The organism is Parabacteroides sp. AF14-59 (assembly GCF_003479515.1).
Taxonomy (GTDB): domain Bacteria; phylum Bacteroidota; class Bacteroidia; order Bacteroidales; family Tannerellaceae; genus Parabacteroides; species Parabacteroides faecis.
The window spans coordinates 1-57671 of record NZ_QUHH01000007.1; the positions used below are offsets into that span (position 1 = coordinate 1).

Annotated in this window: 40 protein-coding genes (1 of these 40 running past the window's edge); 31 read left to right on the forward strand and 9 right to left on the reverse strand. The window is 44.4% G+C overall.

Going from position 1 to position 57671, the window contains the following annotated elements:
- The first annotated feature begins 34 nt into the window (after nucleotides 1-34).
- Together DWW23_RS09855 and DWW23_RS09860 are read left to right on the forward strand one after the other, a co-directional pair.
- Nucleotides 35-466 (forward strand): GNAT family N-acetyltransferase, encoded by a 432-nt coding sequence (locus DWW23_RS09855; protein WP_122353119.1) that lies wholly within the window; start codon nucleotides 35-37, stop codon nucleotides 464-466.
- An 849-nt stretch (nucleotides 467-1315) separates the two neighbouring features.
- Entirely contained in the window at nucleotides 1316-3286 is a 1971-nt protein-coding gene (locus DWW23_RS09860; RefSeq protein ID WP_122353120.1) for a TlpA disulfide reductase family protein, read from the forward strand.
- Between the two features lie 95 nt (nucleotides 3287-3381).
- On the opposite strand, the gene DWW23_RS09865 is transcribed toward DWW23_RS09860, so the two are convergent.
- Nucleotides 3382-6528: a hypothetical protein gene (locus tag DWW23_RS09865; protein WP_122353121.1), complete on the reverse strand. Its 3147-nt coding sequence runs from the start codon at nucleotides 6526-6528 to the stop codon at nucleotides 3382-3384.
- A gap of 135 nt (nucleotides 6529-6663) precedes the next feature.
- Here DWW23_RS09865 and ribF point away from each other — a divergent pair, with 135 nt between their 5' ends.
- The 4 genes from ribF (at nucleotide 6664) to DWW23_RS09885 (ending at nucleotide 11679) form a co-directional block, all read left to right on the forward strand.
- On the forward strand, nucleotides 6664-7590 hold the full coding sequence (ribF, locus tag DWW23_RS09870; RefSeq protein WP_122353122.1) for a riboflavin biosynthesis protein RibF: 927 nt from the start codon (nucleotides 6664-6666) through the stop codon (nucleotides 7588-7590).
- Nucleotides 7591-7687: 97 nt separating this feature from the next.
- Nucleotides 7688-8740, forward strand: coding sequence for a M20 family metallo-hydrolase (locus DWW23_RS09875; RefSeq protein WP_122353123.1), 1053 nt, complete (start codon nucleotides 7688-7690; stop codon nucleotides 8738-8740).
- A gap of 6 nt (nucleotides 8741-8746) precedes the next feature.
- Nucleotides 8747-10084, forward strand: coding sequence for a lipopolysaccharide biosynthesis protein (locus DWW23_RS09880; protein WP_122353124.1), 1338 nt, complete (start codon nucleotides 8747-8749; stop codon nucleotides 10082-10084).
- Nucleotides 10069-11679: an asparagine synthase C-terminal domain-containing protein gene (locus DWW23_RS09885; RefSeq protein WP_122353125.1), complete on the forward strand. Its 1611-nt coding sequence runs from the start codon at nucleotides 10069-10071 to the stop codon at nucleotides 11677-11679. The genes DWW23_RS09880 and DWW23_RS09885 overlap by 16 nt, the downstream gene beginning before the upstream one ends.
- Nucleotides 11680-11695: 16 nt before the next feature.
- Here DWW23_RS09885 and DWW23_RS09890 read toward each other — a convergent pair whose 3' ends face one another.
- Nucleotides 11696-13363 carry a nucleoside kinase gene (locus DWW23_RS09890; RefSeq protein WP_122353126.1) on the reverse strand — a complete coding sequence of 556 codons (1668 nt, stop codon included), beginning with the start codon at nucleotides 13361-13363 and terminating at the stop codon, nucleotides 11696-11698.
- Between the two features lie 83 nt (nucleotides 13364-13446).
- On the opposite strand from DWW23_RS09890, the gene DWW23_RS09895 reads away from it, so the two are divergent.
- The 3 genes from DWW23_RS09895 (at nucleotide 13447) to DWW23_RS09905 (ending at nucleotide 17577) form a co-directional block, all read left to right on the forward strand.
- Nucleotides 13447-15138: a Na/Pi cotransporter family protein gene (locus tag DWW23_RS09895; protein ID WP_122353127.1), complete on the forward strand. Its 1692-nt coding sequence runs from the start codon at nucleotides 13447-13449 to the stop codon at nucleotides 15136-15138.
- Nucleotides 15139-15189: 51 nt separating this feature from the next.
- The gene (locus DWW23_RS09900) at nucleotides 15190-16995 is read left to right on the forward strand and encodes a Na/Pi cotransporter family protein (protein WP_122353128.1); all 1806 of its coding nucleotides are present in this window, start codon (nucleotides 15190-15192) and stop codon (nucleotides 16993-16995) included.
- Nucleotides 16996-17322: 327 nt separating this feature from the next.
- A complete protein-coding gene (locus tag DWW23_RS09905) occupies nucleotides 17323-17577 on the forward strand; it encodes a hypothetical protein (RefSeq protein ID WP_122353129.1) in 255 nt (84 codons plus the stop codon).
- A 55-nt stretch (nucleotides 17578-17632) separates the two neighbouring features.
- On the opposite strand, the gene DWW23_RS09910 is transcribed toward DWW23_RS09905, so the two are convergent.
- Nucleotides 17633-18592, reverse strand: a complete 960-nt coding sequence (locus DWW23_RS09910) for a helix-turn-helix domain-containing protein (protein WP_122353130.1) — start codon at nucleotides 18590-18592, stop codon at nucleotides 17633-17635.
- 131 nt (nucleotides 18593-18723) lie between these two features.
- Nucleotides 18724-20901: an ATP-binding protein gene (locus DWW23_RS09915; RefSeq protein WP_122353131.1), complete on the reverse strand. Its 2178-nt coding sequence runs from the start codon at nucleotides 20899-20901 to the stop codon at nucleotides 18724-18726.
- Between the two features lie 202 nt (nucleotides 20902-21103).
- On the opposite strand from DWW23_RS09915, the gene rpoN reads away from it, so the two are divergent.
- The 11 genes from rpoN (at nucleotide 21104) to DWW23_RS09970 (ending at nucleotide 32035) form a co-directional block, all read left to right on the forward strand.
- Nucleotides 21104-22558: an RNA polymerase factor sigma-54 gene (rpoN, locus tag DWW23_RS09920; RefSeq protein WP_122353132.1), complete on the forward strand. Its 1455-nt coding sequence runs from the start codon at nucleotides 21104-21106 to the stop codon at nucleotides 22556-22558.
- A gap of 12 nt (nucleotides 22559-22570) precedes the next feature.
- A complete protein-coding gene (locus DWW23_RS09925; protein WP_122353133.1) occupies nucleotides 22571-23191 on the forward strand; it encodes a hypothetical protein in 621 nt (206 codons plus the stop codon).
- A 16-nt stretch (nucleotides 23192-23207) separates the two neighbouring features.
- Nucleotides 23208-23588: a glycine cleavage system protein GcvH gene (gene gcvH, locus DWW23_RS09930; protein WP_122353134.1), complete on the forward strand. Its 381-nt coding sequence runs from the start codon at nucleotides 23208-23210 to the stop codon at nucleotides 23586-23588.
- Nucleotides 23589-24095 (forward strand): 5-(carboxyamino)imidazole ribonucleotide mutase, encoded by a 507-nt coding sequence (gene purE / locus DWW23_RS09935; RefSeq protein ID WP_122353135.1) that lies wholly within the window; start codon nucleotides 23589-23591, stop codon nucleotides 24093-24095. It abuts the gene before it with no gap.
- 85 nt (nucleotides 24096-24180) lie between these two features.
- The gene (locus DWW23_RS09940) at nucleotides 24181-26019 is read left to right on the forward strand and encodes a 4-hydroxy-3-methylbut-2-en-1-yl diphosphate synthase (protein ID WP_122353136.1); all 1839 of its coding nucleotides are present in this window, start codon (nucleotides 24181-24183) and stop codon (nucleotides 26017-26019) included.
- Nucleotides 26020-26152: 133 nt separating this feature from the next.
- Nucleotides 26153-26587 carry a dUTP diphosphatase gene (gene dut, locus DWW23_RS09945; protein ID WP_122353137.1) on the forward strand — a complete coding sequence of 145 codons (435 nt, stop codon included), beginning with the start codon at nucleotides 26153-26155 and terminating at the stop codon, nucleotides 26585-26587.
- A gap of 109 nt (nucleotides 26588-26696) precedes the next feature.
- Complete coding sequence (locus DWW23_RS09950; protein ID WP_122353138.1) at nucleotides 26697-28457, forward strand: lipopolysaccharide assembly protein LapB; 1761 nt, start codon at nucleotides 26697-26699, stop codon at nucleotides 28455-28457.
- Nucleotides 28454-29308 (forward strand): DUF4292 domain-containing protein, encoded by an 855-nt coding sequence (locus DWW23_RS09955; RefSeq protein WP_183670468.1) that lies wholly within the window; start codon nucleotides 28454-28456, stop codon nucleotides 29306-29308. The genes DWW23_RS09950 and DWW23_RS09955 overlap by 4 nt, the downstream gene beginning before the upstream one ends.
- Nucleotides 29309-29310: 2 nt before the next feature.
- Nucleotides 29311-30609: a murein hydrolase activator EnvC gene (locus DWW23_RS09960; protein WP_122353139.1), complete on the forward strand. Its 1299-nt coding sequence runs from the start codon at nucleotides 29311-29313 to the stop codon at nucleotides 30607-30609.
- 342 nt (nucleotides 30610-30951) lie between these two features.
- Entirely contained in the window at nucleotides 30952-31482 is a 531-nt protein-coding gene (locus DWW23_RS09965) for a chromate transporter (protein WP_122353140.1), read from the forward strand.
- Between the two features lies 1 nt (nucleotide 31483).
- Nucleotides 31484-32035 carry a chromate transporter gene (locus DWW23_RS09970; protein ID WP_122353141.1) on the forward strand — a complete coding sequence of 184 codons (552 nt, stop codon included), beginning with the start codon at nucleotides 31484-31486 and terminating at the stop codon, nucleotides 32033-32035.
- Nucleotides 32036-32408: 373 nt separating this feature from the next.
- Here the strand turns inward: DWW23_RS09970 and DWW23_RS09975 are convergent, their stop codons facing one another.
- Nucleotides 32409-36503, reverse strand: coding sequence for a DUF6383 domain-containing protein (locus DWW23_RS09975; protein WP_122353142.1), 4095 nt, complete (start codon nucleotides 36501-36503; stop codon nucleotides 32409-32411).
- A 1130-nt stretch (nucleotides 36504-37633) separates the two neighbouring features.
- On the opposite strand from DWW23_RS09975, the gene DWW23_RS09980 reads away from it, so the two are divergent.
- From DWW23_RS09980 to DWW23_RS09990, 3 genes are read left to right on the forward strand one after another with little or no spacing between them, the layout of a single operon-like run.
- Complete coding sequence (locus tag DWW23_RS09980; protein ID WP_122353143.1) at nucleotides 37634-38731, forward strand: efflux RND transporter periplasmic adaptor subunit; 1098 nt, start codon at nucleotides 37634-37636, stop codon at nucleotides 38729-38731.
- A gap of 8 nt (nucleotides 38732-38739) precedes the next feature.
- The gene (locus DWW23_RS09985; protein WP_122353144.1) at nucleotides 38740-41769 is read left to right on the forward strand and encodes an efflux RND transporter permease subunit; all 3030 of its coding nucleotides are present in this window, start codon (nucleotides 38740-38742) and stop codon (nucleotides 41767-41769) included.
- The gene (locus DWW23_RS09990) at nucleotides 41766-43106 is read left to right on the forward strand and encodes a TolC family protein (protein WP_122353145.1); all 1341 of its coding nucleotides are present in this window, start codon (nucleotides 41766-41768) and stop codon (nucleotides 43104-43106) included. Before DWW23_RS09985 ends, DWW23_RS09990 begins: the two co-directional genes overlap by 4 nt.
- A 65-nt stretch (nucleotides 43107-43171) precedes the next feature.
- Here the strand turns inward: DWW23_RS09990 and DWW23_RS09995 are convergent, their stop codons facing one another.
- Genes DWW23_RS09995 through DWW23_RS26375 form a run of 3 tightly spaced genes read right to left on the reverse strand, consistent with a single transcriptional unit; the run spans nucleotide 43172 to nucleotide 46166 of the window.
- Nucleotides 43172-43639, reverse strand: a complete 468-nt coding sequence (locus tag DWW23_RS09995) for a DUF4625 domain-containing protein (protein ID WP_122353146.1) — start codon at nucleotides 43637-43639, stop codon at nucleotides 43172-43174.
- On the reverse strand, nucleotides 43639-45792 hold the full coding sequence (locus tag DWW23_RS10000) for a TonB-dependent receptor (RefSeq protein ID WP_122353147.1): 2154 nt from the start codon (nucleotides 45790-45792) through the stop codon (nucleotides 43639-43641). Before DWW23_RS10000 ends, DWW23_RS09995 begins: the two co-directional genes overlap by 1 nt.
- Nucleotides 45793-45839: 47 nt before the next feature.
- Nucleotides 45840-46166, reverse strand: coding sequence for a hypothetical protein (locus tag DWW23_RS26375; RefSeq protein ID WP_147382555.1), 327 nt, complete (start codon nucleotides 46164-46166; stop codon nucleotides 45840-45842).
- Nucleotides 46167-46307: 141 nt separating this feature from the next.
- Between DWW23_RS26375 and DWW23_RS10005 the strand changes: the two genes are divergently transcribed.
- The 8 genes from DWW23_RS10005 to gldN all read left to right on the forward strand — a co-directional run bounded on the left by DWW23_RS10005 (nucleotide 46308) and on the right by gldN (nucleotide 54383).
- Nucleotides 46308-47096: an O-methyltransferase gene (locus DWW23_RS10005; RefSeq protein ID WP_122353148.1), complete on the forward strand. Its 789-nt coding sequence runs from the start codon at nucleotides 46308-46310 to the stop codon at nucleotides 47094-47096.
- Nucleotides 47097-47144: 48 nt separating this feature from the next.
- Nucleotides 47145-47708 (forward strand): cob(I)yrinic acid a,c-diamide adenosyltransferase, encoded by a 564-nt coding sequence (locus DWW23_RS10010; RefSeq protein WP_122353149.1) that lies wholly within the window; start codon nucleotides 47145-47147, stop codon nucleotides 47706-47708.
- 73 nt (nucleotides 47709-47781) lie between these two features.
- Complete coding sequence (locus DWW23_RS10015; RefSeq protein WP_005633363.1) at nucleotides 47782-48003, forward strand: DUF2795 domain-containing protein; 222 nt, start codon at nucleotides 47782-47784, stop codon at nucleotides 48001-48003.
- Nucleotides 48004-48155: 152 nt separating this feature from the next.
- A complete protein-coding gene (locus DWW23_RS10020; protein WP_122353150.1) occupies nucleotides 48156-49106 on the forward strand; it encodes a type IX secretion system membrane protein PorP/SprF in 951 nt (316 codons plus the stop codon).
- A 3-nt stretch (nucleotides 49107-49109) separates the two neighbouring features.
- Nucleotides 49110-50537: an SUMF1/EgtB/PvdO family nonheme iron enzyme gene (locus DWW23_RS10025; protein ID WP_122353151.1), complete on the forward strand. Its 1428-nt coding sequence runs from the start codon at nucleotides 49110-49112 to the stop codon at nucleotides 50535-50537.
- A gap of 20 nt (nucleotides 50538-50557) precedes the next feature.
- Nucleotides 50558-51658 (forward strand): gliding motility protein GldL, encoded by a 1101-nt coding sequence (gene gldL / locus DWW23_RS10030; RefSeq protein ID WP_233564298.1) that lies wholly within the window; start codon nucleotides 50558-50560, stop codon nucleotides 51656-51658.
- A 23-nt stretch (nucleotides 51659-51681) separates the two neighbouring features.
- Nucleotides 51682-53250 carry a gliding motility protein GldM gene (gene gldM, locus DWW23_RS10035; protein ID WP_122353153.1) on the forward strand — a complete coding sequence of 523 codons (1569 nt, stop codon included), beginning with the start codon at nucleotides 51682-51684 and terminating at the stop codon, nucleotides 53248-53250.
- Between the two features lie 44 nt (nucleotides 53251-53294).
- On the forward strand, nucleotides 53295-54383 hold the full coding sequence (gene gldN, locus DWW23_RS10040) for a gliding motility protein GldN (RefSeq protein WP_122353154.1): 1089 nt from the start codon (nucleotides 53295-53297) through the stop codon (nucleotides 54381-54383).
- Between the two features lie 620 nt (nucleotides 54384-55003).
- Here gldN and DWW23_RS10045 read toward each other — a convergent pair.
- Nucleotides 55004-57671, reverse strand: partial view of a DUF6383 domain-containing protein gene (locus tag DWW23_RS10045; protein WP_122353155.1) — the 3' portion only. It continues 1646 nt past the right edge of the window; 2668 of the gene's 4314 nt are visible here — the last part of the coding sequence; its start codon lies beyond the right edge, outside the window — the gene reads right to left on this strand; its stop codon occupies nucleotides 55004-55006.

Genomic DNA, 57671 nt, shown 5'->3' on the forward strand with positions numbered 1-57671 from the left:
GCTATCATATTTATTACAATATAAATTATAAAAAATGGAAATAAAAATCATTAAACAAATCACAGACGAAGTAATTGAAGGATTACAGAATATTCTTCCTCAACTGTCTCCATCATCGGTATTTATTTTAGATAAAAAGCATCTGGAAAATGTAATTAAATCAGATTCTATAACTCTATTTATTGCCGAAGATGAGAATAAAGTTTTAGGTACTTTAACGCTTGCAATATATCCAACACCTCTTACCAGAAAGGCATGGATTGAGGATGTTGTAACCGATAATGCTGCCAGAGGAAAAGGAATCGGAAAACTATTAATTGAGGCGGCGATGGAACATGCCCAAAAATTGGGAATTGAGAAAGTCGACTTAACATCAAGCAATGATAGGATTGCTGCCCACGGATTATATAAAAAGACCGGATTTGAAAAAAGAGATACTTCCGTTTTCAGAAGGTATATCAAGTAGCTACTGACACTATAGCTTTCATAGAAAAACTATTATCGGATAGAGAGTAAACCGAACAAGAGAAAGAATAGATATGTCAAAATGATATTTTAAGTGCTTTTTTACGGCAAGGTATGGAGCTTGACCAAACACAGTCATATTTTAGAGGATTCTCCGGAAGTTCAGATATATCGTATTGCAATAAAGGAGAAGATAAAACAGACTTTAAGACAGGATAATTCAAACAACAGCTCTCATTTATTCTTAAATTTTAATCCTCAGAAGATTAATGCAAGGCTCTTTTTGAATGATCTCACCTACCTTCCAGAGTAAAAAAGAGGCCGAAAAACATAAGATTGGGGTAAAAAATCATACGGCTAAGCTCCATTTAAATATTATTTAACACATTTTTCTATTAAAACAAATCCCCAGTTCATTTAAAAGGAAATTTTTTTCGTTTAAAACGAGATGAATTTTCTTTTAAACAAACTGAAAAATCAGAGAAGAAAGGCCTATGTGTTAAATATTGTAATCAAACATTCTCTAAAACAGTTAATTCAAAACACGCATACATTAGTATCACAAGCTATTTTTTTACTATTTGATAGCATAATACAGTATTTAATAGCTATTTATTATTTTACAAAAACTGATCAATAAAAAAACTCCACATTTCACATCTCCGGCATACGTCAGTAAATACAAAGGATAGCATAAGGAGGAGTTAAAATAGTCATAAAAGCTTGACACAAATGATAAAATAGAATAAAATAGAAAACAAGAACCTATCTACAGTATCAGCTTATTAAATTAAATTTTATCTTTAATCCATATAAATCAACCAACGATTAACACTAAAAACACTCCTATATGAAAAAGCAAGCTACCATTTTATTCTTACTCCTGGGGATAAGCTACACTACATTCGCCCAGCGCATCATAAAAAATCCTGAATATGAATTCAAGAGTACCGGTATCAATACAATTACCCAAATAGAGCGAAACAAAGAAAACACACGGATACAAATACACAGTGAATTCATACCCCATTGGTGGATCACTTTCGACAGTACCTCTTACATCAAAGACGCAGATTCCGGAAAGAAATATTTTCCCATCGGAATTGAAGGTACTACATTCGGTAAACAAACGTTCATGCCTGATTCCGGCGATTCGATATTCACCTTGGTCTTTCCACCTCTCGATAAGAAAATGAAAAAATTCGATTATATGGAATCTGAGACAGGGGAAGGCTCTATCTTTGGAGTCTCACTGGAAAAGAAGAAAAAACAAAAGACCAAACAGACAGAAGAAGGTATATACGGAACATGGAAAGATATGGAAAACCATTTGGCTACAGAAGCCGATCCGTCAGTTAATTATGGGAGCGATTTCTTCCGGAAAGACACAGCTCACTTACGTGGTTTTCTGAAAGGGTATGATAGTCGCGCCGGATTCAATACGGGTATAATCTATATTAATAATGTCATGACCCGCGAAGATTATCCGACTGTTGTACAAATTCATCCTGACGGACGCTTTGAAGCAGATTTCCCGCTGAATCAACCTTGGGAAGGCTATATCTTTTTTAAAAGAACAACAGTACCGTTTTATATCGAACCCGGAGAAACTTTATTCATTTCTCTCGACTGGGAAGATTTTCTGATGGCAGACCGGTATCGCGACCGCCGATATGAATTCAAAAACATAGTATACAAAGGTACCTCAGCCAGGATAAATGCTGAACTTTGCAGGATTAAAGTAAACACCTTCAGTTATAGGGATTTTGAAAACCAACTCAAGACGCTTTCCCCTGCGGATTTCAAACAACAGCAATTGGAGGCTCTTCAAGAAGCAAATGACTCGCTGGCACTAAAACTGAAACAAAACTCAACATCAATCAAAGGACAGCAAATTTTGAAAAATAAAATACTTTTGTCATTCTACGGAGCTTTGTTCGATTATGCGATGATGCGGACTCATTATGCTGCCCGGGATTCTACCAACGAGATACTGAAACAACCGCTTCCGGACGATTATTACGACTTCCTTACACAGATTAATAGTAACGATAAAAACTTAATGATCCCGAATTCATTCAGTAGTTTCATAAACCGTTATGAGTTTATGGGACCTTTCAATAAAGCCAATATGCCATTCAAACCCGAAGACAGGTTCGAAGTACTTAGTAAAGAATGGATACGTAAAGATTCTATTTTACGAAATGATTTGCAAATCACTCCCGGTTTATTGTTCGATATAGCCAAGGTTCGTTCATTGGATTACGCTCTGAGTTCGATCACACCTAAAGAAGGAACTTTACTGGTCGGACAGCTAACCAACAGCATCGCTGAACCTTTCCTGAAAGAAGAAACAATGCGCATGTATGCAAAAAAATTCCCGGAGGGAGAAAAACAGGCCTATAAACTTCCGGAAGGAAAAGCGACCGATATTTTCCGCAAAATGGTCAATCCGCACAAAGGGAAGTTTGTCTTAGTTGATTTTTGGGCTACAACCTGCGGCCCTTGCATTTATAGCATTAAAGAGATGCAGCCGCTAAGAGATAAATACAAAGGCAGTCCGGATCTTGCTTTTGTATATATTACGGACACAGGTGGTTCTCCAGAAAGCTCTTACAATAAATTCATTTCGGAAAATGATATGGGGGATAACTTGTTCCGCTTGTCTGAAGATGAATATAACTACTTGCGCCAGTTGTTCAGATTCAACGGTATACCCCGTTATGTCATGTTAAACCGGGATGGGGATGTAATCGATGACGATTTTCCCGGACACAGTGCAAAAACAGAATTACAGAAGCTATTGCCGGATAGCAAATAAATCAGCTCAATAAAAGCACTAAAAAAAGAGGATGTTGCAAAAGCATTAAAAATAAAGCTTTACAACATCCTCTTAAAATATACTCCGATTAAAATCTATTCAACAGTTATTATATGCACGGAAGGTTCATCCAGCGTAACTGTTTTCGTTTCTCCCGTCTCCGTATTAAAACAACGTATCGTATCTTTCTCCGTATTCTGCACTGTTACCTGCCAGCCATTATCAACCTTTGTAATACGTAAGATATCCGTCGTATTGCTACCGGGAGAAACTGCCAAACCATCGGCACAATGAATCGTTTCGATATGATAACGTCTCACATCGACAGGGAATTTCCAGCCATTGCAAACGAATGTAGCCTGATGTTGCTGCTCATCACTTTGCCAGTCGGTGTTCAACAGATAAATAGTACGGCGATCCTTATTATCCCAGACAGTAAAACCAACAGACGGAGCTGATTCGATCCAACCTTTTGAGAGTTCTTCACCGACTGTTTCTGTTGCTAACTCACGCATTGTCGCCTCATACTGGCTTCGTAAAGAGGCTTCTGCCGGATATACCGTCTGCGGGAAATAGATAATCTTTCCACTGCCAAACGAAATAACAGTCTTTCCACTCAATGACTTATAACTATCACCTAACATTTCACGGATAACCGCATCGTTTACCGGAAACTTCACAGGCTGGTCCGGTTGAAGTTCGGCATTCAGGTGAGCAGCGGTCAGAACCAACGTTCCGCCGTTAAATACATAGTTGCGGATACGGAGGAAATCGCCTTCCTCAAAACTATTCCAGCCCAGGAAAACCATTGCCTTGTATTTATTCATCACATCCTGCGGAGCTTCGACAGGTAAGATATCCACTGTACCATAAGGGGTAGAAGTAAACCAACCTTTCGGACCACAACCGTCGACAATATTATCCGGATAGAAAACATTCAGCAAATCGAAACTTTCCGTCGCCTTGTTAAATTCCCATTTATCTCCCTTCTGTGACCAGAGACTGCCGCGGCCAAATGATTTCCAGGCATCATTTCTTCCCTGAAGAACGGCAATGTTACTTTTCAGTTCACCGCGCCGGGTATGTGTTTCTATAAAGTCAAGCACACGGTGCTGAGCATACAGATGTTCTTTGCCGGACTGGGAGTAACGGTCGTTTGCATATTCGTCCAGCCATAATGCCTCTTCGGTGTTCATATGGGAAGAACCGTGCATATAAGCTACTGCCAGTGACATATATAAACGCAGGGAGTGTTTCGGATCGGTGAAAGGACCTGATCCCCATTGCATGGCATGCAACGTTCCATAATTTTGTTTACTATAGGCACGTGAGGCACCACGCAGGGAAGAGAGGATAATTTCTTCCGGGCCATACATCTGCTCGGCTCCCAGCCAGTTATAACCTGCCTGATATAAATAACGGAACATAGTGGACGGACCGGTATGACGACTGCTCTCCCCCTTTGAATAACGGAAGTTTTCAACCAATTTACGGGCACCGTCAGCCATATCCTTCACCCCATACGGGTCATAATGAATAAATACGCCATGATCGGTGTAGATAGGACGATGTTTGGCAAAGATACCCCCATAAGGGCGGTTACGGGCAGCCATATCGGAGAAGACTCCCTGATACAGGAAATGTTGCCAGTAATAATAACCACCGTCATTTTCATGTGCCTGTTTTCCGCGAAACATAGGAGATGCCAGTGTCTCCAGATCCGGATTGATACGTTTTCCTGCCAATGTACGGCCTTCTACCTGCCAGGCATAAGGAATCTGCAGCTTGTTCAGCAAACCGGTATAATGACGAATAACTTCCGGACGGGCAACACGGAAACCACTCCACTGGTAAGACGGGCGGAACTGATACCAGTTTCCAATGCGTTTGGAAATATACCATTTGAAAAAATAATCATAAGGCATATATTCTTTATCTATATAAATCTCATCGCCCGAAGAAATATATACCTCATCCGGCTCTTTTTCTATTATCTGGCGAATCATCACTTCCGCTTTCCGGCTTCCGTCATCAAAAGTCATCGGGACGGCAGAAGCATAGTCTCCGGCACGAAATTCCACAACATGCAAACCGGTCTCTTTCAGTTCTATCTCCTGGAACGACGGGAATACGAAAGACGGAGCCTGTACTTTTAAACGTACATCCGGTTTGTTGGTTTCCAGCAAAACGCCGAAAGCCGCCCCTGCCGTTACATAATCAGGAACTGAAACGACCTCAAAGTCGCGGGCACTCTCCTCGATAAGTTCCAGAGAACGGAGTTCGTACGAATAAGCAGCACGGTTGTCTTCTTTCAATAGAGTCAGTTTCAGATCCCCTTTTCCCTGTACGGATTCAGGCAAAAGGATATAAAAGTCCGCTATATCGGAAGACCGATCGAAAATGTTTCCTTCATAAACAGTTGTACCGTTGAAATCCAGCTTCCAACGCGGCCAACTCCGGGTGGACAGGTTACATCCCGTCCAGTAATTATAATCATCTGTTTTATCGGCAAACTTCGCAAAAGGAATGGAGCAGACCTGTTTCTTATTCTGCATCAGCCGGGGAGCTTCCACCCAGCATTCGCCACTGAAATGAGTTCCTCCGATACGTAAAAAGGCACATGCTACATTGTCGGGAAGGACAAACTTCTGCACTACATTTTGGTATTTACCGGAACCTTCGGGCACAGGGAAATAAAGCAATGAATCCGGGCGATCGTAAATATCGTCTTTATAACGTCCCGGTTTTTTGTAAAATAATTCTATTTCCACTCCGAAGTCTCCACCGGGTGATACGGACAGATCCCGACGTTTTACGACCGGCAATGTGACCGTCAGTTCACCGGGTTTCAGTAAATCACCCGATATGCGGTAATAGGCATGCCGTTCGAAATTATTATCTTCTCCCTTAAAATACAGGGAATATTTGTCTTTCTCTACATGGACGGAGTCCAGATTGTCATCGATATAAAATTCCGATCGCCTGAACATTTCTTCTCCCCTTTTCTCAAAAGGAGCCGGCATTTTCACACCTCCGATTACACGAAGGAATTTCCGGACAGGATAGGCTTGCTTTTCGAACGAAACTGTTTCGGATACACTGTTGCCGGGAGCTAGTAAATGTACTTTTCCGTTGCCGGAAGGAGTGAATATCACCGTTCTTTTCTCTGTTTGCACGTCATCGGCAAACACGGAAGCTACGGCTAACAATTGACAGATCAGAAGATAAAAGATTTTTTTCATAACTAATATTCAGAGATGTCTGTTAATAAATCAGGCCAAATGTACAACTAATTTGTATGTTACGGATAACAAAGAGTGATTATACCTCGTTGTTTTTATGTACTTTTGCCATTCCATTGAATGAATAGAAAGAAAATGATCGTTATCAGAGATACGGATTTATTAAAAGGGAAAAGACTGGTCGCCACTATCGGCTTCTTCGATGGGGTCCATCTGGGACACCGGTTCCTGATCAATGAACTGAAAGGAATTGCAAAGGCTAAAAACCAGCCTTCGGCAGTCATAACCTTTCCGGAACATCCTCGTGCCGTATTACATTCGGACTATCAACCGAAATTACTGAATTCATTTGAAGAAAAACTGGAGCAACTGGCGACTACAGGCGTCGATTACTGTATCGTTCTCGATTTCACTATAGAGCTATCTCGCTTGACGGCACAGGAATTTATCACTTCCATACTGGCTGAGAAACTGCATACAGACGCATTGCTGATCGGTTACGATCATCGTTTCGGACGCGATCGCAAAGATGGTTTCGAGCAATATGTCGTTTACGGGGCTGCCTGTGGGATGGAAGTAATAAAAGCCTCTCCTTATGACGAAGGCCGTACAGCAGTCAGTTCGTCGGAGATCAGAAAGTTGCTGACCGACTGTCATGTGGAAGAAGCCGCCCGGCTACTGACTTATCCCTACCAACTGCGGGGAACAATCGTTAATGGGTATAAGGTCGGGCGTAAACTCGGATTTCCGACAGCCAATATACAGGTGAATGAACCTTTTAAAATCGTTCCGGGAATCGGGGTATATGCTGTCTGGGTATACCTGAAAGGTAAAAGATACAAAGGTATGCTTTATATCGGCGATCGTCCTACGCTCGATAACGGCGATAATATCACACTGGAAGTAAACATCCTGGATTTCTCGGGAGATATCTATAATAATGAAATAACTGTTGCGTTTATATATTATGTACGGGGAGATGTCAAATTCAATTCGCTGGACGAACTGATAGAGCAACTCGGACGCGACAGGGATACGGTGGACAAGATATTAATTAGTTGATAGTTGACAAGTGACAGTTGACAGTTACGAGCAAGCATCAGATGCTGCAGGTAGCTTCAACTGTCATTTGTCAACCGTCAACTGTCAACTATAAAAAATGTACTACGAAGCAATAGATACTTTAAAAGGGATGATCAGTCGTCCTTCTTTCAGCCGGGATGAAACGGCTGTAGCCGATTTCCTGCAACAAACCTGGCAGGCCGCCGGACATTCGGTTCATCGTAAAGGGAATAATCTATGGATCGTTTCTCCGGGATTCGACCTGAAGAAACCGACCTTATTACTGAACTCACATATCGATACCGTAAAACCGGCTTCCGGCTGGACAAAAGATCCTTTCAATCCGGAAGAGAGCGAGGATGAAAAACTTTACGGTCTCGGAAGTAATGATGCCGGAGCTAGTGTAGTATCTTTGTATACTGCTTTTACCTTGTTAACCGGCAAGGAGCAAATGTATAACCTGATATTCCTGGCTTCCTGCGAAGAAGAAGTTTCCGGTAAAAACGGTCTGGAAAGCGTTCTGCCCGAATTGCCTCCGGTCTCCTTTGCCATTGTCGGCGAACCAACCGGAATGCAACCGGCTGTAGCCGAAAAAGGATTGATGGTTCTCGACTGCGTTTCGACCGGCAAGGCAGGGCATGCCGCCCGGAATGAAGGGATCAATGCAATCACGCTGGCGATTAAGGACATCGAATGGTTCAACAACTATCAGTTTCCGCAAAAAAGCGATTTCCTCGGACCGGTAAAGATGAGCGTTACGATCATTCATGCAGGTACACAGCATAATGTCGTACCCGATCGCTGTGAATTTACAGTCGATATACGCACCAATGAATTTTACCCTAACGAGAAACTGTTTGAATTGATCAAAGAGCAAGTAGGTTGTGAAATAAAAGCACGCAGTTTCCGCCTGAACTCAACACGGACAGAGCTGAATCACCCATTTGTACAGCGGGCAGTCCTGATGGGTAAAGAGCCATTCGGTTCGCCTACACTCAGTGACCAGGCACTTATGCCATTCCCATCCGTCAAGATAGGTCCGGGCAATTCCGCCCGTTCGCATGCGGCAGACGAATACATCGGGTTGATGGAAATAAGGGAGGCTATCGATACCTATGTGCGGTTACTGGACGGACTAATTATCGTATAATAAATTATGATAGACAGGATACGAATAACCTTGGATAAATTACAGCAGTCAAACATTACCAGACATGTTGTAACCTTAGGATTAGGCTCATTCGTTTCACAACTAATACCGATTGCAGCCTCTCTAATACTGTCCCGCATATATTCCCCTAAAGCATATGGTGACTGGGGAATATTTGTTAGTTACACAGGTATATTGATAGTTTTAGTATCTGGAAAATATGAGTTGGCAATTCTCCGCCCTTCCAGAAAAGTCGGTGCATTAAACTTGGTGGTTTTATCCACTTTGCTGGCTTTTACCGGAAGCTTCTGTTTTTTTCTTCTTCTGTATTTACTCTGTTTTTTAATGCCTGAGATTATTATTCCAGGTTTGAATTATTTACCTCTTTATGTATTTATGACCTGTCTTATCCAAATATATAATGGATATGCCAACAGGACTGAGCAATATGATGCCATAGCGCGCTCATCTATATCGCGTAGTCTTTCACAGGCCGGAAGCAGGATAATACTGGGAGGACTCCGTTATGAAAGTGGCTTGATCATAGGTGCTTTACTGGGAACCATAGCCGGAATATGGTCATTTGTGAAGAAAATACATATCATCCGGGATATACGACGAAGTTTCTCTTTCCGATACATGTGCAAATTAGCCCATGTATACAGATATTTTCCTTTTTTCCAAATGCCGAGCGCTTTGTTGAATTCACTGTCGACAAATTTACCATTGATTCTCATGGCATTCTATTTCAATAAAGATCAGATAGGCTGTTTCTCCATGGCTATCACTTTATTATATCTACCGGTCACTCTGATCAGTAATTCTTTAGGACAAATATTCTATAAGAAAGCATCTGATTGGCCACCGGAAGACACTGCAAAACTGGCACACAAGTTTTTAAAACTAACATTTCCTATCGGACTAGCAATGTCTCTGTTCCTTATCTGGGGAGGAGAACATCTGCTGGGATTCCTTTTAGGCAATCTGTGGAGTACCACCGGTTTATATGCAGCTTACCTATCTCCATGGATCTGGTTAATCCTTTGTTTTTCTCCTCTAGGAATGATTTTTGACGCATTAGATAAACAAAAAACAGAGATGATACTAAATATCTGTTTATTTGTTTCCAGAATCGTGGTAATCATTGCAGGCGGAAGTTTGCTGGCTGCGCATCAGACCATTCTCTTATATGGTGTGGTCGGAACTATATTATGGAGCCTTGAAGGATACATTATTTACCGATTGATCGGTATCCGGATTACCACCAGAGAAAAGAGATTCGCTTTCATATTTATCAGTATTGTCTTATTGAGCTGGAGTATAAAAATATGGTACACATTCTAATTGAAAATAATCGGATCCATTCCTGGAGTACACACTCTCAGGAAAAAATGATAGGGTATGTAAAAGGGTATGCTTTCTATCAGAAAGAACTACTGCAAGGGGAGCTATTGTTTCAAACAGTACAGAAAGCCTGGAATGAAATGTATCTGGAGCAACTATTATTCGATCTGAACGGACAATTCTGTATTATTCTTCAACAAGAGAAACAGACCATTCTCATTACAGACAAGATACGCAGCTATCCTTTGTTCTATCTGGTAACAGGAGATGATTATATCGTAACCGATACGGGGGATACAGCCTATACATCCTTATCCGACCGTGAATGGGATAAGACTGCTGTTTTAAGTTATCTTTCAGCAGGATACATGAATGCTGGCTACACCCTTTTCAGCAACTGTAAAATAACACCGGCATCCACTTATATCGTTATCGATAAAGAAATAGCCATTAAATACTACTATACTCCCATATCATTAAAACAGTTAACACAACCGGATATTATATTCAAACGAAGTAAACAAGCATTGGAATCGGCTTTCTGCCGAATGCTGGAGAGTATCGGAAATGCAACAATCATCCTCCCTCTTAGCGGTGGCTACGACTCCCGGCTGCTTGCATGCCTGTGCAAGCAATTTAATGTACCAAACGTAATATGCTATACCTATGGAATCAAAGGAAGCCCTGAAATCAACGTCTCCCAAATGGTAGCCCAACAACTGGGATACCCCTGGTATTATGTTGAATATACAAAAGAGAAATGGGAGCGGCTATTAAAATCAAATATCTTCGAAGAATATATGCGTTATGCCGGAAATCTAAATACGATCCCTCACTTACAGGATTTTCTTGCCATTCAAGAACTCAAGGAAAAACAAATCATTCCGGAAAAGGCTGTTGTCATTCCCGGACATACAGGTGATGTAATCGGAGGAAGCCATTTACCACAGCATATCCAGAGGAAGACTATCGTATCTAATTTATACGATAAATACTTTACTCTTAATATTTTAAAATCCAGAGAAAAAAAAGATCTGATCAACAATTTCCAACTCTATATAGAAAAGACATATCCGGTAGGTAACGAACAGGATTATTATCAAGCCTTTCATCTTTGGGGGATACAATCCAGGCAAACTAATTTCATAATAAATTCCGTACGTTTGTATGAATTTCAGGGATTAGACTGGAGAGTTCCCTTATGGGATGATGCTTTCGAGCAAGTGTGGGATGCCATTCCTTACAAACTACGTGTAGGTTCAACTCTTTACAATAAATTCCTTTTTGATACATACTTTATGCCCTTTGGTGTAAGTTTCCATAAAAAGAAAGAGAACAATATTCCCTCCCCTTTCATTCAATTCATTCGAAATATAATCTCTAATGAAGATCGTTATTATATCAAACGACTTTTAAGCCAAGTGCACTTATATTCTTTTCCCAAAGATATAAATGCACTGGATATTGTAGGTGAACTCTTAATGAAAGAGAAAAATCTGCAGAAGCTACCATGTATCCGGACAACAAAGCCCAACAGCATGTGTATGAAAGCACTATACTATTTGTCACTTTATCCCGAAAGTTTCCCCCAATAAAGATGTCGACTTTTTCTCAATAACGGAAACTTCCGCCTCCCAGGAACTCACGTAAAAGTGAAGTTCCGGGCAGGCCGACATCCGGAATATAATTGAAGTAACGCAGGAAGCGCAACAAACGATAAGCTTCCGCATTCTCTTCGTCGTCTTCACGTACTTCTGCCAAAATCGGCTCGGCAAACTTACGCAAAGCAGCTAGCTCATAAAGCATAGCACTGTTGAACATCGCATCCGCATTTTCCTGGTAAGGGAAAATCCATTTATCTTCTCCCCGACGCACACTCGGCCAGCGGGCAATCGTATCCTTCGCTGAATAACCACGGAAACGGTAATCGCGGATAATGCGCCGTAGCAAACGATTATCGGTCGTCGGTATCCAGTTATGATTGTCCAGAGAAATAGAAGTCAGCACAGAGACGTACACCCGATACTTATATTTATCGTCTATCATGGAAGTAAGTTCCGGATTCAGTGCATGAATACCCTCTATCACCAACACGGAATTCTCACGCATTTTCAGTTTCTTACCTTTATAGACCCGCATACCTGTTTCAAAATTGAAGCTAGGCACTTCAATCTCTTCTCCCGACAACAGTTTTTTCATTTCACTGTTGAAATAAGGTAGATCAAGTGCATAAAGCGATTCAAAATCATAATCGCCGGTCTCATCCTTCGGCGTATCTTCCCGATTCAGGAAATAATCGTCGAGCGAGATACTGACAGGGTGGATCAGATTTGTTATCAACTGTACTTCCAGACGTTTACAGAAAGTCGTTTTTCCGGAAGAAGACGGTCCCGATATCAACACGATACGAACCCCGTCCTGATATCGGTCGGCAATCTCTTCTGCTATTTTAGCGACCTGTTTCTCCTGCATCGCTTCGGATACCATGATCACTTCAGACGTATGTCCGTTCTCGAGAGCACGGTTCAGATCACCCACATTATTCAGATCCAGTGTCCGCTGTAAAGTCAGATGCTGCTTGTAAGCCTCGAACATCTTGTCCTGTTTGATCGCCGGTTCCAGTTCCAGCGGATTGCTTCTTTTCGGTATCTGGAGCAACACCCCGTCAAAATAAGGAACGATATCGAACAACTGGATATAACCAGTAGAAGGAGTCAGGCAACCATAAAAGAAATTGATATAGCCATCCAACTCGTAGTAAGAAGTATACGGCATACCGGCGGTTTCAATCAGGCGTGCCTTATCATTCATCCCGCGTTCACGAAAAAGGACGGTAGCATCCACTGTCCGTACCGTTTTATGCAGGAAAGGCAGATCGGCATCGATAATTTCACGCATACGCTTCTTTATCTTGTCGATCGTTTCTATGTCGATCTTCTTTCCGTTATGGATCACGCAGTAGTAACCCTTCGAGATCGGATGTTCTAAATTTAATGTAGCGGAAGGCAACACGTCATTCACCGCTTTCGAAAAAATATGACACAACGAACGGACATACGTACGAAGCCCGGAAAGTTGTGTATAGTCCACGAACTCAACATCTTTCGGATGCCAGCAGCGAAAATTCAAGCTTTCCACTTTATTGTTCACTTTTGCATTCATCGGACGGAAGCGCAAAGGCGCACCGATCATCGTATAAATATCTAATAAAGAAGAGCCAATAGGGACCTCTTTATAGGTATTGTTATTTTTGCAATAAATTGTGATTGTTTCAGACATATTATATCAGTTATTATTTGTAGTTTTGCTGCCTAAAGTTAGGAATATTAATCGGATATACTTCCAGGTATAACTATTTTTTGATGGATAATACAATTTTTACCGTACTGAAACTGCTTGGTTCACTTGCCCTGTTAATGTACGGAATGAAAGTGATGAGCGAAGGTCTTCAGAAGCTTACAGGGGACCGACTACGTAATATCCTAGGCGCCATGACTACGAACCGGTTCACCGGATTGCTCACAGGAGCATTCGTTACAGCCGCCGTACAGTCATCCACCGCTACCACCGTTATGACCGTAAGTTTTGTCAATGCCGGTCTTCTGACTTTAACACAGGCCATCTCCGTTATCATGGGAGCCAATATAGGAACGACTATCACCGCCTGGATTATGTCGATCTTTGGTTTCCAGTTCAATATGACCAATGTCATCTATCCTCTGTTTGCATTATCTCTCCCTTTAATATTTTCTAAAAAAAGCGGACGCAAGTCATTCGGCGAATTCATTTTCGGATTTGCTTTTATGTTTTTGGGACTGACCACTTTAAGGGAAAATGCCATGCATATGGACCTGGAACATAACCAGGCAATCATTTCATTCATTACCTCCTGCAAGGAATGGGGAATGTTTTCGGTCTTACTGTTCCTGCTGGTCGGAAGCATTATCACAATGGCAGTCCAGTCATCTGCGGCAGTCATGGCCATTACATTAATATTATGTTCGAGCGGAGTTCTCGACCTGTATCTGGGTATCGCACTGGTGATGGGAGAAAATATCGGAACAACGGTAACCTCCAACATTGCGGCACTGACCGGTAACGCACAGGCACGCAGGGCGGCATTTGCCCACTTCATATTCAACTTCTTCGGGATCGTCTGGGTACTCTGTATTTTCCATCCGTTCATCGATGTGGTAAAAGATATTGTCAATTACATCGCTCCCAATACGCCGAAAGAAATAGCGATCACTTACACATTGTCCGCTTTCCATACCGCGTTTAACATATGCAATGTACTGATATTAATATGGTTTATAAAACCGATCGAGCGGTTGGTTTGTTTTGTCATCAAATCAAAACCGGAGGACGAAGAGTATCGCCTGCATTATATCACCGGAGGCTTGCTTTCAACAGCTGAATTGTCTATCCTGCAGGCGAATAAGGAGATATCTCTTTTTGCCGAACGGACAACACGCATGTTCAACATGGTAAAAGATGCGTTTTATGAAAAAGACGAAGAGGCCTTCATGAAAACGTATAACCGGATAGAGAAATACGAGAACATCAGCGACCATATGGAGATAGAGATAGCCAACTATCTCACGCTCGTTGCCGAAGGACGCCTTAGTTCGGAAAGTAAAGAAGAGATTCGTATCATGCTCCGTGCCGTATCGGAAATAGAAAGTATCGCCGACTCCTGTAACAATCTGGCGCGTACCATTAAACACCGGAACGAAGGAAAGTCTGTCTTTACAGACAAACAGAACCACAGTATCGACCGAATTTTCGAAATGGTGACAAAAGCATTATACCAGATGAATTCCATATTGAAAAAGCCGGAACTGACACACGATGACATCAATCCGTCTTACAATATCGAGAACGAGATAAATAATTATCGTAACCTGCTGAAACAACATAATGTAGAAGATATCAATAATAAGGAATACCAGTATCAGGATGGTGTATATTATATGGATATCGTCAGTGAAGCTGAAAAGTTAGGGGATTATGTACTAAATGTTGTCCAGGCCGTTATAGAGAAAAAAATATAATTATGCATACATTCATTTTAATCGGATATTTATCCACTTAAATTTACATAAATGGACTATTCTTTTTTTGATTTTCTTACGCTTGTAGGAGCATTAGGTATGTTCCTATACGGAATGAAAGTGATGAGTGAAGGTTTACAGAAAGTCGCGGGAGACAAACTTCGAGGCATTCTCTCAGTAATGACGACAAACCGCTTCACCGGAGTATTAACCGGGATTCTGATAACTGCACTCATCCAATCTTCAAGTGCCACAACTGTGATGGTTGTCAGTTTCGTTAATGCAGGACTTCTGACACTTACCCAATCCATCAGCGTCATCATGGGAGCCAACGTCGGTACGACGGTCACAGCATGGATCATCTCCCTCTTCGGATTTAAAGTCGACATCAGTGTTTTCTCTCTGCCCATCATCGCTTTATGCATCCCGCTGATATTCTCCGGCAAAAGTAAACGAAAATCCTGGGGTGAGTTTTTAATGGGTTTTGCTTTCCTGTTTATGGGACTGTCTTATCTGAAATCTTCTGTCCCTGACCTGCAGAGTAACCCTCAAATCCTCTCCTTCCTTCAAGATTATACCTCATTGGGATATCCGTCCCTCTTCATATTCCTTCTTTTAGGAACAATTCTTACGATAATCGTCCAATCATCCAGTGCCACTGTCGCCATTACATTGATCATGTGTACACAGGGATGGATCCCTTTCGAAATGGCAGCAGCCATGGTATTGGGAGAAAATATAGGAACAACCATTACGGCTAATATCGCTGCTATTTCGGCTAATGTATCCGCCCGTCGTGCAGCAGTTGCTCACCTGATGTTTAATGTGTTCGGTGTATGCTGGGTAATGATATTGTTTTATCCGTTCACAAGTATGGTCTCATGGATCGTTACGAACTACGGTCCCGGCGACCCGAACGAAATGACTCAGTTCCTGAGTACCCTCGATCCGAAAACGATCTCCCTGATCACTTCCAGCGCGCAGATCACTGATCCGCATCTGCTGGCATTACAGAAGCAATTAATGACATTACAGGTTTCTGTTTCATACGGTTTGTCTTTGTTCCATACCATATTTAATATAGCAAACGTATGTATCATGATCTGGTTCGTTAAATTCTACGTCTACGTTTGTTCTGCTCTTATCAAGCCGAAGAATGTCAGTGACGAGGAAGAATTCCAGCTGAAATACATTCCGTCAGGAATGCTGTCGACTTCCGAGTTGTCATTGATGCAGGCTAAAAAAGAAATTGCAGTATTCGGCGAACGCACACAACGTATGTTCGGTATGGTCAAAGACTTGTTCTATGAAAAGAACGAGGATAACTTCCTGAAAATATTCAGCCGTATTGAAAAATACGAGAACATCAGCGACCGCATGGAAATCGAGATTGCCAATTACCTGACATTCGTTGCCGAAGGCCGCCTAAGTTCGGAAGGTAAGGAAGAGATCCGTATCATGCTTCGTACCGTTACGGAAATAGAAAGTATTGCCGACTCTTGTAACAATCTGGCACGCGGTATCAAGCGTCGCAACGAAGGCAAATCCGAATTTACCGACGAACAGAACCATAACATCGATCAGATGTTTGCCCTACTGGAAAAGGCTCTGACACGGATGAATGAAATCCTTCACATGCCGGAAGTCGTACACGACGATATCAACCAGTCTTACAACATTGAAAACGAGATCAACAATTATCGTAATCAGTTGAAGATCCACAATATGGAAGATGTCAACAACAAGAAATACCAGTATCAGGACGGTGTTTATTATATGGACCTTGTCGGTGAATCCGAAAAACTGGGCGATTATATATTAAATGTAGTGCAGGCTGTTATCGAAAAGAAAATATAAGTACATATAGACATTCCCAGAGAAGCCCTTTCCGGATATGGAAAGGGCTTTTTTATTCCGGAGAAACCTGGTGGAAGCAATGGTAAAAGTATATAAGCCGGATTTTGTTTCATCCCAATGAAACAGTTGTTTCTATATAATGGAACAAGTGTTTCACTAGGATGAAACAATCGTAAATAAGCAATAACTATCCACCAACAGTTGTAGTTTAATGATTTTAGTTGACTACTTTCTGTCCAATCTATAAAAAGGGTTGACTCGGTTTATAGTTAATAATAAAAAGGGTTGTCCCTTTTGCAATAACTATCAACCTAGCAGTTACACCAGATGAAAAAAGAAGATACGGGGAAAGCAGAAACATGGAGAGAAGGAAAGGTCTATAAACAATTAAAGCCTGTCTCCCGACAAGCCCTAACCAACTTTGTTAACCTTAAATCTAATACTATTATGAAAAAACCACAATGCAAAGATATACTCACAACAAGCATTTGTCAAGCCTTTTACAGACAATATATGTTAAGCCATCCAGGCATTGTAGCTAAAAATTGTTTTCGAACACAAAACTTCATACAATACAGATAAAAACTGCTAATTTTAACAATTAAAAGAAGGATTTTATCCGGTTTCATCATCGCTTCTACAGCGTATCCACTATCCTGCGTTGCTCTTCGAAAAAGACGATGCGGTCTTTCTCGCCACTTCTTGAAATCAGGGTAGAAGTCCGGATCAGAGATTGCATCCATTTTTTCATTCGCTGGAAGATAGCTTCATCCGGTGATGTAGCGTCGTTCAAAGTAAAAGATTTGATCATTGTCAGGTGGCAGTGCTGTGTCTCCACATAACTGTAGCTGGTCTCAAAATTCACACTGCTGACAAAGAAATGGACATTCTTACCTTCTGTCCAGGAACCTTTGGCTGCAAGCGCCTCCATATCATCCAGAAACACCATCAGTTCCTTTTTCAGAGCCGCTATCTCTTCACGGGTTATCAGGTAAATGCTGGCAAAATATTTAATGTCATTCACCAGATAGAGAAAAGTCATACTATCCATGATATGATAAGCATTGGCAGCCTGACGCGCCTCCATAATGATTTCGCTGTTGATCAACAACAACCGGTCGGGCAATACGATCTGGCTGAATTTAACAGGCATAACGCTGCCGCACTGGTACATCCATTTAAAAAGATAGAACTGATAAATATGCCTGTATCCCAATACCAGCGACTGGGGAAGAATATTCAAAGCTCCTCCTACTTCCGAATCGGGATCATCTCCGAGATATCTCAATTCATCGACAAAATGTTCAAGCATATCATAATCTTCTTCGCTCGGATTAAGGAAATTCACCATTTTCAACTGGAACGGTCTGCTTTTACCCGAGGCACAACCAATGATATGATCCAGCGAAATATCCAGCTTATCGGCAATAGTCGCTATTTCAAAAATAGTGAAAGGCACATCGCCCCGCAACCTGCGGTAGACGGCTTCCTTTTCCAACATCAAAAGATCGGCCAAGTGATTTGTCAGTTTTCCTCTTTCCGGGAACTTCTCTTTAATGGCCGCTACAAGATTTTTATACAATAGGTCATTCTTCATAACATAATCATTTTTTCAAATTTGGTCTTCAGTTCCCGGCGTTTACGCTAAAAAATACACTTCTGTTCTCTACAAATATATTAAAAAACTTTTGATTATGTTCCTGTTATACCAGCTTACGGCTATTATTTTTATTTACAAGGCAAAGTAAACCAGAACTTTGACCCTTTGCCAGGCGTTGAATCTACGCCGATCTCCCCACGCAGGGCCTTAACAATCGTTTTACAAATAGATAACCCGAGTCCCGTTCCCTGCCTGAAAGAGTTTATTTTGGTAAAACGTTCGAAAATAGCTTCAACATGTGCCGGAGAAATACCGATGCCGGTATCACTTATCTCAAACAGCACATGATCTTCTCTCACACTGTATGAAAGGGTTATAAAACCTTGTTCAGTAAACTTGATCGCATTCGAAAGTAAATTGGATATTACCTGAGTTACACGCTTAGGATCCGTATAGAGTATTTTATCCGGCAATGCATCCAGGTTACAGACCATAGTAACACCTTCCTGAACTTTCAGGGAATGCACCTTATACTGCTCACTGCATATTTCCTTTATATTGACATCCGCCAGTGAATAGTCCATTACTCCGGACTCGATCTTTGAGAAATCCAGGATATCCGTTATCAGACGAAGGAGGAGATCGCAGTTTTTATTGATGATCTTCACATATTCCTCTTTCTCTTCCACATTGTCCATTTCAGCAATAATACCGGAAAAACCGACAATCGCATTCAGAGGTGTACGGATCTCATGGCTCATATTGGCCAGGAAAGTAGATTTCAACTTATCCGCTTCACGTGCTTTTTGCATTTCCAGTTCATTCCTGCGTGATTCGTCACGAGCTTGTTGCAACTTCTCCTCCAGTTGTTTCTCGCCCGTTATATCTGTTATATAACAAACAACTTTGCTGGGATGCCCGTCCTTATTTATTTTATGTGCCTGTGCATTGATACGTATCCAGGTCGGCACTTCTTGAACGAACATTTTACAGACAAAACTACAGCTATCGATATCACCGCGAACGACCTGTAAAAGCGGCTCCATATTATTCGTCGGAATTTCACTGAACCGTCCCAGGTTCCACAACTCCTGAATAGACAGATAATTATGTGTTTTCAGGTAATTGAACAGATGATTCGGACTGGAATGATCGTTCAGCACAGGATCGATATATAATTCATCTTCTTCCACACTATACTCACCGACTATCGAACGGCCGGATAAAAGCACAGCCTTCAATATAGCCAGATTGTTTCTGGTTTGTTCCGCTTTGATCTGGACATCCGTATTATCAGAGATGATAAGCAGATATCCCACCCGTCCGAACTCCGGATCGTTCAGGCTGATCCCTTTCACCTGCAGATATTTGATCTGGTCGACAAAAGCCGACGGATAATAGCTACTGTTTTGTATGATACTGAAATCATAAACCAGAGGAAAACTGAAAGCCCGCCCGCTCCTGACATTCTTCAGGAGCTTTTTAGGAACAGCCGGATTCTCAAACAGATTAACACCCAGAAGATCTTTACGTGTAGAACCGAAGATACGAACATCGGCTTCGTTGATATCGATCAGATATCCTTCCGAGTCATATAATTCGACCCCGATAGGCAGATTGTTGAAGAACTGTTTGAATTTAGTACTGAGTTCCGCCAGATGTTTCCGGGATTCCTCCAGATTGGCTTGTGTCTCCTTGCGCTCTATTATAAGAGAAAAGATACTTGCTATAATATGCAGGTCTTCCATTTCCGTACTCGTCCAGGAACGCTGCACACGCACCGAGTCAAAACCGATGAATCCCTGTATTCTATTATGAAAAGAGAGCGGGATCATCAGCATGGATTTTAGTCCCTGAAATTCAAGTAACTTCTTATCCACTTCCGCTTCCGGAGGCAGATCGTCCATGCTGCACATGACAATATCACGACCACTCTTCACGGTCTTCATGATCCAGGGGATCGTTTCGTCCGTCAGTTCCGAATGATTCTCTTTGGGAACCTCCACCCATCTGCTCATTACCTCGCAGGGAAAATAGGCTGTCCGCCCGTCTTTTTCAAAGATGGCTACATATCCCCAGTCTGCATCGAAAAAGTTCATCAGCAAACTCATGGCTTTCTCTATCGGCTGTTGTTCCTCATTAAACAGCAATACAAGTACTTCGGAAATAATACGTTTGATATTTGAAGCTTCTGTAAATGAATTTCCGGCATTCGCTTTCTCTCTATTGTCTTGTGCTTCCAATAATTGTATTAGTTCTTCTTTGGACAATTGGTTATATTTGTTTTTTGTTAGCGTCGACATCATACGGTGATACTTTATAAACGCAAAAATATTGAATAGTTTTGATTTTTAAGGCATTTCAAGAGACTAATTCATCATTTGACATGTTAAAAGTCACACAGAATCGTCCGGCAAACGGATTCTTTAGAACAATTATGCTTTTAATCATAAGAGGGTTCACCGTAAAAAGTTATATTTGCATGTTCTAATGTAGACGATTTTAAATATGTTGAAGCAACAGTTACAACAAAAGTTACAGCAAAAGCTCTCTCCACAGCAGATCCAGCTAATCCGGCTTCTGGAACTTCCCGCTATCGAGCTGGAAGAACGTATCAAGCACGAATTAGAAGATAACCCTGCATTGGAGGAGGGGAAAGATATTGCAGACGACTTTGAACGAACTGACGACGAGGGAGTTGACGATATATCTACAAACGAAACAGAGGCAGACCTCTCGCTCGGAGATTATATGAGCGAAGACGATATACCGGACTACAAACTCCGGGAGATAAGTGAGAAAACCGAACGCAAAGAAGACATTCCCTTCTCTGTAAGCCAATCGCTGAACGAATATCTACTCCAGCAACTCGGTTTGCGCGACCTACCGGAAAAAGAAGTAAAAATAGCCGAATACATTATCGGTAACATAGACGACGACGGTTATCTGCGCCGCGAACTCTCCGCCATTGCCGACGACCTGGTCTTCCAGGCAGGGCAAGACGTGAATGAGAAAGAGATAGAAGAAGTCCTCGCGATCATACAAGATTTCGACCCAGCCGGGGTCGGTGCCCGTAACCTGCAGGAATGTTTATTGCTACAACTCGACCGGAAAGAACCGACGCCGGGAACAGATATGGCGATCCGTATCCTCACCGATTTTTTTGAAGAGTTCACCCGCAAGCATTACGACAAGATCATGCGTGGTCTCAACATCAGCGAGGCAATCCTTAAAAAGGCTATTCACGAAATAATTGCTCTCGATCCTAAACCTTGCAGCAGCTGGGGTGGTTCTATGGAAGTAGCCATGAGCCAGGTCATTCCGGATTTCCTGGTCGAAGCTATAAATGGCGAGCTGATCCTGAGCATGAACAACCGGGACATTCCCGATCTGCGGATCAGCCGTGAATATGCGGAAATGTTTCAGGACTATGCAGGCAATAAAGCCAACCAGACGTCCAAGATGCGTGAAGCCGTACAGTTTGTAAAACAGAAACTAGACTCCGCCCAATGGTTTATCGATGCCATCCGGCAGCGTCAGGAGACATTACAACGCACTATGGAAGCGATCATCCTCCTGCAACGGGACTTTTTCCTGACAGGTGACGATGCTACGCTGCGCCCGATGATACTGAAAGATGTGGCCGAACGTGCAGGATACGATATATCGACCATTTCAAGGGTTAGCAACAGCAAGTATGTTCAAACCAATTTCGGCATCTACCCTCTGAAATTCTTCTTCTCCGAATCGATGCAGACCGACAGCGGCGAGGAAATATCCACCCGTGAGGTGAAGAAGATCATGAAAGAACATATAGACAGTGAGGATAAACGTAAACCGCTTACCGACGAGGAACTTACCACGATCCTGAAAGAGAAAGGTTACGTAATCGCCCGCCGAACAGTGGCCAAATACAGGGAACAACTCGATATTCCTGTTGCAAGGCTTAGAAAAGAAATCTAAATTTGAAGCATTATGAGATTATTTTCAAATATAATATCCGGAATGTTCCACCCGTTACTGATGGTAACGTATGGAGTCATACTGGCATTGTCATTCACATACCTGGCGATCTACCCGCCCACCATGAAAATGTTCCTGGTTGGCGGAGCATTCCTCTCGACTGCTGTCGTACCGGGTCTTTTCATCTTCCTGATGGTCCGCAACGGAGCCGCCGGCGACCTGGAACTGACGGACCGCAAAGAACGGGTCGTTCCTTACCTGATCATTATCACCTCCATAATGGTCTGTATCTTTTATATGTACAAAATGATGATCCCATTCTGGTTCCTGTCGCTGCTGATGGGGGCCTGTGTCGCTTTGATCCTCTCGCTGTGCATTAACTTTTACTGGAAGATCAGTGCCCATACCCTGGGTATCGGAGGACTTTTAGGGGGTATCATGGGGGTTGCCCGCATCCACCTGATAAATCCTTACTGGGGATTCATCATCATACTCCTGGCAGCCGGGCTGGTCGGTACTTCGCGTATCTTTTTGAAAAGGCATACCCCTATGCAGGTATATGCCGGCTTTTGTCTCGGTTTTATATGTACCTTTGTAGCCTCATTATTGAGTTATATCTATTTATTCATCTAATAAAAACACTAAAGTTATGAACTTTCCTGCTGATTTAAAGTACACAAAAGATCACGAATGGATTCGTGTTGACGGCGCCGTTGCCTATGTTGGTATCACTGACTACGCCCAGAGCGAATTGGGTGAAATCGTTTATGTAGACATCACTACAGAAGGCGAAGTAGTTGCCAGAGAAGAAGTTTTCGGTACTATCGAAGCTGTAAAGACTGTTTCCGACCTGTTCATGCCGGTAAGCGGAGAAGTAATCCAGGGCAACTCTGAACTGGACGACAAACCCGAACTGGTGAACGAAGACGTTTACGGAAACGGCTGGTTGATCAAGATCTCCATCTCCGATCCTTCTGAACTGGACGACCTGTTGTCTGCTGCTGAATACGAACAATTGATCGCAAAATAAATGACACCTGTAGTAAGTATTATCATGGGCAGTACTTCCGACCTGCCCGTAATGGAAAAAGCGGCCAAATTGCTGGACGAGATGGAGATCCCGTTCGAAATCCATGCGTTGTCTGCACACCGTACCCCGGCAGAAGTAGAAGCTTTTGCCAAAGGAGCCAAAGACCGCGGTATCAAAGTTATTATTGCTGCGGCCGGTATGGCAGCGCATTTATGCGGAGTGATCGCTTCTATGACTACCCTTCCGGTAATCGGTGTTCCCATCAACTCTACACTCGACGGCATGGATGCCCTGTTGGCTATCGTACAGATGCCTCCGGGAATACCTGTTGCCACAGTCGGTATCAACGGAGCACTAAACGCCGGAATCCTGGCAGTTCAGATGCTTGCTGTTGGAGACGAACAACTTCAGGGTAAGCTGGCCGACTACAAGGAAAATCTGAAGAAAAAGATCGTAAAAGCAAACGAAGAGTTAGCAAAAGTATCTTTTAAATACAAAACGAATTAATTAGTCGACAGTTGACAAGTGACAGTTGACAGATTTCACGCTGCCGGAGCTGTCAACTGTCAACTGTCACTTGTCAACTGGAAAAATGGAACATTTTTTTAATTACAGTCGCCGTAAATCATCTGTTGTCAATATAGGAAACACTCCGCTGGGAGGCGAGAACCCGATACGTATCCAATCTATGGCCAATGTATCCACCATGGATACCGAAGCATCCGTCCGCCAGGCCATCCGTATGATCGATGCCGGAGCCGAATATGTACGTTTCACCGCACAGGGTGAACGGGAGGCCCGTAATCTGGGGGAGATCCGGAAAGAGCTGAGAACGCAGGGATACACCACTCCTCTTGTTGCCGATATCCATTTCAACCCCAGGGCTGCCGACGCCGCAGCCGAAGAGGTGGAAAAAGTACGCATCAACCCTGGGAACTATGTTGATAAAGTAAAAACATTTGACCTGCTGGAATATACCGACGAAGAGTATGCCGCCGAATTACAGAAGATACGCGACCGTTTTGTCCCTTTCCTAGAGATTTGTAAAAAACACGGAACCGCCATCCGCATTGGCGTAAATCATGGTTCACTATCCGACCGTATCATGAGCCGGTATGGTGATACCCCTGAAGGAATGGTAGCCTCCTGCATGGAATTCTTGCGTATCTGCCGGGACGAGAATTTCCCGGACGTGGTGATTTCCATCAAAGCCTCCAATACGGTAGTCATGGTACGTACCGTACGTCTGCTCGTCCGTACCATGGACGCAGAAAACATGCACTATCCGCTTCATCTGGGAGTGACCGAAGCCGGTGACGGCGAAGACGGCCGCATCAAAAGCGCTGTCGGCATCGGTACCCTGCTGACCGACGGAATAGGCGATACCATCCGCGTATCCCTCAGCGAAGATCCCGAGGCAGAAATACCTGTCGCCCGCAAACTGGTCGATTACATATTGGAACGTCGGGAGCACAGGCCGATCGCTGCCTCTCCCGCCCCCGGATACGACCCGGTAACAGCCACACGCCGAATCAGCCGCGTGACAGAAGCTATCGGAGGTAATTTCCCTCCTGTCGTTATCTCTGACCGAAGTAACGGCGATTTTGAATTTGACTACTCCTCCCTGCCCGACTATATTTACATCGGCAAGGAAGACCCGGACAATCTTCCGGACACATTCCGCCTGCTGGTAGATGCCCATTTCTGGAAAGAACGTCCCAACGCATACCCTTATTTCATCGCTTCCGAAATAGAAGAGATGAAAGAGTTCAACTCTCCGCTGAAATTCATCCGCCTGACCTACAATGACCTGACAGATCAGACACTGGAGATACTGAAACAAGATAAAACAGCCGTGGTAGTCCTGAGTACCCATCACCGGAACGGTGTCGGATCACAACGTGCCGCCATGCACAAACTGCTGGTTGCCGGTTGCGATATCCCTGTCGTCCTGCACCGCGACTATCACGAGACAGACAAGGAGACCTTACAGCTAAAAGCGGCTGCCGATTTCGGCACATTGCTGCTGGACGGTTTCGGCGACGGCATCATGATTCATAATCAGAGGATCGAAGCTTCATGCATCGACAGTTACATGTTCGGTATCCTGCAGGCAACCCGTTCACGCATCAGTAAGACAGAATATATCTCCTGCCCGAGTTGCGGACGTACACTCTACGACCTGCAAACGACTATTGCCCGCATCAAAGAAGCTACCTCACACCTGAAAGGGCTGAAGATCGGCATCATGGGTTGTATTGTAAACGGTCCCGGAGAAATGGCAGATGCCGATTACGGTTATGTCGGTGCCGGACGCGGACAGATCAGCCTGTACAAAGGTAAAGAATGCGTGTTGAAAAACATCCCCGAAGAAGATGCTGTAGAACGTTTAGTTCAGTTAATAAAAGAGAACGGAGACTGGAGCAATTGACAATTAACAGTGGACAGATGACAGGTAAAAGAAAGAGTAGTTAACAATATATAGCAAGCTGAAACAACTGTCAACTGTCACTTGCCAACTGTCAACTTTTGCATATCTTTGTCCGTCAAATAAATAAGAACAAATGGAAGTAAAAATAATTAATAAATCCCATCACCCACTCCCTGCCTATGCGACAGAATTGTCTGCAGGCATGGATATTCGTGCAAACCTGACAGAGCCTGTAGTGCTGAAACCATTGGAACGCAAATTGATCCCGACAGGATTATATATTGCTTTGCCGGAAGGATACGAAGCACAGATGCGCCCCCGCAGCGGCCTGGCTTTGAAACATGGTATCACTCTACTGAACACACCGGGAACGATTGATGCAGATTATCGCGGTGAGATCGGTATTATCCTGGTCAACCTTTCCTCCGAGCCTTTCACCGTAAATGACGGAGAACGTATCTGTCAGATGGTGATCGCTACTTTCAACCAGGTAAGCTGGAAACCGGTGGAAGTGCTCGACGATACCGAACGCGGCGCCGGTGGCTTCGGACATACCGGGAAAGAATAAACGGACATCGTATGTGATACTATACGACCGCCGTATACTCCTTTATACGATGACCGTATATGATTATCGTATAAAATTAGATACGTGATAAAATATAGAAAACGAATATATGCTGAAACAAGTAATATACGGGATACTCTTTTCACTCTTCCTGCTTACCGGGATCAATTCGCTGCATGCAGAAGAGACCCGGAAAGAAACTCCCACTAAGGCTAAAGAATTAAATGATGCTGAACGGAGAAAATTCGACTATTTCTTCTTCGAAGGGCTGAACCTGAAGACTGCCGGGAAATTCGATGCTGCTTTCGATGCATTCAACTACTGTCTCGCCATCGACTCTACGGCATCTCCTGTACTGTACGAACTTTCATCGTTCTACGTGCAGATGAACCGCCCGGAAAAGGCAGTCGATATGTTACAGCGTGCAGTGGACAACAGCACGGACAACTTCACTTACCGGATGGCTTTGGCTACGATCAGCCGCAACCTGGGTATGTACGGAGAAGCTGCCGCAGAATACGAGAAACTGGTGAAAGCCTTTCCCGGAAAGACCGAACTGAATTACTACCTGGCAGAAGCCCTGACCCAGGAAGGCGAGATCGGCAAAGCGATCGATGCTTATAATGCCCTCGAATCGTCCATCGGCATGAACGAAGCTCTTTCCATGCAGAAATATAAACTCTACACCCAACTGGAGCAATCGGATGCCGCCTTCAAAGAAATAGAGAAACTGGCAGCCAAATATCCGATGGAGGCACGCTACCAGATCATCCTCGGAGACCTGCACCTGGAAAAGAACGACACGGTAAAAGCCCGTTCTTATTATGACAAAGCCCATGAGATCGATCCGGGTAACCCCTATTACATCGTATCCATGGCCAACTATTACGAAGCGACCGGCAATAAAGATGCTGCCGAAACTCAGATACGCAATGCCTTGATCAACGAGAAGCTGGATGTAGAGACCAAAGTCGCCATCCTCTCCCGTTATATCCTGAAACTGCAACAGACGCAGAAAGGGACGGATAGTGCCAATACCTTGTTCCAGACCTTGCTGGAGCAGCATCCCGAAGATACCGACCTGAAACAGATGTACGGCAGTCTCTTGATTGCACAGGGTAAAACAGACGAAGCCCGTTTCCAGTTCCAACTCGTCACAGAGATGGAGCCAGAGAATGCAGCAGCCTGGCAGCAATTGCTGAACATGTCGCTGAAAGCCGAAGATATCCCTGAAGTAATCCGTATCTGTACCAAATGCCAGGAACTATTCCCGGATGCCCCCGAATATTATTTCTACCTGGGTATTGCCTATTATCAGCAGGAAAAATATCAGGAGGCCCTGAACACCTATTATGCAGGTATCAACATTATCCCGGCGGAGAATCCGCGGTTAAAGTCGGACTTCTACGGTCAGATCGGCGATATCTACTATCAGATGAAACAGATGGATCAGACATACAAAGCATACGACGAGGCTCTGAAATATAACGACAACAACATCGTTGTCCTCAACAACTATGCTTACTTCCTGTCCCTGGATAAAAAGGACCTGAAAAAGGCAGAACGTATGAGCGCACAATGTATCAAGCTCGAACCGGACAATGCAACTTACCTGGATACATACGCCTGGATTTTCTTCGTACAGGGTAACTATACCCTTGCCAAGATATACATCGAAAGCGCACTGGAAAAAGATACGACCAAAAGTGCGGAACTGGTAGACCATTACGGGGATATCCTGTTTATGACAGGAGATAAGGACGGTGCCATAGCTCAATGGAAGAAAGCCCGTGAAATGGGAAAAGAAAGCGAGACACTCGACCGTAAAATCATAGAAGGTAAATATATCGAAGAGGAGGAAGCCAAATGAGAACCCCGTTAATAAAGCGAGTACAACTGCCAGCTCTTGTGATCCTGTGTTTCTTGCTGATCCTGTCCGGCTGTAAATCATCCAAGAAAGTCGGAACAGTAGCCTCCGGCAGTACCAAAGCACACGACGAGTTCTTTGAAGCGATGGAAGAGCATTCTTTTCAGTTCAATACGATGACCGCCCGTCTGAATGCGGAACTGAAAGGCACTAAAAACAACATGAGTTCACGTGTGGACCTGAAGATGGTCAAAGACAGTGCATTTCAGTTATCAGTCCAACCGTTTCTGGGTATCGAAGTTTTCCGTGCCGAATTTACAGTCGACAGCATAAAGGTAGTAGACCGCATGAATAAACGGTATGTAGCCGAACGCTACGCCGATCTGAAAGGACAGACCCCGATCGAGTTCAACTTCTATAACCTGCAGGCATTGTTCACCAATCATATCTTCCTGCCCGGAAAACAGTATATCGAGCCGAAACAGTTCAAACGCTTCAAGCTGAACCAGGAAGGTTCGACCGCAGAGATCAAGATCAAGGATTCTATCGGATTGCTTTATACATTCTTTGCCGACGGTGAAGAGAAGTTACTTTCCACCTATATCACCGACCCGTCCGAACAATACGCTCTGCAATGGGATTATACAGATTTTCGCCTGACAGAAGGACAACCGTTCCCGATGCTGATGGACGTACAAGTCCTGGCAAACGGCTCCTCACAGGGAGGGATCGCTTTCCGCTTCTCCCGCATACAGACAAATATACCGGTAAACCTGGACTTTTCCATTCCGGCTAAATATAAACGTATTACCTTTGCACAGATCATAAAGTCAATCAGTAACAGTCAGAAATAGAGATGAAGTATATTTGGTTTGTCATATTCACGTTATCTGCCCTGACCGCCTTCGGCCAGAAGTCCGCCCGGGTGAGACAGCTTGAAGAACAGCGAAAAAAGGCGCTGGCCGAAATCGAGATGACAAACCAGCTATTGCAGGAAACGACCCAGACGGCGCAGAACTCTCTCAACCGTCTGAATCTTCTTTCACAGCAGATCCTCTCCCGAAAGAAAGTGATCAGCCTGCTCAACCAGGAGGTAAGCGAACTGGACAACCAGATCACCGCATCCCGCCGCGAAATCACTAAACTGGAAAAGGAACTGGACGGAAAACGGAATAACTACGGCAAGTCCGTGCAAAGCATGTATAAACGGCGTAGCTCGCAAGACAAGCTGCTCTTTATTCTCTCTGCCGATAATTTCGCCCAATCCATGCGCCGCATGCGTTATCTGCGCGAATATGCCGACTGGCAAAAGTTACAGGCCACCGAGATCATCGACAAACAAACCGAGATAACCCTCAAACAGAAAGAACTGGAAAAAACACGATCCGAAAAGAATGCACTGCTGGGCACCCGCGAACAGGAAAGCCAGAAACTGCAGACCGAGGAAACCAGCCAGAAAGCCGAAGTGCAGCAACTCAGCAAGAAACAAAAGGAACTGAAAGAGGAACTCCGTAAGAAACAACAACAAGCCAACGCGCTGAACCGTCAGATCGAAAAACAGATAGCCGAGGAAATAGCCCGTGCCGAAGCAGAAGCAAAGGCTGCCCGCGAACGTGAGCGCCGTGCCCGTGAAAAAGCGAAAGCGGAAGGCAAAGAGCCGGTCAAAGAGCCTGTACAGGAAGAACGTGTTGCCGAAACCAAAGGCGGCTATGCCATGACCAGGGCGGAGAAAAAACTTTCCGACGACTTTGCCGGTAACCGTGGCCGCCTGCCATTCCCTGTTGCAGGACGTTACACCATTGTCGGCACTTTCGGCGAACAGCAACATCAGGAATTAAAATATGTACGTACCAACAATAGCGGTATCGACATTCAGACTACCCCGGGAGCTGATGCCCGTACTGTATTCAATGGCGAAGTGACCCGCGTATTCGTTGTTCCGGGCTACAACAACTCTGTCATCATACGTCACGGTAACTACCTGACCGTTTACAGTAATCTGAGCCAGGTGTATGTAAAAGCCGGCGACAAGGTCAGCACCCGCCAGGCTATCGGCAAGATTTTTACCGATACGGAAAACGGCAATGCCACGATCCTGCATTTCCAACTTTGGAAAGAGAAGACCAAACTCAATCCGTCTCCCTGGCTCGACTAAGCAGTTGACAATTGACAAGTGACAGTGGACAGTTAGGCTTCGCGATTATACATAGAAAGATTTGAGTCAATGTGGCAATATGTCCATGTGCCAATTTAGGAAGATATGAGCTATATATCCAGTTTGTATTAAGGAACGCAGATGACGCAGACGAACGCAGATAAACGCAGATAATATATTTGTTTTAAAGAAAATAAAAAGTCTGCGAGCATCTGCGTATTCTGCGTCCCCTAATGCGATCTGAATAGACTCACATCTGATAATAACTGTCAACTGTCACTTGTCAACTGTCAACTAAAAAATATTCCCTATCTTTGTCACCGACTTTCAAAAAGAAGAATTATGTATTTGACGCTCTTTCTAACTTTCCTAAAAATAGGTGTGGGTACAATAGGCGGCGGATATGCCATGTTGCCGTTGATACAGCGGGAGGTAGTAGACCGCGGCTGGTTATCAAAAGAAGATTTCATAGACCTGTTCTCCGTCGCACAGTCATTACCGGGGATTTTCGCTGTAAATATCTCCATCTTCGTCGGCTATAAACTGAAGAAAAGTATGGGAAGCGTAGTCTGTGCCCTCGGTACGATCCTGCCGTCTTTCCTGATCATCCTGCTGATTGCCACGTTCTTTACCCAAGTTCAGGATAACGAATGGGTGGAGAAAATATTTAAAGGTTTACGCCCGGCCGTCGTAGCGTTGATCGCCGTACCGTGTATCACTACGGCACGTTCCATCAAATTGACTTATGTTTCGATGCTGATCCCTGTTGCTGCCGCGTTGCTTATCTGGATGGGAGGAGTTTCGCCGGTATGGATCATTCTGGTAGCCATTGCCGGAGGATTAGTGTATGGTTTAAAGATAAAGAAAAATTGATATGATCTGGTTACAGTTACTTTATGTCTATCTGAAGATCGGAATCTTCGGTTTTGGTGGCGGATATGCCATGCTCTCACTGATACAGGCAGATGTTGTAGACCGTTATAAATGGATTTCCCTACAGGAATTTACGGATATCGTGGCCATCTCACAGATGACGCCAGGCCCCATCGGGATCAACAGTGCGACTTATATCGGTTACACCGCCATTCACAACGCCGGATATCCGCCATTCATGGCTGTTCTCGGTTCGTGCCTGACCACATTTGCCGTGTGTCTGCCGTCGTTCATACTCGTATTGGTCATCTCTTATTTCTTCGCCAAGTTCAAGAACAATAAATATGTCGTTGCCGCTTTCACAGGCTTACGACCTGCAACTGTAGGACTGATAGCCGCTGCCGCATTAATGCTGATGAACAAAGAAAACTTCATCGATTACAAAAGTTTCCTGATCTTTGGTGCCGCCTTTATCCTTACCTGGAAGTTCAAAGTTCACCCCATCCTGATGATTGTATTGGCAGGAGTTGCGGGGTTGATATTGTACTGGTAATTACGAAAAGTCTAACAGTATGGCCGTATTTTTTAATTTCCGGCTTTGATTGCATCTTCAACCCGCTGTTTACGGATACTGTAAGTTCCTGCACAAACCGTTTTTGCTTTTCAGCATAAATTATTCATTCCAGTCTGCTTCTTCCAGTTTCTGATATACCAGGAAATTATCCTGCATCTCTTGAGAACGAAAGCCCCGACAGAAAATTCCGCCGGGGCTTTGTTTTGCCTGTTTTCGCTCTTCACAGAGCTAGAACAGAAGAACTTTATTTCATTACTTTAGTATTAATACTGACCGCTTGTTCGCCTGTCGCAGGGTAATTGATTCCTTACGGAATCACGCAGTCAACTCTAATTTATTGATTATAAATGTCTTATTTTACGATAGCTTTAACTGTTGTTTCTCCTTCAACAGCTACTACAACTACACCTGCAGGAGCTTTGATAACAGCGTCATCAGAAGTGATAACAGTATTAGCAATTGTCTGACCCAGCAGATTGTTGATAGCTACTCTCTTACCTGCTGCACCAACAATTGTGATCTGACCTTCGCCAGCAACAACCTTCACAGCAGAAGCATTGATTTCATCATTAGCAGTAATAGTACCTTCTTTGCCAACTTCGATTTCAATTTCACCTACATTATCACCAACGAACTGAGAAGTAGGAATGAATTCTGTTTCTAGCAAAGTTTTACCATCAGCAAACAAACAAGGATGATAAGCTGTAACTGTTACATCATACAAGCTATTCGGCTTCATGTTTTTAACATTTACAGTTAAGTATTTGCCATCTTTCGTATAGTTAGCTTCGTCAGAAGCGTGAATTTTCACAGATTCTGCACCATCAACCAAATTGAACTCTACGTTTTCAGGACCTTCCCACCAATAAGAAGCATTACCGTTACCATCAACTAAAGAAGTATTGATAGTTTCCCAGTCAGTGATGTTGAATTCACCCTGGTTTTCAGGCATACCGTTATAAGCCTTACGAGCTAAGTGAGCACCAGCTTCACCGAATGTGAAGACGTCGATCTGATTTTCACCTTCCATCAGATATACATTATAACGATACTGATCGCTAATTGTGATGTTTACAAGGTTACCTGCGTTTTCATCTGTACCCTTCTTATCGCGGAATTCACTGATGATCACAGCACTGTTTGTCCAACCGCCTTGCAGATTGAATGTATTGATAGTTGTATTCTTGAAGTGACCATAATATACTTCTTCGTCACCAGCTTTATCAGTACGAACCACTTTCAGATAATAGTTAACAGCCATTTTAGGATTGATAACTTTACCTGTACCGTTGAACAACTCAACAGCCAAAACATCACTATTCTGGTTAGAACCTTTGCTCTTAGCCAATACTTCAGAAATGAAGACATTCTTAGATGTATTCTTCGGAGCCAAATGACCAACTTGTACTACATAATAGTCAGCACCCGGAACACCTTTCCATTTCAAGACAGCTGTTGCACCGTCAATATCACCGTGTACCATCTTTTGCAATGCAGGAAGATCTTCTCCAACAGTCGGTTCTCCAGCAATTGCCAAATCATTCGTTAAGCAGTTAGCCTCTACGATCAATACATTTTCTTTTGCACATGCTGTAGCAGCGGTCGGAGCATAGTGAACAGTAGCTTCTGTTGAGAAAGAACCGTTAACATCAACCTTCACATTTGCCGGAGCTGTCAAAGTAAACGGATTATCATAACTTACTGTACCCAAAGAAACCTTAACAGCTTCTGTTGCAGTCAGCGGATTAAATTCCTTACCTTCGATAGTTACCTTCACATCAGCTTTTGAATCTACATTAGCTGTGATATCTGTAGCAGGAGTGATTGTAATTTCCGGTTTGTAAATGAAACCATATACTCCACCTTCGTTTACATAATGCATATAATTAAACTCTTCTAACGGATTCAACTCACCGTCTGTCCAAGTCATTACATTTTCATTAGACTTAACAGTGAACAAATCTTCAGCTCTATGCATAGCTCCGTTTTTGGTAGCCTGGTTGAATGTTACAACCACTAAACCTAATACTTCGCCATATTGGTTCGGAGTCAGTTTTTCAACAGCTGCACCACCATTCAACATATCTTTGATTACATAAGTAAATGCATTCGGATATGCGCTTACATTCGCTTTACGAGTTACGTTAACTTCTTTTTCCAAGTTGTAACCAGCTACATAGAATGAGTCGACTGCCAACGGATTTACGTAACCACATTCGTCCTGATATACTTTACCAAAGTATTTCTGGAATTCAGGATATACTAAGTTCGGTAAATTTGTATTAAATGTAGGACGATAAGAGTTGTGCATTTCTTCAATGAGATTCAATTTATTGATATTACTCCACAGATTAGCACGAGTATCACCATATAAACCTGCAACTACGCCAACACCACATAACGGGCAATCACTTTCTGATTCAATACCTACAGCCCAAACTTGCAATTCATATGTATCAGGATTCCATTCCTTTACATTTGCTTTTTCAGGATCTAGGAAACCATCCTTATTCGGAACGAACTGTACGTAAATTGGAAGACCTTCTTCACGGAACTGTTTCATCTTAGCATCGTCCAATGTATTGATGCTGATTTCCAATGTATCCGTATTGTTGTTTACCCAAGCAGCATCTTCACTCAATTTGAAGCGGAATTCCTGGTTATCTGTATCATTCTGGTTTGCATTTGCAATATTCTGCAAGGTTACGCGAATTTTAGCAATACCGTCAGCACCCGGTTTCAACTCGCTACCATGCAACACCAATTTCTTAACACGTGAAGCATAACGAGAGTTATCCAATGCATCTTTCTTATTATAAGGAGCAAAGAATACATTGTCGGCAGTATAACGCCCTACTGTACCGTCAAAGTTTTCACCTTCATAAGTCAGCCACAATGCACCAACTCTAGCTGCAGCCAACGCCCAATGGAATTTATCATAAGCCTTAAAACCATCCGGTTTATAGTCCGCATTCACTGCGATTTTCCATGCTTCTTCACGAGTGATGTCGTTAGTCCATTCTGTCAACGCTAAAGTCAATTTAGAACCTTCTTCTATCACACCACATGAAGAATATTTAATATCGCCATTTATTCTTATTTTGCCATATGCACTCCATTGGTCAGAAGTCATCTTTTCATACGCCAAGAAATCCATCGGATAAACTTCCTGATCAGGGATATTCTTACCTGTAACTGCTACATCTTTTGTCTGGCAATTTTCATTGAAAAGGATATGAGAATCAACGAAATTAAACTCAGGAATTGAGTTTGCTGAAATTAATTCTGTTTCAGCAGACAAACGAATAGGATTCAATTTATCAGTTTCAGATAACGCAGCAGCATATTTTCCAGAAAAAGTCTTGATTGATTTCGGTTGGAAATCATATGTTACTTTATCTTCCAACTTAGCGCCATCTAATTCTTTTTCAAATTCAGCACGAACAACATCGTTGTTATTTGTTACGTTTGTCCATACAAAAGCTTCTTGAGCAGTTGTTTTAACAGGCAATTTAACATTTTCTGCGCTCAACGCTAAAGTACCAGATGTACAACTCTTTAAACCTAAACCCGCTTCGAAAGATGTTACATCAGCAGTCAATGCCAAAGTCGGTTCATCGAAATTCATCTGGAAACCGCTTACAACCAATGCCGGGGCGAAATGGCTCTTAGATCCAGTTTCTTCTACATCCTTAATTTCTACAAAATCAGACCACAAAGTCACCTGGATTAATTTATTATCCAAAGAGCCTTCAATAAACATCTGCTGATCAGTGATCGGATCAGTTACAACATCGAACAGATTGATAACTTTATCTGCTACATCAGCAGCACCTGTTTTAAAGATTGCACCGTCTGATTTAAAAACAGCATTGTCAGCAGTACCTGTTTTAAAAATGTCACTTTTCTTTACTGCATTACCATCCAAATCATAAACAGAAATTGTAACATGCCAATCTGCAGAAGAAGTTGCAGCCAAACCGAAGTTCTCAGCACTTAACTTAACTTTCAGTTCACGTACATTTGTCATATACTTAGTTGACAAATCGAACATCAACTCACCGCTCTGACTGTCACCCAAGAAGATTCCTAAAGAGTCAGTACCATTTTGCCATACCGTAGTTGTGGTATAATTGTTGGTCGGCTTTGCGGTAATATTGGGATAATATACATTAGCTGTAGTAGCAGTTCCATTAAAAGCACGGAAATAAACACCATTACCCCAAACTTTCTTTCCATCTACAGTTTTTAAAGCCTTACCAGGGAAACCCGGTAGAACATCATTGCCTTCGGCTTCATACAAAATAGGTTTTTGAGCAGCAGTCAAACCCGCGTATTTGGAGGCATCCCATGCAGGAGCATTTTCTACCTGTCCAAATACCGATGCTGTGCCCAAAACTAACATAGCACTAATAGTTAGCACTTTTGTTTTAGTAAAGTTTCGCATACGAATTCTTTTTTAATTAATACTTTATTTATATGTCTCAAATTTGATTGATTCTATAATAATGACTAGAGAAAACGTTCCTTTTTTCTCGCCATTTTTTAGGTAGTATTTTGCCTTGGTAATAAGAAGTACTATTTTTGTACTCTAATTGCTATTCAATTGATAAGAAAGAGGATAGGATTGAAAAAAAATTATGAGAAAGAATTGTAGGTTTAAAACTTATATCTAACTTTGCTGGCGAGAAAAAAGGAACGTTTTTTTTAGTCATTACAACAACTACTCTAGCCTTATATTTCAAAGCATATATAAAATGTCATCCTTGTAAATATTCAACTCGATGCTTATTCGTCTAAAATGGATGCCTACCCGCCAAAACCCCGATCCCTACTCATTTTCAGGCCGATTAGCACTCGTTGGGTAAAAGGTGTTTTTTGAAAAGCGATTGTTAACTATCGTTAATCGCATCAAAAACGACTCATCCGATCTCCGAATCACTCGATATTCTCTGGGGATAACCACAACACCCCCGATATTTGTGCCGATTGCTTTCCTCAGAGAGTTTTTATAATCATCGTTTCAGGCTTCAGTCCTTTTAAACATTTGATATTTAAGAAGTAACACTGAAAGATCAGCAAATTGTACACCCGCCTGAAAAAGCAGCCCCAGCACCTTCAAAAAAGTAAACATCCGTTATTTGTTCACTGCCTACTTGTTCAGAAAAACATAGGCATCCGCACGAAGAAATATGTACGCTTATTTGTCGGACTAAAGGTTTGAGTTTATTTCTTTTTATTGGAGCCTTCAGTCTAAATCCATTGAAAATAAAAGTGTAATAGAGACCTGAAAGCTGAAGGGTGATTGTAAAAAAGTTCTTGTAGGTGGTAAAAACGATAGGTGTGACCGATAGTATCATAGTGTTATCCCGTCAGCACTACTGTGCTACTACTGCTTAGACTACTATGCTATATCAAGGGAGACTATAGGGCTATCTGGAATTATATCTCATGTAAAAAACAGATATTTATCCACACTGATTAAACCTTTTTTTATCTCTCTTGTCTATATCTCGATTGAGTTGTGTATATTTACATGCCTATTGATAAGTTTTTAAAGTAGATACCATTGAAAATATGACGAAGAGAGTGAAGTGGGGCGTTACCGCCGCAATTTTCCTGATGATTGCAGGAATGATTGCTTATCCACAGATTAAGAACCAGTTGACAGCATCCGGAAAAGATTCCAATGTGGCTCCCGCACCGGGAACAAGCGTACGTAAACAGGTGCTGAACATTAACGCTGAAGTATTGAAATTCCAATCGCTGACCGACAAAGTAATCAGTACAGGCAGTATCATTCCCGACGAAGAAGTAGACTTATCCTTCGAATCGTCCGGAAAAGTGGTGAATATCTATTTCACCGAGGGAACACATGTAAAAGCCGGTGACCTGCTGGCCAAGATCAATGATAAACCCTTACAAGCCCAGCTCAGGAAACTGGAAGCCCAGATTCCTCTGGCAAAAGACCGGGTATACCGCCAGCGCACTTTGCTGGAGAAAGATGCGGTCAGCCAGGAAGCTTATGAACAGGTGACTACCGAATACGAAAAGCTGATGGCCGATATCGACCTGGTGAAAGCCAATATCCTGCAAACCGAACTGCGTGCTCCTTTCGACGGCATCATCGGTCTGCGTTCAGTCAGTGAAGGTGCTTACGTGTCTCCTACCACCGTCATTACCAAGCTGACTAAAATATCTCCGTTGAAAATCGAGTTCTCCATCCCTGAAAGATATGCGAATGATGTGAGTAACGGGACAATGATCGTTTTCCGCCTGGAAGACTCGAACGGTATCATGCGCAACTATAATGCAAAAGTATATGCGGTCGAGAGTAAAATGGACATGACCACCCGTACCCTGAAAGTACGCGCTACCTATCCGAACACGAACGAAGCGATTTTCCCCGGACGTTACACATCCGTCGAAATCACCAAACGCGAGATCAAAGACGCATTAGCTATCCCGAGCGAAGCGTTGATCCCGGAAATGGGAAAGAATGTCGTTTACCTCTACAAGAACGGGGTAGCCGAACCGGCAGAGATCGAGATCGGTTTGCGTACCGAAAGCCATCTACAGGTGCTCAAAGGTATACAACCCGGCGACACACTGATAACTTCCGGTGTGATGCAGCTCCGTACCGGCATGAACGTAACTATTGATAATCTGTATTAAACTCCCCTATGGCAAATATATCGGAAACCAGTATAAACAGGCCGGTTCTTTCGACGGTAATGATGCTTATCATCCTGCTGTTCGGTATGATCGGCTACAAGTTCCTGGGGGTTCGCGAGTTCCCCAGTGTGGACCAGCCTATTATTTCGGTAAACGTGTCCTATCCGGGAGCGAATGCCGAAGTTATCATGAACCAGATCACGGAACCGCTGGAGCAAAACATCAACGGTATCCCGGGTATCCGTTCACTAAGTAGTGTCAGTAGCCAGGGTAGCAGCCGTATCACCGTAGAGTTCGAACTGTCGGTGGATATGGAAACGGCAGCCAATGACGTGCGCGACAAGGTTTCGCGCGCCCAACGGTATTTGCCGCGCGACTGTGACCCGCCTACCGTAGCAAAAGCGGATGCCGATGCTACCCCTATCATGCAAATCGGTGTACAAAGTAACCGGCGCTCGTTGATGGAGTTGAGTGAAATAGCTGAACTAACCGTAAAAGAACGCTTACAGACGATCTCGAATGTGAGCGGTGTAGATATATGGGGACAAAAACGTTACTCCATGCGCTTGTGGCTCGACCCGATCAAGATGGCTGGTTATGGTGTTACTCCTTTGGATGTAAAAAACGCAGTAGATGCGGAAAACGTGGAATTACCCTCCGGTAGCATCGAAGGGAATACGATCGACCTGTCTATCCGTACCCTGGGCCTGATGCATACAGCAAAAGAGTTCGATGACCTGATCGTTAAGGAAGATGCCAACAATATCGTCCGCTTCAAAGATGTCGGACGCGCAGAACTGGCACCGGAAGACTTGCGCAGTATCCTGCGTAAAAACGGAGAACCGATGGTAATCTGTGTAATCGTGCCCCAGCCGGGTGCCAACCATATCGAGATTGCCGACGAGGCTTACAACCGTATCGAACAGTTGAAAAAGGATTTGCCGGAAGATGTATCGATCGAAATGATTTACGATAACACCCGTTTCATCCGCGCGTCCATTGCCGAAGTGGAAGAAACGATCTATGTGGCATTGGCACTCGTGGTATTGATCATCTTCCTGTTCCTGCGCGACTGGCGTGTTACGCTGGTTCCCTGCGTGGTTATCCCCGTATCGCTGGTCGGTGCCTTCTTTGTCATGTACATCTCCGGTTTTTCCATCAACGTATTGACCATGCTGGCAGTCGTACTCTCGGTAGGACTGGTGGTGGACGACGCAATCGTGGTGGCGGAAAACATCTATGTCCGTATCGAACAAGGCATGAATCCGAAGGAGGCGGGTATAGAAGGTTCGAAAGAAATTTTCTTTGCAGTAATCTCAACGACCGTGACGTTGGTTTCAGTATTCCTCCCGATCGTATTTATGGAAGGGATGACCGGACGTTTGTTCAAGGAGTTCAGTATCGTGATCGCCGGCTCCGTGACGATTTCTTCATTTGTTGCCCTGACCTTTACCCCGATGCTCGCTACCAAGTTACTTCGCAGGCGGGAAAAGAAGAACTGGCTGTATGTAAAAACCGAGCCTTTCTTCGAAGGGTTGAACAATATTTATGCCTGGTCGCTCAACTATTTCCTGAGCCATAAATGGTGGGCTATCCCTATCGTGATCATTATGTTCGGTTCGATCGGCTATTTCTGGAACACGATCCGTTCTGAACTTTCACCGCTGGAAGACCGCTCTTCCATCTCCATCAATATGCGTGCCCAGGAGGGGGCCACCTTCGAGTTTATCCGCGACTATTCCGACCGGATTGCAGAACTTGCCGACTCGATTGCTCCGGAGCGTAAGTTCCTGACAAACCGTGCATCCAGTAGTAATGCCAATATCAGCGTGATCCTTCCGGATATCAAAGACCGGGAGCGTTCACAGATGGAAATAGCAGAAAAACTCTCGGCTGCCGTACGAAAAGAAACGCAGGCACGTGCTTTTGTCCAGCAACAGTCTACTTTCGGCGGACGACGCGGAGGTATGCCTGTGCAATATGTGCTACAGGCGCCCAGCCTGGAAAAGCTGGCGGAACACCTGCCTGAATTCATGCAAAAAGTAAATGAAAGCCCTGTCTTTCAGATGGCGGATGTGAACCTGAAATTCACCAAGCCGGAAACACGCATCGAGATCGACCGCGACAAGGCTTCCTCCCTGGGAGTCAGTACGCGTAATATCGCCCAGACATTACAATATGCATTGAGTGGACAGCGTATGGGGTATTTTTATATGAATGGCAAACAATATCAGATATTGGGCGAGATCAACCGCCAGCAACGTAACACACCGCTCGATCTGAAGTCGATCTATGTGCGAAGCGACAACGGTTCAATGATCCAGCTGGATAACCTCGTCACTCTGCTCGAAGACGTGGCACCGCCCCAGTTATACCGCTACAACCGTTTTGTTTCGGCAACGGTATCCAGTGGTCTGAACAAAGGATATACGATCGGCGACGGTCTGGACGAAATGGACCGTATCGCGGCCGAGACGCTGGACGGAAGTTTCCGCACAGCTCTTTCCGGCGAATCGAAAGAGTTCCGCGAAAGTTCTTCCAGCCTGATGTTCGCCATGATCCTCGCCTTGTTAATGATCTACCTGGTACTTGCCGCCCAGTTCGAGAGTTTCAAAGACCCGTTTGTGGTGATGTTCACCGTACCGCTTGCCATTGCCGGAGCTTTGATATTTATGAGCTACTCAGGTATTACAATGAATATATTCAGTCAGATCGGTATTATCATGCTGATCGGTCTCGTGGCGAAGAACGGTATCCTGATCGTGGAGTTCGCCAACCAGCGCCAGGAAGCGGGATTGAGTATGGCGGAAGCAATCCGTTCGGCTTCTACACAGCGTCTGCGCCCAATCCTGATGACCAGTGTATCCACCATTCTCGGATTGGTTCCGCTGGTATATGCAAGCGGTGAAGGTGCACAGGGACGTATTGCGATGGGTATTGCTGTAGTAGGCGGTATGTTGGTTTCAACATTCCTTACCCTGTTTATCGTTCCGGCCATGTATAGTTTTATTTCAACAGACAGAGCAAAAAAGATATGAAAAAGGTCTTATTAATGATACTGGCTGTTTCTGCTACCCTGAGTGTCAAGGCACAGGAAGTATACAGCCTGAAACAATGCATCGAAACCGGATTGGAACGGAACTATTCCATCCGTATCATACGCAACGAGCAACTGATCAGTAACAATAACACGACACTGGGTAATGCCGGTTATCTGCCGACGGTAGATATGAGTGGCGGATTCAGCGGCTCGGTCAACAACAACCGTAACAAATTAGCCGACGGTACAACCGAGAAGCAAAACGGTGTCAAAAACGAGACGGGCGACATCGGACTGAACGTGAACTGGACCGTGTTCGACGGCTTCGGCATCCAGGCTGAATATGCACGTCTTAAAGAATTGAAACGGATGGGTGAGCTGGATACGCGCCTGACAATTGAAGATTTTGTCGCAACGCTTTCAGGCGAATATTACAACCTGATCCGCCAGCATATCCGATTGCGCAACCTGCGTTCTTCTCTCGACCTCTCCCGTGAGCGTGTACGTATTGCGGAAGAGCGTTACCACATCGGTTCCGGATCACGTATGGACCTGCAACAGGCACAAGTCGACTTCAATGCCGACAGTTCAAATGTTCTGAATCAGTTGGAAGTAGTTCATACTTCCCGTATCCGGCTGAACGAACTCATGGCGCTTGATAATATAGACGAACAGATCGCCTTGAAAGATTCAGTAATACGTCCGAACATCTTTCTGGACGAAATAGATCTCTGGCAAAGTACCCTGGCATCGAACGCCTCTCTGTTGATCGCCCAAAAAAACCAATCACTCTCCGAACTGGATTACAAAAAGGTGAAAAGCCGTGACTACCCGTATGTAAAACTAAATGCCGGTTACGGTTACACCGCTAACTGGTATGAAGTCGGCACAACCGACCTGCAGCAACGTCTGGGGCTAAACTACGGACTGACAGTCGGCCTGAATCTGTTCGACGGTCTGAACCGCCGACGCGAACGCCGCAACGCCCGTATCCAGATCGAAAACAGCCAGTTGAAGAAACAGGAACTCGAACTGGGCCTGCGTGCCGACATGAGTAACCTGTGGATGGCTTACCAAAACAACCTGGGCCTGTGGAACCTGGAAAAAGCCAATGTCGTCGTTGCCCTGGAAAATCACCGCATCGCGATCGACCGCTATAAACTGGGAGAATTATCCGGTATCGAACTGCGTGAAGCCCAGATAAGTTTGCTGGAAGCAGAAGAAAGGCAATCCATCGCAGAATACTCTACCAAGCTATGCGAGATTTCTCTCCTGCAACTAAGCGGCCAGATACTGACCTATGTAGCGCCGGAGCCGGAGAAAGCCAGTTTTTAGTAGATTAAAAAGATATTTGCTACGATGGGACAGGCGCGAGGTCTGCCCCATCGGAAAAACAATCATTAATGCTCCCCGGTCTCCCCGTCTTTACTCAGCACAATGTTTCTCGCCACATACGACTCGTTCCCGGCCGCATCCGTACAATATACCATGAAATGATAATTACCTTCGGTTGCATCGGCAGGTATCTCGATCTCGTGATGATGGATATGAGTACTCTTTTTATCCGATACATCCCACGAATTGTTATAAGCGAACGGAGTCGTTTCTCCCGCTTCCGCCTTCGTATGGGTATGGCCGTCGAAGTTATTATGTATCTCTACCTTATAAGAGCCCAGCATCACATCGTCCTCCAGATCCATATCGAAATGAATATGGCTGCCCGGCTGCAGGGCAGCACCTTCTGCCGGTGCATTCAGCGTGATGACAGGCTTCGTGGTATCTCCTTGTTTCTCATCATCGGAACAAGACACGAGCAAAACGGAGGACATCAGGACAATAACTATGGATAAATAAAACGTTGTTTTCATTAGAATAACTTTTTAAATGGTATTTTTATTAATAACTGGAAGTTGCGTCCCGGTTCCGGGATCTCCACCTTCCTGTAAAAACTCAGATGATTGTAATATTTCGTATTGAACAGATTCCGGGCAGACAGTGTCAGCTCCACATCCGTCCGGCCGACGGGGATACGGAAACCGGCCCCCAGGTGAAACAACTGCGCCCCCGGTGTCGGATCCTCATTCCGGGCAACCCTGTTCTGGTCGGCAATATACTGGTGTTCCACATAGAAACGCATCCGCTTTTTCTCCCAGGAAAGCGTATTCCGCAAAGAACCCGGCGGAGAAAAACTCAATGGTATATGCTCGTCCAAGTTATAAGTATAGACATATTCACCTCCCAATTCATAACTGAAATGCAAGGGAAGATCTACTTTTGCCGAGATCTCTCCTCCGGCAAACAAGGCTTCCGCCCCTGTATAACGGTAAATCTGTCCGGCATGGGGAAGGACGGACCACTCCCCTGTCGGTTTCAGGTAAATATAATTGCTGAACCAGCTGGCAAAAGGAGATACCGTGACGGAAAAGAAAGTGCCGAAGAAAGAATAGGCAACATCCAGCTGCCATCCCCGCTCCGACCCCAGGTCAGGATCACCCTGCTCATGCCGGAACGTACCATGATGTACCCCGTTGGATGCCAACTCATTCGCACCCGGCAGCCGGAAACTGTGACCGACATTCGCCTTCAGTAAATGCGCTTTTGCCGGAGCCCATACGATCCCCAGCGACCCGGAGAAATCACCGAAGTCCCGTTTGACCGGATAACTACGCGTCTTGCTTTTCTCCACGATCTCTTCGCTATACCCTTGCTCACGAAGATACGTTTCCAGATAGGGGTCCGTAAACGAACGGATATCCGTTTTACCGAAGTCATACCGTAAACCTCCGCTGACAGACAGCATTTCATCCGGCTTCCAGGTCGTCAGCCAGCTTATCCCTGTCGTGAAACGGCTATACTCCGGCAAAAGAAAGGAATAACCGGAAATCGTATTCCGTTGGTACTGCACATCCCACCCCATACGGTGATCCCAGACAGAAGACCCGGTAAACCGTGCCTTCATACCCGAACTAAAGGTATTCAGGACAAAAGCCAGCTCCTTGTCCGGGTCTGTTTCAGGGACAGGCTGCGAGCCGTAATGTGTATGAAACAGGCTCCATTCCTCCCGGTGATTGTTCTGGTACCCCAGGTCCCACTGGGCTAGGATATTCTCCCAGGCATATTCTTGATGGGTCGTCACCTTCAAATGATTGACAGTACTATAAGGCAACCCGATATTCCGTGCACTCCCGTCATCCTCTACCCGAGACGGGTCGGGGATACCATGGGCACCCGGAAAGAATCCGACCTTCTGATAAGCGTTGCTCACTATATAATCACTCATATACGCCCCTTTCCGGTATTGGGTAAACAAACTGGCATTACGTTCGAACCCCGCCGTATTCTTCAGCCTGCGGTCATGCACAGGCATTTTCTGAGTCAGGTAAACGATCGTATCCGCCGGTATCCGGTAATCTCCGAAATGCTGCTCCGAAAAGCGCAGCTTCGTGAACCAACGGTCCTTTTTAACACCCAGCATCACAGAGCCGCCGAACAAACCGTTCACCGATTTGCCGAGCAAACTCACCTCGCCGAACACCTGGTCGTCAAACGGAGGAGCTGCCTGCGTGATCTCCACCACACCGCCCATCGCATCACTTCCGTAAAGCAACGAAGCCGGTCCTTTTCGTATATTGACCTGTTCGACATTAAAAGCATCTATCTCAAGCCCGTGGTCGGCACCCCATTGCTGGCCTTCCTGCTTGATTCCGTTCTCCGTCACCGACACCCTGTTGAATCCCATACCCCGGATCACCGGCTTGGAAAAGCCGGAACCTATATCCATGGAATGGACACCGGGTAGTTGTTCCAGGGTCTGCATCAGATTGCCGGAAAAATGCTCTTTTAGAAATTCTTTCCCTACCACATCCAGATGAAGCGTCGTATTCCTGTTCCGCAGATACTGATAGTTTTCAGTAACCACGATCTCGGAAAGCGACACATTGCGGAGTGAATCGGGTTCTTGGGCATGAAGGGTACCTGTACAGCATACCACCAGCATACCCGGAATCATTCCGATACGCATAAATACAATCTGTTTTAATTTGAAAAATTAATTGGATAAGATATGTATCAGGCGGCAGGCGGCGCACGCAGGTAATGTGAGTAAGAAAGCAGATAGACTTTCTCATCCGGGTAATCGATCCGCCCAACGGGATTGAGCGTCAATATAAAATGTAAATCGAATGAATCGGTTGAAAGGAAAGGAGAAAGGAGCAAATTACAGAGCAGACAGTGATCCGGATTCTGCGAATGGCTATCCGTCTCATGCGGGCCGGAAGAACAGCAAACCACCTCGTCGGGATCATGCCGGTGCGTGATCTTCGCGACAAAGAATGGAAGCATGGCCATGAATAACAACCATGCCAGAAAAATACGCTTTCTTCTTTCTGCCTTCACAAACTCTTATATTACTGCAAAATAAACCTAAATCCGGCGACAAATATATAGATATTTTGTTTCCGACATGAATCTGTAGATGCTAATTATTGCCAATAAATAAGAATATCTTACTTTTGTGTGACAAATACGAAAAGAGAAATGCAAATCATTCCCAAAGCTAATACCTTACGAAAAAGTGTACTTTTATACCGGGGCATCCGTTACCGCCGCGGTTACGGAGTGCATTCGCCTTTCGTCTTCAACCTGATAACAAAGGTGATAGAAGAACGCTGTTCCTATTATAGCTTTTATGATATAGAACTGATCCGGAAACAACTGCTTTTCCGCGACAATATCATCACCTATCCGGACCGACAGCAGAAAGGGATACGCCGCCGTACGATCGGAGAGATTGTGGAGCGCGAAGCGATCAAACCCAAACACGGTGCTTTGCTTTTCCGCCTGGCGAACTATTTCAAGTCGCAAAACATACTTCAATTGGGACCGTCGATGGGGTTATCCACCCTTTATCTGACCTCCTACGCCCCCGGACTGAAATGTATTGCCCTGGAGAATATCCCGGAGTTTGCCTCCATCGCCCGGATCGCTTTCGATAAAGCGGCACGCAACCCGGTGGACCTGCGTACGGGAACATATAAAGAGCTGCTTCCCCAGGCATTGGAAGACATGGGGAAAGTCGATTTTGTATTTTTTAATACATTATATGAACAACATAACAACGTTTGGTTGTTTAATGAATGTACAAAGCATATCCATAACGATACGATCTTTGTTTTTGAAGGAATCAAGGCAAGCCGTAAGATGAGGGAGTTCTGGAAAGAAGTATGCGCCCATCCCGAAGTGACGGTAACGATAGACCTCTATTCGATGGGTATCGTATTCTTTAACAAGAAATTGCACAAGCGAGACTATATAGTCTACTTCTAACGGCAGAGAGCAGATAATAAGAGTGTTGATAATTAAAAAAAGAAGTATATGAAAAAAAGCCTTATTTATACCGGTGGTGGCGACAAGGGAAAGACCTCCCTCGTAGGAGGCCAGCGGGTATCGAAAGCGCACCAGCGCATCGAAAGTTACGGAACGATCGACGAACTGAACTCATTCATCGGCCTGCTTATCACGGCACTCGATGACCAGGCGGATATCGACTTCCTCTCTTTCATCCAGCATAAACTGTTCACCATCGGTTCTTACCTGGCAACCGACCAGGAGACGACCGAACTGAAAATAGAAAGCAAGGTTACTCCCGAAAGCATCGCACGCATCGAACGGGAGATCGACCGTCTCGACAACGAACTGCCTCCGATGAAGAACTTCATTTTGCCTGGTGGCAGCCGTTCCGCTTCACTGGCACATGTCTGCCGTACCGTCTGCCGTCGCGCGGAACGCCAGATATACCGTTTGGCCGAAACAAATCCGGTCGAAGAGCCTGTACTTATTTTTGTAAACAGACTCTCTGATTATCTGTTTGTTCTGGCCCGGAAGGAATGTATAAAAAATAATGGCAAAGAAATTATTTGGGATTATACTTGCATCTAAGAAATATTGTTTTATTTTTGCGGAAAATTTGAGAACCTGACTGCCTTCGGGCAGTTGTTAATACTAGATAACTATGTATTGGACATTAGAGTTAGCTTCGAAGCTGGAAGACGCGCCCTGGCCTGCAACCAAGGATGAATTGATTGACTATGCACAACGTTCTGGTGCGCCGTTAGAAGTAATAGAAAATTTGCAGGAGATGGAAGACGAAGGTGAGATTTACGAATGCATGGAAGATATCTGGCCTGACTATCCTAGTAAAGAAGACTTCTTCTTCAACGAAGAGGAATATTGATGTGCTTTAACACAAAGTATTGAAATATAGGCGAGGTAGTGGGCTTGCGAAGTCCCCTGCCTCGTTTGTTTTTTTGCGGAAAATACAATTTATATACTTTTGCCGCGTTATTGTAGGGGTGAAACATCTTTCACCTCGTTAGTTATAGTTAAATGAAGAGAGTCTTCCTGTTTATTATTGCATTGATTACCTGTACGATGAGCGTACGGGCCCAATCTGATATGCAGTTAAGCCAGTACTTCCTGGGAATGGGATATTACAACCCCGCCTATGCCGGAACAACCGGCGACCTGAATATGCTCGGTCTTTTCCGCCAGCAATGGATAGGCATACCCAATGCGGGTACCTCCTTCTTTGTCATTGCCGATATGCCGCTGAAACTAGGCAGCTTAAACAATGGTATCGGATTGGTTGCCAACACGGAGAGCATCGGATTGTTCCAATTCACGAAGGTCGCTTTCCAATACGCCTATAAGCAGAAATTGTTCGGAGGAACATTGAGTATCGGACTGCAGGGAGGTATATACAACGTCGGTTTCGACGGAACAAAGATACATATCCCCGAAAGCCCGGACCATACCCCTGTCGAATCCGACCCGGCTCTCCCCAGCACCTCGGTACAAGCGATGGCCCTCGATGTAAATGCCGGTATCTATTACACACATAAGAATTTCTATGCGGGTTTCGGAGCCACTCACCTGACAGCCCCGGAAATGGCATTGGGTGAAACGACAAATTATTACATTCCTATGGGATTAAATTTGACAGGCGGATACAATATTCAGCTAAGGAACCCGTTGTATGAATTACAGCCTTCTGTTTTCTTGAAGACAGATATGCAAACCTTCCAGGCGGATATCACCGCACGGATGGTCTATAATAAAATGTTTAACGGAGGTCTTTCCTGGCGTATAAACGAGTCGGTAGTAGTATTATTGGGAGCCACATTCGGCAGATTGCAGGTTGGATATGCTTACGATTTCCCTACCACGGCCATGTTAAAAGGGAGTTCCGGTAGCCACGAAGTGTTGGTGCGCTACCAGTTGAAGTTGAAGAAGACAAAAACAGGAAAGAACAGACATAAAAGTGTACGTATATTATAGTATATGAAAAAAGTATTATTAGTACTTATGGCAGTAGCCTTGCTTACCTCATGTGGTAAATCCCTTTCCGGAGCGGGAGGAGAAGTTACCGGGGTAAGATCTGTGGCTTTTAACGAACCGTCACCTTATGGCATGGTTCTGATCAAAAGAGGTTCGTTCGAGATGGGACCGGCAGACAAAGACTCCTTGTGGGGGATCAATCCTGAAACAAAAGGTGTTTCGTTTGACGCTTTCTGGATGGACGAAACGGAAATAACCAACGCCAAATACCGCCAGTTCGTTTACTGGGTGCGCGACTCCATTATCCGCGAACGCCTGGCAGACCCGGCTTACGGTGGCAACGACCTGTTCAAGATTACCGAAGACCGGTATGGCGAACCTGTCACCCCGCATCTGGACTGGAGCCGTCCGATCCCCTGGAAACGGGCGAACGAGGATGAGCTGCGCGCCATCGAAAGCGTTTATTACGTACACCCGATCACCGGCGAGAAACGTCTGGACGAAAAGCAGATGGTCTACAAATACGAATGGTATGACTATACCGGCGCCGCCCTTCGCAAAAACCGCCTGGACCCGGGCGAACGTGTCCGCAACACAGATATCCAGGTGAACCCGAACGAGGTGATCACGATCTCCAAGGATACCGCCTATATCGACGACGACGGCAACATCATCAACGAAACCCTGACCCGCCCGCTGAACGGTCCGTGGGACTTCCTTCACACCCGCATCGTAAACATTTACCCGGATGAAACCTGCTGGGTGAACGACTTCAATAATGCTTACAACGAGCCATACATGCGCATGTACTTCCAGCACCCGGGGTATGACGATTATCCTGTCGTGGGTGTTTCCTGGGAACAGGCTACCGCATTCTGCGTATGGCGTACCGATATGTTCAAGCAATCGCTGAACTTCCCTGCCGGACAGGCTATCGAACCGTTCCGTCTGCCGACGGAAGGCGAATGGGAATATGCCGCCCGTGCCGGAAAGAACGAGAACAAATACCCGTGGTCGACCGACGAACTGCAGAATGCCAAAGGTTGTTTCATGGCGAACTTCAAACCCGGAAAAGGAAATTATACGGAAGACGGTCACCTGATCCCCTCACGTGTAGGCTCTTTCGCCCCGAACCAGTTCGGCCTGTATGACATGGCTGGTAACGTGGCAGAATGGACTTCTACCATGTATTCCGAATCAGGACCGAGCCAAATGAGCGACATGAACCCGGATCTGCGCTACAACGCAGCGAAAGAAGACCCGTATGCCATGAAGAAAAAAGTCGTACGCGGCGGTTCATGGAAAGACGTGGCACAATTCATCCGCTCGGATATGCGTACATTCGAATATCAGAACGAAACACGTTCGTATATAGGTTTCCGTTGCGCACGTACACAGATCGGTTTCTCCCGTTCAAAAGGAAAGAAATAATATAAGAAACATACAACATTATGGGAAAATATAGAAGATATAAAAACAGAATAGAGATGTTCCTTTCCAGCGATATGGGAAAGAGAGTACTGAACTTCTGTTACAGCTGGGGAGCATCTATCGTTATTATAGGTGCCATGTTCAAATTGCTGCACCTGCCGTACGGTAACCAGATCCTGTTCATCGCCATGACAGTGGAAGCATTGGTATTCTTTATCTCTGCCTTTGAACATCCTTCAAACGAATATCACTGGGAAGAAGTATTCCCCGTCCTGAAATCGAAGAATCCGATGGACCGCCCGGACTTTGCCGGAACAGGCATGTCTAACCTGATCAATTCGTCGGAAAATATGGAAGACGACAATGCCGGAGGAGGTATCAATATAAATGTCAGTGCTGCTAAGAAAGCAGGTGTTACAAACAACCTGGGCGGAGCATCCGTTCTGGGTAACCTCGATGTCAGCGAAGAAGATACAAAAAACCTAAGCGAAAGCATCAAGAAACTAAGCGGTGCCGCCGAACAGATCTCAAAGATGGCAGAACTGACCGAAGCAACCCAGAAATACCTGGAACAACTGTCGGGTATGTCGGAAAATATGGAACGTTTCAGCCATGTGACCAACTCGCTGACCAACGTATCCGACACGCTGCTTAATTCCTATAAGAGCATTACGGACAATTCAGACGGTATCAACCAGAACTCACGCGGTTACGTGCAGCAGATGGAAATGTTGAACCGTAATATTTCAGGCTTGAATACAATCTACGAAATACAATTGAAAAGTATCAGTTCACAGATCGAATCGATCGAACATATCAACGGCGGCCTGAACCGCATCCGCGAAATGTACGACGGTTCGGTAACCGACAGCTCTGTTTTCCGCAACGAAACGGAAAAGATGACCCGTCAGTTGGCCGAACTGAACCAGGTATACAGCCGCTTGCTACAGGCGATGACGGTCAACATGGGTGCAGCCCCAGCCTACCAGCAACCGGCTCCGCAGCCGCAGCCTAATTACCAGCAGCAGACTGCCTATCAGCAGCCGTACCAGCAACCGTACGGATATCAGCAGCAGGCTCCGTATACAAATAATCCAGGCCAGCAACAAGCCGGTAGATAACAAACAAACGAAACAAAAGAAAGATGTCCGGAATAGCTAATAATCCCAACTCGCCCCGTCAGAAGATGATCAACCTGATGTATCTGGTGTTCATCGCCATGATGGCACTGAATGTGTCGTCGGAGGTACTCGACGGTTTCGAGCTAGTGGAAGACAGTTTGCGCACTTCTATCGACAATTCTACGCATCGTAACGATATCGTGGCCGGCGAACTGAATACCTACTACCAGTCCAATCCCGAAAAGGTAAAAGAATGGTACGACAAAGGTATACAGGTAAAGCATGCCTCCGACAGCCTGTACAACTACGTACAGAACCTGAAAGAACGTATCGCAGAGATTGCCGACGGTAAAGATGCCAACGTAAACAAGATCGAACATAAAGACGACCTCGAAGCCGCTTCACGCATCATGCTCGGCCCGGTTACCGGCGAAGGTAAAAAGCTGCGCGAAGCCATCGACTCTTACCGTACCATGATGGGCGAAATGGTGGAAGATAGCGCCAAGACCCGCATCCTGGAAGCGAGCCTGAGCACAACCCCTCCCCACAAAGCCGGTATCAATACCCGTACCTGGGAAGAGGCGTTGTTTGAAAATATGCCGGTCGCAGCCGCTGTGACATTGCTGACCAAGTTGCAGAGTGATATCCGTTATGCAGAAGGAGAAGTATTGAACAACCTGCTGAACAGCGTCGACGTAGGTGACTACCGTGTGAACCAGATGACCGCACAGGTCATCCCGGAAAGCCAGATCGTTATGCGCGGAGGACAGTACAAGGCGAACATCGTCCTGTCTGCCGTCGATTCGACGAAACGTCCGACCGTGTTTGTCAACGGTAAGGAATTGCCAGCAGACAGCCGCGGCCAGTTCACAGCCATTGCCGGTGCTCCGGGTACTTATCCCATCAAAGGATATATCGAGATGCCGAACAACGACGGCAGCGTGATGCACCAGGAGTTTGAAAGCGAATACTTCGTTACGGAGCCGAGTGCTACGGTAGCACCGTTGCTGATGAACGTATTATATGCCGGTATCGCCAACGATATGCGTATCGCCGTACCGGGTGTACCGAGCGGAAACATCACGGCCAGCATGACCAACGGAACCCTGACACGCAAAGGCGACATCTGGGAAGCCCGTCCGTCGAAAGTTGGAACCGATGCCGTCATATCGGTAAGTGCCCGTATGGCTGACGGCCGCAGTGTGGAAATGGCAAAGAATACGTTCCGCGTACGTGCCCTGCCCGATCCGATGCCGTATATCGAATATAAGGATCAGAATGGCAACATGCGTAAATTCCGCGGTGGAAACATGACCAAGCGTAACCTGGTCGACACCGAAGTCCTGCAGGCTGCTATCGACGACGACATATTGAATATCAAATTCGATGTATTACGTTTCGAATTGATCTTCTTCGACTCGATGGGAAATGCGATCCCTGAAGTATCACAGGGTCCCCGCTTCTCCGACGGTCAGAAGGACAGGATCCGTCGTCTGACAAGAGGCAAGCGTTTTTACATCAGAGGCGTGGTGGCCAAAGGTCCTGACGGTCTGGAACGTACCCTTACACCGATCGAAGTCATTGTAAATTAAATGTAGGGGCGGTTTGCGAACCGTCCCAAATAAGGATATAAAATATGAAACGTTTTTATTACATACTGGCAATTGCAAGCGCTCTGTTCTTCACTGCTACCTCCATGCAGGCACAGGAAGAATCGGAGAACACCCAGCAACGGGCAAGAAGAACCCCGCAAGCCTCCCGCGGAGAACGGGCAAACGATAAAAAAGACACCGGTATGCCCGAACTGACCGTACGGGCACAGGATATGAACGAGCGTATGACACAGGAAGTGGGAAACGCCCGCTGGATGCGTGTCATCTATCGTCAGATCGACCTGATGAAAGAAAAGAATGCTCCGCTTTATTATCCCGTCACACCGATGAACGGACAGATGAACCTTTTCTCCATCATCTTCAGTCTGATCAGTGAAGGCAAAATAGATGCGTACCAATACGAAGACGGTTACGAAGATTTCAGCGAAGGTAACAAGATCGACCTGAAAAAGATGCTCGACAGCTTCGGTATCTACTACGAAGAAATAGCCGGACAAGGTAATCAGGGAACGACGTTCGTTATCAACGAAAGCGATATACCTTCCGAATATGTCCGTTCTTATTACGTGAAGGAAGCCTGGTATTTCGACCAGAACAATTCCGTATTCGACGTAAAGACACTGGCTATCTGCCCGATCATGACCACTTCCGGTGATGTCGGAGAGCTGACGATGCCGATGTTCTGGATCCCTTACGAAAATATCCGCCCGTATATCAATACAGCGTTCATCATGACGTCGAACATCAACAACGCGATGACCTTCACGCTCGACGATTATTTCCGCCGCCGTATGTTCGAAGGTGATATTTTCAAGACACAGAATCTGATGAACCTACCGTTGCAGGCATATTGCCCGACTCCGGATTCAATAAAGAAAGAGCAAGATCGTATCGAAGACCAGTTGGTTGCCTTTGAAAAGTCACTCTGGTTCCAGCCCGACACTACCCAGGTAGAAGATCCGAAAGCAGCTAAGAAGGCCAGCAAGGCCTCCGCTCGCGGACAGAGAGGCGCAACCACCGAAAAGGCAGAAACCAAAGAAAAGACCGTCAAGACAAAAGCTCCGAAAGCCGAGAAATCCTCTCCGGTACGCAGCGTACGTCGCAGACGATAAAGAATGTGCCAATGAAGATAGCAACTGGTTCAGTATTTGTCAAATTTGAGCTATTATCCCCTTATCAAAGTAACTTCTCCATTACAGGTCCATTTGCCGTCGGTTTTAACCGACGGTTTTGATAGGCTGTCCTTTTTTTGGCTTTAGCCACATTTCTCTTCATACAGAGATTCTTAAAATGGGACTAAAGTCCAAAGAGAGAGATCATTTACTAATCCGTTGGTTAAAACCAACGGCAAATGAACCTGTAACTAATAAGCATGTTTTATTTATGACTGATCGCTTGCTCGGATAGTTCAATTCTTTCTATTATTGCAACATTGGCTCAAATATTTCTATGTTCGATTGCGAAGCCTATCTGTCAACTGTCAGTTGTCACTTGTCGTTAGAAAAAGGTGGAACCTTTTTCTAACGACGAAGCCCCGGAGAACGTATTCCCCGGGGCTTGTTTTTGTCTGTCTTCGCTCTTCACAGAGATCGAACAGAAGAACTTTATTTCATTACTTTAGTATTAATATCGACCGCTTGTTCGCCTGTCGCAGGATACTTGTCATGGAGGTGGGTGAACCCCACCTCTACGACACGCAGTCAATTTAAATTTATTGATTATAAATAATTTCTTATTTTACGATAGCAGGTACTGCTGCTTCACCTTCAACCGTTACATAAACTACACCTGCAGGAACTGCGATTGTAGCTTCGCTTGAAGTAATTACCGTGTTAACCACTACCTGACCAAGTACGTTGTTGATAACAACCTTCTTACCTTCAGCACCCTTAACAGTTACTGTTCCGTTACCACCGATTACAGCGATTGTAGAAGTTGTGATATCTTCGTTAGCGACAGATGAACCTTCTGAAGATTCTACATTGTAGATATCAGCAGATGAAGCATCGAAGTTTTCAAAGTTGTCTTTTACAATTACAGGAACACCGTTCTGGACTTTCAACCAACCGCCTTCAGTCATAGGACGAGCATTACCAGCAAAAGCATTGTCATTCATCCATGATTCAGATTCGATCAAGAAATCTTGAGCTTCATCATCATTGATCAAACGGAATTCAAACTTAGCAGCATTGTGCTTGTTTTCAGCAATAGTAACCTGTTTGCCATCAACAAACAATTTAGTATAGTTACCTGTACCCGGCATAGTACCTTCTTCTTTCACAACATACCCTTTCAGGAATGCCAGACGAGTATACTTGTTCTCCCAGTTATACTTGTTATATTTAGCATCGATCTTCAAGTTAACCAAGAAGTTACCAAAGAGTGTATCAGGAGTTACATGGGTATGATCACAAGACAAAGAATCAGCTAATGAAGTATGATCTTCACCACACCATTTAACAGAGCCTTTCTGTTCCGTTACATTACGAGCAATAAAGTACTGAGGCATCAATACACCTGTTTCTGTTGTCGGTATTACTGTCATTTCAGCCAAAGCTTCGGCGTTATCGCCCTTACCTTCCACTGCCAACAAATTCAATTCAGCAGCTTCAGAAGCATACAGATATTCTTTATCAGTTGAACGTGTACGATAGAACTTCAAGATATTCTTTTCACCCAGTTCTTCTTTAGTAAATTCACGATAGTAACGAGTTGAATCAACGACTAAAGCAAATGCAGAAGTACGTGTTTCAGCAGTAATATCTTCAGCTTTGATCAAACCTGTTGCATCAACCACACCGGCTTTCTTATCCCAAGCAGCATTAATCAAAGCATAATAGTGAGTACCATCCACATCATTCACTTCTTTCAAATAGAAGTTAGTTGCAGAAGCGGCATTGGATACTACCATCATTTCTGTTCCATCTACATTTGTGATCTGTACATATTTGTTATGTTGATTCAACTTATTCGGATTATAAAGGCTGATCTGATACAGACCGCGTTCCAGAGAATTACCATAACCATATTCTTTGTTGTCTCCAATTCTGTGCAATCTGAATTTATCTTCAGAGTCAGCAGATACAACTAAAACAGAATCATTGTTGATAGTTTTATTACCAACTTCAACATTCAATCCGGAAGAAATATTCAGATAACCCAGTGTAAAGAGAGCTCTCGGATCTCCTGTTGCTGTGCGGTAATAACCTTCTTCACTTTCAGGAGCAACACTCAATACGAATGTATCATTTTTCTCTTCAACAGAACCCTGATAGATATACTGGCTGATTGTTACATAATATTTACCGTCTTTTTCTTCTACAGTATAAGCACCCAGGTTCAGTTTTTCACCTGTTTCCATATTGTAAATATTCGGATAACCACCGAAGTCTGTCGGGGTAGCTTCTACATACCATTTAGCAGCCGGAAGATGAGCAAAATCCATCTTACCCTGATCTGCCGGAGTCACTTTCGTCAAGGAATAATTATCGACATCCAACATCAAACGGGCACCGTTTTCCTGAGTGTTTGCTTTTACAATATCCAGATAGTACAAACCAGTAGGAACATTAATAACATTTACAGGACCAGCCAAGCTCAAACCGATACGGTCATTGATTGTAAGCTGAAGTGCATTCGGACGTTTGATATATTCAGAGCTACCAACTGTTACTTCACGATGGTTACCCAGAACAGCTACTTTCACTAAATTTTGTTCAAAGCCCGGAGCGTAAGAAGCCTTGTAACGGATCTCACTGTCTGCACGGTCTTTCCAATAAGTTGTTGTAACGTCTTTCTGGTTGTAACCGTCAGCTTCGATACGTAAAGAGTCCTGAGTCGGGAAATACAAGAAACGGAAGTTGAAACGACCATTAATATCACGAGCAGCAAGCGGTGCATTCGGATTTTCAAATTTCTTATATTCTCTTGTATTGAATGTCAAGTGGTTTTGACCAGCCACTTCATCTGACAGATAAGCAGTATCGACCATCAAGTATTGACCGTTATCAGCTTTCAGAGATAACCAATACGGAGTTTTAACAGCATTCAAATTAGCATAAACTGCATACAATCCCTGGGCAGTACGGGCAGCTTTAGCGGCAGCTCTATCAGCAAGGGCCCATTTATGCATGTGATAAATAACATCCCCCTTGTCGAATTCAAGATCCTGGCTTAAGGCAAGAATTCTATCTATCGAAGTAGTACAAGATTTTCTCAGGGTAGCTTCCTCACTTTTTTCCTTTTCAATTGTAGCCACCAGTTCAGATTTCTGTTCTTCTAAACGGTTTTGTAATGCTAAGAGATCTTTATCCAGTTCATCAGAATGGATAATGTTATTTTTTACAGTAATATATGCTGTACGCGCCTTACTCTCTGCAGTCTTAGCAGCATCTAAGGTT

Coding starts and splice junctions, on each gene's coding strand:
- DWW23_RS09855 (WP_122353119.1), top strand. CDS start 35: ATGGAAATAAAAATCATTAAACAAATCACAGACGAAGTAATTGAAGGA.
- DWW23_RS09860 (WP_122353120.1), top strand. CDS start 1,316: ATGAAAAAGCAAGCTACCATTTTATTCTTACTCCTGGGGATAAGCTAC.
- DWW23_RS09865 (WP_122353121.1), bottom strand. CDS start 6,528: ATGAAAAAAATCTTTTATCTTCTGATCTGTCAATTGTTAGCCGTAGCT.
- ribF (WP_122353122.1), top strand. CDS start 6,664: ATGATCGTTATCAGAGATACGGATTTATTAAAAGGGAAAAGACTGGTC.
- DWW23_RS09875 (WP_122353123.1), top strand. CDS start 7,688: ATGTACTACGAAGCAATAGATACTTTAAAAGGGATGATCAGTCGTCCT.
- DWW23_RS09880 (WP_122353124.1), top strand. CDS start 8,747: ATGATAGACAGGATACGAATAACCTTGGATAAATTACAGCAGTCAAAC.
- DWW23_RS09885 (WP_122353125.1), top strand. CDS start 10,069: ATGGTACACATTCTAATTGAAAATAATCGGATCCATTCCTGGAGTACA.
- DWW23_RS09890 (WP_122353126.1), bottom strand. CDS start 13,363: ATGTCTGAAACAATCACAATTTATTGCAAAAATAACAATACCTATAAA.
- DWW23_RS09895 (WP_122353127.1), top strand. CDS start 13,447: ATGGATAATACAATTTTTACCGTACTGAAACTGCTTGGTTCACTTGCC.
- DWW23_RS09900 (WP_122353128.1), top strand. CDS start 15,190: ATGGACTATTCTTTTTTTGATTTTCTTACGCTTGTAGGAGCATTAGGT.
- DWW23_RS09905 (WP_122353129.1), top strand. CDS start 17,323: ATGAAAAAAGAAGATACGGGGAAAGCAGAAACATGGAGAGAAGGAAAG.
- DWW23_RS09910 (WP_122353130.1), bottom strand. CDS start 18,592: ATGAAGAATGACCTATTGTATAAAAATCTTGTAGCGGCCATTAAAGAG.
- DWW23_RS09915 (WP_122353131.1), bottom strand. CDS start 20,901: ATGATGTCGACGCTAACAAAAAACAAATATAACCAATTGTCCAAAGAA.
- rpoN (WP_122353132.1), top strand. CDS start 21,104: ATGTTGAAGCAACAGTTACAACAAAAGTTACAGCAAAAGCTCTCTCCA.
- DWW23_RS09925 (WP_122353133.1), top strand. CDS start 22,571: ATGAGATTATTTTCAAATATAATATCCGGAATGTTCCACCCGTTACTG.
- gcvH (WP_122353134.1), top strand. CDS start 23,208: ATGAACTTTCCTGCTGATTTAAAGTACACAAAAGATCACGAATGGATT.
- purE (WP_122353135.1), top strand. CDS start 23,589: ATGACACCTGTAGTAAGTATTATCATGGGCAGTACTTCCGACCTGCCC.
- DWW23_RS09940 (WP_122353136.1), top strand. CDS start 24,181: ATGGAACATTTTTTTAATTACAGTCGCCGTAAATCATCTGTTGTCAAT.
- dut (WP_122353137.1), top strand. CDS start 26,153: ATGGAAGTAAAAATAATTAATAAATCCCATCACCCACTCCCTGCCTAT.
- DWW23_RS09950 (WP_122353138.1), top strand. CDS start 26,697: ATGCTGAAACAAGTAATATACGGGATACTCTTTTCACTCTTCCTGCTT.
- DWW23_RS09955 (WP_183670468.1), top strand. CDS start 28,454: ATGAGAACCCCGTTAATAAAGCGAGTACAACTGCCAGCTCTTGTGATC.
- DWW23_RS09960 (WP_122353139.1), top strand. CDS start 29,311: ATGAAGTATATTTGGTTTGTCATATTCACGTTATCTGCCCTGACCGCC.
- DWW23_RS09965 (WP_122353140.1), top strand. CDS start 30,952: ATGTATTTGACGCTCTTTCTAACTTTCCTAAAAATAGGTGTGGGTACA.
- DWW23_RS09970 (WP_122353141.1), top strand. CDS start 31,484: ATGATCTGGTTACAGTTACTTTATGTCTATCTGAAGATCGGAATCTTC.
- DWW23_RS09975 (WP_122353142.1), bottom strand. CDS start 36,503: ATGCGAAACTTTACTAAAACAAAAGTGCTAACTATTAGTGCTATGTTA.
- DWW23_RS09980 (WP_122353143.1), top strand. CDS start 37,634: ATGACGAAGAGAGTGAAGTGGGGCGTTACCGCCGCAATTTTCCTGATG.
- DWW23_RS09985 (WP_122353144.1), top strand. CDS start 38,740: ATGGCAAATATATCGGAAACCAGTATAAACAGGCCGGTTCTTTCGACG.
- DWW23_RS09990 (WP_122353145.1), top strand. CDS start 41,766: ATGAAAAAGGTCTTATTAATGATACTGGCTGTTTCTGCTACCCTGAGT.
- DWW23_RS09995 (WP_122353146.1), bottom strand. CDS start 43,639: ATGAAAACAACGTTTTATTTATCCATAGTTATTGTCCTGATGTCCTCC.
- DWW23_RS10000 (WP_122353147.1), bottom strand. CDS start 45,792: ATGCGTATCGGAATGATTCCGGGTATGCTGGTGGTATGCTGTACAGGT.
- DWW23_RS10005 (WP_122353148.1), top strand. CDS start 46,308: ATGCAAATCATTCCCAAAGCTAATACCTTACGAAAAAGTGTACTTTTA.
- DWW23_RS10010 (WP_122353149.1), top strand. CDS start 47,145: ATGAAAAAAAGCCTTATTTATACCGGTGGTGGCGACAAGGGAAAGACC.
- DWW23_RS10015 (WP_005633363.1), top strand. CDS start 47,782: ATGTATTGGACATTAGAGTTAGCTTCGAAGCTGGAAGACGCGCCCTGG.
- DWW23_RS10020 (WP_122353150.1), top strand. CDS start 48,156: ATGAAGAGAGTCTTCCTGTTTATTATTGCATTGATTACCTGTACGATG.
- DWW23_RS10025 (WP_122353151.1), top strand. CDS start 49,110: ATGAAAAAAGTATTATTAGTACTTATGGCAGTAGCCTTGCTTACCTCA.
- gldL (WP_233564298.1), top strand. CDS start 50,558: ATGGGAAAATATAGAAGATATAAAAACAGAATAGAGATGTTCCTTTCC.
- gldM (WP_122353153.1), top strand. CDS start 51,682: ATGTCCGGAATAGCTAATAATCCCAACTCGCCCCGTCAGAAGATGATC.
- gldN (WP_122353154.1), top strand. CDS start 53,295: ATGAAACGTTTTTATTACATACTGGCAATTGCAAGCGCTCTGTTCTTC.